Origin of the sequence: Micromonospora sp. WMMA1949, from assembly GCF_027460145.1 — a bacterium.
Lineage (GTDB): Bacteria > Actinomycetota > Actinomycetes > Mycobacteriales > Micromonosporaceae > Micromonospora.
Window position 1 is genome coordinate 2,052,282 of sequence record NZ_JAPZBG010000001.1, and the last position, 55,770, is coordinate 2,108,051.

General features: G+C 72.0%; 55 protein-coding genes, 1 tRNA gene and 1 pseudogene (2 of these 57 running past the window's edge). 27 read left to right on the top strand and 30 right to left on the bottom strand.

Annotated features, from left to right (window positions below):
- Positions 1–66: the beginning of an FMN-dependent NADH-azoreductase gene (locus O7607_RS09460; RefSeq protein ID WP_269702478.1), read on the bottom strand. Its footprint begins 582 nt before the window's first position; only the first 66 of its 648 coding nucleotides appear in the window; its start codon is at positions 64–66; its stop codon lies beyond the left edge, outside the window.
- A gap of 86 nt (positions 67–152) precedes the next feature.
- On the opposite strand from O7607_RS09460, the gene O7607_RS09465 reads away from it, so the two are divergent.
- A complete protein-coding gene (locus O7607_RS09465) occupies positions 153–635 on the top strand; it encodes a MarR family winged helix-turn-helix transcriptional regulator (protein ID WP_269702480.1) in 483 nt (160 codons plus the stop codon).
- Between the two features lie 24 nt (positions 636–659).
- On the opposite strand, the gene O7607_RS09470 is transcribed toward O7607_RS09465, so the two are convergent.
- Positions 660–1,673: a potassium channel family protein gene (locus tag O7607_RS09470; protein ID WP_269702482.1), complete on the bottom strand. Its 1,014-nt coding sequence runs from the start codon at positions 1,671–1,673 to the stop codon at positions 660–662.
- A gap of 154 nt (positions 1,674–1,827) precedes the next feature.
- Here O7607_RS09470 and O7607_RS09475 point away from each other — a divergent pair, with 154 nt between their 5' ends.
- Together O7607_RS09475 and O7607_RS09480 are read left to right on the top strand one after the other, a co-directional pair.
- On the top strand, positions 1,828–2,469 hold the full coding sequence (locus O7607_RS09475) for a helix-turn-helix domain-containing protein (RefSeq protein WP_269702484.1): 642 nt from the start codon (positions 1,828–1,830) through the stop codon (positions 2,467–2,469).
- Positions 2,470–2,595: 126 nt separating this feature from the next.
- On the top strand, positions 2,596–3,186 hold the full coding sequence (locus O7607_RS09480) for an ATP-dependent Clp protease proteolytic subunit (protein WP_269702486.1): 591 nt from the start codon (positions 2,596–2,598) through the stop codon (positions 3,184–3,186).
- A 47-nt stretch (positions 3,187–3,233) separates the two neighbouring features.
- On the opposite strand, the gene O7607_RS09485 is transcribed toward O7607_RS09480, so the two are convergent.
- Both O7607_RS09485 and O7607_RS09490 read right to left on the bottom strand, forming a co-directional pair.
- Positions 3,234–5,033 carry an adenylyl cyclase gene (locus O7607_RS09485; protein WP_269702488.1) on the bottom strand — a complete coding sequence of 600 codons (1,800 nt, stop codon included), beginning with the start codon at positions 5,031–5,033 and terminating at the stop codon, positions 3,234–3,236.
- A 120-nt stretch (positions 5,034–5,153) separates the two neighbouring features.
- Entirely contained in the window at positions 5,154–5,930 is a 777-nt protein-coding gene (locus tag O7607_RS09490; protein ID WP_145754543.1) for an HAD-IIB family hydrolase, read from the bottom strand.
- Positions 5,931–6,158: 228 nt separating this feature from the next.
- Here O7607_RS09490 and O7607_RS09495 point away from each other — a divergent pair, with 228 nt between their 5' ends.
- The 10 genes from O7607_RS09495 to O7607_RS09540 all read left to right on the top strand — a co-directional run bounded on the left by O7607_RS09495 (position 6,159) and on the right by O7607_RS09540 (position 13,533).
- The gene (locus tag O7607_RS09495; RefSeq protein WP_269702491.1) at positions 6,159–7,241 is read left to right on the top strand and encodes a family 43 glycosylhydrolase; all 1,083 of its coding nucleotides are present in this window, start codon (positions 6,159–6,161) and stop codon (positions 7,239–7,241) included.
- Positions 7,242–7,282: 41 nt separating this feature from the next.
- Positions 7,283–8,107: a hypothetical protein gene (locus tag O7607_RS09500; RefSeq protein ID WP_269702493.1), complete on the top strand. Its 825-nt coding sequence runs from the start codon at positions 7,283–7,285 to the stop codon at positions 8,105–8,107.
- Between the two features lie 275 nt (positions 8,108–8,382).
- A complete protein-coding gene (locus tag O7607_RS09505; protein ID WP_013283846.1) occupies positions 8,383–8,556 on the top strand; it encodes a hypothetical protein in 174 nt (57 codons plus the stop codon).
- A 74-nt stretch (positions 8,557–8,630) separates the two neighbouring features.
- Positions 8,631–9,293 carry a DUF6882 domain-containing protein gene (locus O7607_RS09510; protein ID WP_269702494.1) on the top strand — a complete coding sequence of 221 codons (663 nt, stop codon included), beginning with the start codon at positions 8,631–8,633 and terminating at the stop codon, positions 9,291–9,293.
- Positions 9,294–9,568: 275 nt separating this feature from the next.
- Complete coding sequence (locus tag O7607_RS09515; protein ID WP_269702497.1) at positions 9,569–10,123, top strand: alpha/beta hydrolase; 555 nt, start codon at positions 9,569–9,571, stop codon at positions 10,121–10,123.
- Positions 10,124–10,630: 507 nt separating this feature from the next.
- Positions 10,631–11,137 carry a hypothetical protein gene (locus tag O7607_RS09520; protein ID WP_269702498.1) on the top strand — a complete coding sequence of 169 codons (507 nt, stop codon included), beginning with the start codon at positions 10,631–10,633 and terminating at the stop codon, positions 11,135–11,137.
- 483 nt (positions 11,138–11,620) lie between these two features.
- The gene (locus tag O7607_RS09525; protein ID WP_269702500.1) at positions 11,621–12,061 is read left to right on the top strand and encodes a DUF4259 domain-containing protein; all 441 of its coding nucleotides are present in this window, start codon (positions 11,621–11,623) and stop codon (positions 12,059–12,061) included.
- A gap of 430 nt (positions 12,062–12,491) precedes the next feature.
- Positions 12,492–12,878: a hypothetical protein gene (locus tag O7607_RS09530; protein WP_269702501.1), complete on the top strand. Its 387-nt coding sequence runs from the start codon at positions 12,492–12,494 to the stop codon at positions 12,876–12,878.
- On the top strand, positions 12,875–13,045 hold the full coding sequence (locus tag O7607_RS09535) for a hypothetical protein (RefSeq protein WP_269702502.1): 171 nt from the start codon (positions 12,875–12,877) through the stop codon (positions 13,043–13,045). The genes O7607_RS09530 and O7607_RS09535 overlap by 4 nt, the downstream gene beginning before the upstream one ends.
- A complete protein-coding gene (locus O7607_RS09540; RefSeq protein ID WP_269702504.1) occupies positions 13,042–13,533 on the top strand; it encodes a tyrosine-type recombinase/integrase in 492 nt (163 codons plus the stop codon). The genes O7607_RS09535 and O7607_RS09540 overlap by 4 nt, the downstream gene beginning before the upstream one ends.
- 21 nt (positions 13,534–13,554) lie before the next feature.
- Here the strand turns inward: O7607_RS09540 and O7607_RS09545 are convergent.
- The 3 genes from O7607_RS09545 to O7607_RS09555 all read right to left on the bottom strand — a co-directional run bounded on the left by O7607_RS09545 (position 13,555) and on the right by O7607_RS09555 (position 17,048).
- Positions 13,555–13,630, bottom strand: a tRNA-Arg gene (locus O7607_RS09545).
- A 233-nt stretch (positions 13,631–13,863) separates the two neighbouring features.
- Positions 13,864–16,281, bottom strand: a complete 2,418-nt coding sequence (locus O7607_RS09550; protein WP_269702505.1) for an FtsX-like permease family protein — start codon at positions 16,279–16,281, stop codon at positions 13,864–13,866.
- The gene (locus O7607_RS09555; protein ID WP_269702506.1) at positions 16,275–17,048 is read right to left on the bottom strand and encodes an ABC transporter ATP-binding protein; all 774 of its coding nucleotides are present in this window, start codon (positions 17,046–17,048) and stop codon (positions 16,275–16,277) included. Before O7607_RS09555 ends, O7607_RS09550 begins: the two co-directional genes overlap by 7 nt.
- A 169-nt stretch (positions 17,049–17,217) precedes the next feature.
- Here O7607_RS09555 and O7607_RS09560 point away from each other — a divergent pair, with 169 nt between their 5' ends.
- The 3 genes from O7607_RS09560 to O7607_RS09570 all read left to right on the top strand — a co-directional run bounded on the left by O7607_RS09560 (position 17,218) and on the right by O7607_RS09570 (position 19,940).
- Positions 17,218–18,375, top strand: coding sequence for a sensor histidine kinase (locus O7607_RS09560; protein ID WP_269702507.1), 1,158 nt, complete (start codon positions 17,218–17,220; stop codon positions 18,373–18,375).
- Positions 18,372–19,040 (top strand): response regulator, encoded by a 669-nt coding sequence (locus O7607_RS09565; protein WP_269702509.1) that lies wholly within the window; start codon positions 18,372–18,374, stop codon positions 19,038–19,040. Before O7607_RS09560 ends, O7607_RS09565 begins: the two co-directional genes overlap by 4 nt.
- A 63-nt stretch (positions 19,041–19,103) precedes the next feature.
- Positions 19,104–19,940: an LLM class flavin-dependent oxidoreductase gene (locus tag O7607_RS09570; protein WP_269702511.1), complete on the top strand. Its 837-nt coding sequence runs from the start codon at positions 19,104–19,106 to the stop codon at positions 19,938–19,940.
- A 69-nt stretch (positions 19,941–20,009) separates the two neighbouring features.
- Here O7607_RS09570 and O7607_RS09575 read toward each other — a convergent pair whose 3' ends face one another.
- Both O7607_RS09575 and O7607_RS09580 read right to left on the bottom strand, forming a co-directional pair.
- Positions 20,010–21,098: an alkene reductase gene (locus tag O7607_RS09575; protein WP_269702513.1), complete on the bottom strand. Its 1,089-nt coding sequence runs from the start codon at positions 21,096–21,098 to the stop codon at positions 20,010–20,012.
- 61 nt (positions 21,099–21,159) lie between these two features.
- On the bottom strand, positions 21,160–21,963 hold the full coding sequence (locus O7607_RS09580) for an NADP-dependent oxidoreductase (RefSeq protein WP_269702514.1): 804 nt from the start codon (positions 21,961–21,963) through the stop codon (positions 21,160–21,162).
- Between the two features lie 263 nt (positions 21,964–22,226).
- Between O7607_RS09580 and O7607_RS09585 the strand changes: the two genes are divergently transcribed.
- A complete protein-coding gene (locus tag O7607_RS09585) occupies positions 22,227–22,784 on the top strand; it encodes a MarR family winged helix-turn-helix transcriptional regulator (RefSeq protein ID WP_269702515.1) in 558 nt (185 codons plus the stop codon).
- 251 nt (positions 22,785–23,035) lie between these two features.
- Here O7607_RS09585 and O7607_RS09590 read toward each other — a convergent pair whose 3' ends face one another.
- A complete protein-coding gene (locus O7607_RS09590; RefSeq protein WP_269702516.1) occupies positions 23,036–23,641 on the bottom strand; it encodes a TetR/AcrR family transcriptional regulator in 606 nt (201 codons plus the stop codon).
- Between the two features lie 116 nt (positions 23,642–23,757).
- Here O7607_RS09590 and O7607_RS09595 point away from each other — a divergent pair, with 116 nt between their 5' ends.
- From O7607_RS09595 to O7607_RS09605, 3 genes are read left to right on the top strand one after another with little or no spacing between them, the layout of a single operon-like run.
- Entirely contained in the window at positions 23,758–24,444 is a 687-nt protein-coding gene (locus O7607_RS09595) for an SDR family NAD(P)-dependent oxidoreductase (RefSeq protein WP_269702517.1), read from the top strand.
- A 43-nt stretch (positions 24,445–24,487) separates the two neighbouring features.
- Positions 24,488–24,901 (top strand): ester cyclase, encoded by a 414-nt coding sequence (locus O7607_RS09600; protein WP_269702518.1) that lies wholly within the window; start codon positions 24,488–24,490, stop codon positions 24,899–24,901.
- Complete coding sequence (locus tag O7607_RS09605) at positions 24,898–25,551, top strand: NADPH-dependent F420 reductase (protein ID WP_269702519.1); 654 nt, start codon at positions 24,898–24,900, stop codon at positions 25,549–25,551. Before O7607_RS09600 ends, O7607_RS09605 begins: the two co-directional genes overlap by 4 nt.
- Before the next feature lie 204 nt (positions 25,552–25,755).
- Here the strand turns inward: O7607_RS09605 and O7607_RS09610 are convergent, their stop codons facing one another.
- Positions 25,756–27,141, bottom strand: coding sequence for a glycoside hydrolase family 6 protein (locus O7607_RS09610; protein WP_269702520.1), 1,386 nt, complete (start codon positions 27,139–27,141; stop codon positions 25,756–25,758).
- A gap of 156 nt (positions 27,142–27,297) precedes the next feature.
- Here O7607_RS09610 and O7607_RS09615 point away from each other — a divergent pair, with 156 nt between their 5' ends.
- The gene (locus O7607_RS09615) at positions 27,298–28,581 is read left to right on the top strand and encodes a GAF domain-containing protein (RefSeq protein ID WP_269702522.1); all 1,284 of its coding nucleotides are present in this window, start codon (positions 27,298–27,300) and stop codon (positions 28,579–28,581) included.
- A gap of 68 nt (positions 28,582–28,649) precedes the next feature.
- Here the strand turns inward: O7607_RS09615 and O7607_RS09620 are convergent, their stop codons facing one another.
- From O7607_RS09620 to O7607_RS09630, 3 genes and pseudogenes are all read right to left on the bottom strand, one after another.
- Positions 28,650–28,868: a hypothetical protein gene (locus tag O7607_RS09620; protein WP_269702524.1), complete on the bottom strand. Its 219-nt coding sequence runs from the start codon at positions 28,866–28,868 to the stop codon at positions 28,650–28,652.
- Positions 28,869–28,982: 114 nt separating this feature from the next.
- The gene (locus tag O7607_RS09625; RefSeq protein WP_269702526.1) at positions 28,983–30,050 is read right to left on the bottom strand and encodes a DUF2855 family protein; all 1,068 of its coding nucleotides are present in this window, start codon (positions 30,048–30,050) and stop codon (positions 28,983–28,985) included.
- 87 nt (positions 30,051–30,137) lie between these two features.
- Positions 30,138–31,044: pseudogene (locus tag O7607_RS09630) on the bottom strand (oxidoreductase).
- Positions 31,045–31,177: 133 nt separating this feature from the next.
- Here O7607_RS09630 and O7607_RS09635 point away from each other — a divergent pair.
- Complete coding sequence (locus tag O7607_RS09635) at positions 31,178–32,059, top strand: helix-turn-helix transcriptional regulator (protein ID WP_269702530.1); 882 nt, start codon at positions 31,178–31,180, stop codon at positions 32,057–32,059.
- Between the two features lie 5 nt (positions 32,060–32,064).
- On the opposite strand, the gene O7607_RS09640 is transcribed toward O7607_RS09635, so the two are convergent.
- The gene (locus tag O7607_RS09640) at positions 32,065–32,541 is read right to left on the bottom strand and encodes a TspO/MBR family protein (RefSeq protein ID WP_269702531.1); all 477 of its coding nucleotides are present in this window, start codon (positions 32,539–32,541) and stop codon (positions 32,065–32,067) included.
- A 169-nt stretch (positions 32,542–32,710) separates the two neighbouring features.
- Between O7607_RS09640 and O7607_RS09645 the strand changes: the two genes are divergently transcribed.
- Together O7607_RS09645 and O7607_RS09650 are read left to right on the top strand one after the other, a co-directional pair.
- Positions 32,711–33,874, top strand: coding sequence for a peptidoglycan DD-metalloendopeptidase family protein (locus tag O7607_RS09645; protein ID WP_269702533.1), 1,164 nt, complete (start codon positions 32,711–32,713; stop codon positions 33,872–33,874).
- Positions 33,875–33,913: 39 nt separating this feature from the next.
- Entirely contained in the window at positions 33,914–34,354 is a 441-nt protein-coding gene (locus tag O7607_RS09650) for a hypothetical protein (RefSeq protein ID WP_269702534.1), read from the top strand.
- Positions 34,355–34,361: 7 nt separating this feature from the next.
- Here O7607_RS09650 and O7607_RS09655 read toward each other — a convergent pair whose 3' ends face one another.
- Genes O7607_RS09655 through O7607_RS09675 form a run of 5 tightly spaced genes read right to left on the bottom strand, consistent with a single transcriptional unit; the run spans position 34,362 to position 39,480 of the window.
- Entirely contained in the window at positions 34,362–35,072 is a 711-nt protein-coding gene (locus O7607_RS09655) for an ABC transporter ATP-binding protein (protein ID WP_269702535.1), read from the bottom strand.
- A complete protein-coding gene (locus O7607_RS09660) occupies positions 35,069–36,037 on the bottom strand; it encodes an ABC transporter ATP-binding protein (protein WP_269702536.1) in 969 nt (322 codons plus the stop codon). Before O7607_RS09660 ends, O7607_RS09655 begins: the two co-directional genes overlap by 4 nt.
- Entirely contained in the window at positions 36,034–36,900 is an 867-nt protein-coding gene (locus O7607_RS09665) for an ABC transporter permease (protein ID WP_269702537.1), read from the bottom strand. Before O7607_RS09665 ends, O7607_RS09660 begins: the two co-directional genes overlap by 4 nt.
- On the bottom strand, positions 36,893–37,915 hold the full coding sequence (locus O7607_RS09670) for an ABC transporter permease (RefSeq protein ID WP_269702539.1): 1,023 nt from the start codon (positions 37,913–37,915) through the stop codon (positions 36,893–36,895). The genes O7607_RS09665 and O7607_RS09670 overlap by 8 nt, the downstream gene beginning before the upstream one ends.
- Entirely contained in the window at positions 37,882–39,480 is a 1,599-nt protein-coding gene (locus O7607_RS09675) for an ABC transporter substrate-binding protein (RefSeq protein WP_269702541.1), read from the bottom strand. The genes O7607_RS09670 and O7607_RS09675 overlap by 34 nt, the downstream gene beginning before the upstream one ends.
- A 203-nt stretch (positions 39,481–39,683) precedes the next feature.
- On the opposite strand from O7607_RS09675, the gene O7607_RS09680 reads away from it, so the two are divergent.
- Positions 39,684–40,952: a PP2C family protein-serine/threonine phosphatase gene (locus O7607_RS09680; RefSeq protein ID WP_269702543.1), complete on the top strand. Its 1,269-nt coding sequence runs from the start codon at positions 39,684–39,686 to the stop codon at positions 40,950–40,952.
- On the opposite strand, the gene O7607_RS09685 is transcribed toward O7607_RS09680, so the two are convergent.
- Positions 40,932–41,273 (bottom strand): STAS domain-containing protein, encoded by a 342-nt coding sequence (locus O7607_RS09685; RefSeq protein WP_433494859.1) that lies wholly within the window; start codon positions 41,271–41,273, stop codon positions 40,932–40,934. The two genes, O7607_RS09680 and O7607_RS09685, sit on opposite strands and share 21 nt — an antisense overlap.
- A gap of 145 nt (positions 41,274–41,418) precedes the next feature.
- A complete protein-coding gene (locus O7607_RS09690; RefSeq protein ID WP_269702546.1) occupies positions 41,419–42,672 on the bottom strand; it encodes an MFS transporter in 1,254 nt (417 codons plus the stop codon).
- A 108-nt stretch (positions 42,673–42,780) separates the two neighbouring features.
- On the opposite strand from O7607_RS09690, the gene pdxR reads away from it, so the two are divergent.
- Together pdxR and O7607_RS09700 are read left to right on the top strand one after the other, a co-directional pair.
- On the top strand, positions 42,781–44,199 hold the full coding sequence (gene pdxR, locus O7607_RS09695) for a MocR-like pyridoxine biosynthesis transcription factor PdxR (protein ID WP_269702548.1): 1,419 nt from the start codon (positions 42,781–42,783) through the stop codon (positions 44,197–44,199).
- A gap of 134 nt (positions 44,200–44,333) precedes the next feature.
- Positions 44,334–45,917 (top strand): mucoidy inhibitor MuiA family protein, encoded by a 1,584-nt coding sequence (locus O7607_RS09700; RefSeq protein ID WP_269702549.1) that lies wholly within the window; start codon positions 44,334–44,336, stop codon positions 45,915–45,917.
- A gap of 69 nt (positions 45,918–45,986) precedes the next feature.
- On the opposite strand, the gene O7607_RS09705 is transcribed toward O7607_RS09700, so the two are convergent.
- The 8 genes from O7607_RS09705 to kdpA all read right to left on the bottom strand — a co-directional run.
- Entirely contained in the window at positions 45,987–46,256 is a 270-nt protein-coding gene (locus O7607_RS09705; RefSeq protein ID WP_269702551.1) for a GlsB/YeaQ/YmgE family stress response membrane protein, read from the bottom strand.
- A gap of 111 nt (positions 46,257–46,367) precedes the next feature.
- Positions 46,368–47,345: an ion transporter gene (locus O7607_RS09710; protein ID WP_332367306.1), complete on the bottom strand. Its 978-nt coding sequence runs from the start codon at positions 47,343–47,345 to the stop codon at positions 46,368–46,370.
- Positions 47,346–47,426: 81 nt separating this feature from the next.
- The gene (locus tag O7607_RS09715; RefSeq protein ID WP_269702553.1) at positions 47,427–48,533 is read right to left on the bottom strand and encodes a magnesium and cobalt transport protein CorA; all 1,107 of its coding nucleotides are present in this window, start codon (positions 48,531–48,533) and stop codon (positions 47,427–47,429) included.
- A 58-nt stretch (positions 48,534–48,591) separates the two neighbouring features.
- Entirely contained in the window at positions 48,592–49,272 is a 681-nt protein-coding gene (locus O7607_RS09720; RefSeq protein WP_269702555.1) for a response regulator, read from the bottom strand.
- On the bottom strand, positions 49,269–51,815 hold the full coding sequence (locus O7607_RS09725; protein ID WP_269702556.1) for a sensor histidine kinase: 2,547 nt from the start codon (positions 51,813–51,815) through the stop codon (positions 49,269–49,271). Before O7607_RS09725 ends, O7607_RS09720 begins: the two co-directional genes overlap by 4 nt.
- A gap of 80 nt (positions 51,816–51,895) precedes the next feature.
- On the bottom strand, positions 51,896–52,777 hold the full coding sequence (locus O7607_RS09730; protein ID WP_269702558.1) for a potassium-transporting ATPase subunit C: 882 nt from the start codon (positions 52,775–52,777) through the stop codon (positions 51,896–51,898).
- A complete protein-coding gene (gene kdpB, locus O7607_RS09735; protein ID WP_269702560.1) occupies positions 52,777–54,951 on the bottom strand; it encodes a potassium-transporting ATPase subunit KdpB in 2,175 nt (724 codons plus the stop codon). The genes O7607_RS09730 and kdpB overlap by 1 nt, the downstream gene beginning before the upstream one ends.
- A gap of 20 nt (positions 54,952–54,971) precedes the next feature.
- Positions 54,972–55,770 carry the final stretch of a potassium-transporting ATPase subunit KdpA gene (kdpA, locus tag O7607_RS09740; protein ID WP_269702562.1) on the bottom strand. 857 nt of this gene lie beyond the right edge of the window, so the window shows 799 of its 1,656 coding nt (coding positions 858–1,656); the start codon falls outside the window, past its right edge; it ends in the stop codon at positions 54,972–54,974.

Sequence of the window (55,770 nt, forward strand, 5' to 3'; positions counted from 1 at the left end):
GGTGAGCCGCCGGCTGATGGACCGCTCCCCGGTGATGCTGGAGTCGATGTGCAGTAGGTGTGCCATTGGTGGTTCCTCCTCCGACGATCGTTCGTGTAGGACCAACTATTTATAGCAGGTCGATGTTCCTCGGCCCGCGTAAACTGGGTCACATGTCCGCCGCACCGGTCGAGGAGTCCGAGCGCCGCTCCGGGCCCCTGCTCGATCACCTGGCCCGGCGGATGCGGCTGCGCTCGGAGTCGGTGCTGGCCCCGCTGGGTCTGCGCCCCCGCCACCTGGTGGCGCTCACCGTGCTGCGCGACTCCGGCGGCATCAGCCAGCAGGCGCTCGCCGGCACGCTCCAACTCGACAGCACGAACGTGGTCGGGCTGCTCAACGACCTGGAGGCGGACGGCCTGGCCGAGCGCCGCCGCTCCCCGGAGGACCGCCGCCGGCACGAGGTACGCCTCACCGAGGCGGGCACGAAGCGACTACGCGAGGCCGAGTGTGCGCTCGCCGGAGCCGAGGAGGAGGTTCTCGGCGCGCTCGCTCCCGGCGAGCGGGACCTGCTCTACGACCTGCTGCGACGGGCCACCCAGGGCCGGTCGTCGACCTGCGGTGAAGTGCTGGCCGAGGGCGGCCCGGGCGCCTGCTGACCGCAGGTGCTCAGCGGGCCCCGGTCAGATCGCGGTGGTGGCCTGCGGCCGGTCGTCCCGGACGTGAACGAGCATGTCGCCGGTCTCGATCACCGAGGCGGCCCGGTCGTTGAGCGTGACCACCTTGCCCCGGCGGACCAGCGCGATGACCAGCGCCTCCAGCTCGCGCGGCGAGCGGCCCACCTCGCTGCGCTCGGCCGAGCGCATGGCCAGCGCCATGCCCTGACCCGGGGTGAGCAGGTCCTCCACCACGTCGATCAGGGGCGGGGCCGAGGTCGACAGGCCGAGCAGCCGGCCGGCCGTGGCCGACGAGACGATCACGTGGTGCGCCCCGCTCTGCTTGAGCAGCGGCGCGTTCTCCGCCTCGCGTACCGCCGCGATGATCCGCACCTGGCCGGCGGTGAGCTGCCGGACCGTGAGCGCCACCAGCACCGAGGCGTCGTCGCTGTCGGTCGCGATGATGACCGACTTCGCGGTACGCACGTGCGCCTGCTCCAGCACTGACGAGCGGGTCGCCGAGCCCTCGATCGTCACCAGCCCGTTCGAGGTGGCCTGCCGCAGCGCCGGCCCGCTCCGCTCGACCACCACGATCTTGGACTTGTCCGTACCGTTCTCCAGCAGGGCGGAGACCGCGCTGCGGCCCTTGGTGCCGTAGCCGCAGATGATGACGTGGTCCTTCACGGTTCTCCTCCACCGCGACAGGCGACGGCCGGTGCGGTACTGCTCGGTCAGGACTTCCAGGGTGGTGCCGACCAGGATGATCAGGAACAGCACCCGGGCGGGAGTGATGAACAGGACGTTCGCCAGTCGCGCCGACGAACTGACCGGCGTGATGTCGCCGTATCCGGTGGTGGAGAGCGAGACCACCACGTAGTAGAAGCAGTCGAGCAGGGTCAGGCCGGTGTCGTCCACGTCGCGGTAGCCGTCGCGGTCGAGCCACACCACGAACACCGTGGCGAAGACCAGGCCCAGGGCGGCGAGCAGGCGCAGGCTCAGCGCGCTCAGCGGCCCCCGCCGTTGCGCGGGAAAATGGATCACCGTCGGTCCTGCTCCGCCACCTGCACGCCCACAAGATAACGGGTACGCCGGGATCCGGCCCGCCGGGTGACGATCGGTACCCGGCGGGGCCGCTGCCGGCGACGCGGACAGGGCATGATGGGGACGTCGGGACGGCGACCGCGAGGAGGCCGGCATGTCGTTGCTGCGACGCGTGATCGGCGGCGTGCTCCGGCGCATCCGCCTGCGCCAGGGCCGCACGCTGCGCGAGGTGGCCCAGGCCGCCGGCGTCTCCCTGCCCTATCTCTCCGAGGTCGAGCGCGGCCGCAAGGAGGCCTCCTCCGAGGTGCTCGCCGCGATCTGCCGCGCGCTCGGCATCCACCTCGCCGACCTGCTCGAAGAGGCCCGCGACGAGCTGCGCCGCGAGCGTCCGGCTCCGGTCGGCCCCGGGATCTCGGCGGCCCGCTTCGACCGGGTGCCGACCGCCCGCACCGGTCCGCAGCTGCGGGTCGGCGCGCCCCGGCTGTCCGTCACGCGCCGTCCGGCCGTGTCGTCCCGGCTGCCCGTGTCCCGCCGGCCTGCCGTCTCGCTCCGGCCGCACGTCGCCCGCCGGCCGGTCACCCCCACGCCGCTGCTGGGCGGCGGGCTGCGGCCCTTCGGCCTGGTGCCGACGCCGCTCGGCGCGCCCCTCGGCGCCGCCACGCCGATCGGGTTCGGTGGCGGCATCCGGATCTGGCCGGCTCCCTCCGCCCCGGCCGTCCGCCCCCGTCCGCGTACCTCCGTCACGCTGGCGCGGCGGCGAGCCCGCGCGGGCCGGCGGCGGCCGGTCGCCGCGTAGCTTCTGCCGAGGGCGAATCTGCCCGGGGCAGAAAGCCTGGGCCGCGTGGGTGCGCCCGGCGGACGCTGGAGACCGCCGGGTTCCCGGGCGGTCCCCCGCCCACCGGCGGCACGGAGGTGGGCGGCGATGAGTGGCATCTGGATGCTCGACGAGGGCCAGCCGGCGTTCGGCGACCGGGTCTTCGAGCGACTGCTGAGGGAGCGGATCATCTTCCTCGGCACCGAGGTCACCGACGCGTCGGCCAACCAGATCTGCGCGCAGATCCTGCTCCTCGCGGCCGAGGACGCGGAGCGCGACATCTTCCTCTACATCAACTCGCCCGGCGGCTCGGTCAGCGCCGGCATGGCCGTCTACGACACCATGCGGTACGTCAAGAACGACGTGGCGACGCTGGCGCTCGGGATGGCCGGGTCGATGGGGCAGTTCCTGCTCTGCGCCGGGGCGGCGGGCAAGCGGTTCGCGCTGCCGCACTCGCGGATCATGATGCACCAGCCCTCCGGCGGGATGGGCGGCACCGCGGCGGACATCACCATCCAGGCCGAGAACATGCTGCACGTGAAGCGCACCATGCAGGAGCTGATCGCGCAGCACAGCGGGCGGACGCTGGAGGAGATCCAGCGCGACTGGGACCGCGACCGCTGGTTCACCGCCGAGCAGGCCCGGGAGTACGGCCTCGTCGACCAGGTGCTCACCCGCGTCGACCAGCTCGCGGCGTGAGCGGGCGCGGCCCGGCCGGTCCCGCACCGGCCGGGCCGCCCTCGCGGTCAGGGGTAGCTGATCACCGTGCTGGTGCCGTACGAGCCGACGACCGGGGTGCCGATCTCGTTGATGGTGCGCTCGATGCCGCCGCTGCCGTCCAGGAACACGGTGATCGCGTCGTGGAACCGCACCCCGGCCCGGCGCGGCGCCTCGATCCCCCTGTCGCAGCGGATGTCCACGCCCTGGTTGAAGTACGAGTACACGCCCAGTCCCCACGCCTCGTGCGTGCGGACGTGGTCGGCCACCTTGTACGAGGCCCAGCCGTTGCCGGTCGGACTGCGCCAGGCCGCCTGGCTCGGCGGGTCGTAGGGCAGCTCGCTCTGGTAGAACACGGTCCGGCCACGCTCGCCGTTCCAGATCGTCTGCCAGCGCTGGTAGTGCTCGACGAACAGCCCGTACGCGGTCACATCGTCGCCGTTGACGATCACGCCGGTGGCAGCGGTGTTCACGGTCCAGCCGATGGTGCCGGCCCGGCCGTGGTCGCCACGCCAGGCCCAGATGTTGTCGATCAGCGTGTGCCGGCTGTGCACCACGAGGCTGGTCACCGCGCGTCCGGCGTACGGACCGCCGATGCGGAAGAAGACGTCCTGCAGCGAGATCGGGTTCGTGGCGTGCGACCGGTGGCAGTGCCGCGTGCCGACCTCGACCAGCACCGGCGACTCGACCGGCCCGGCGTCCACGAGCACCCCGGCGATGCGGACGCCGTCCACGTCCTCGATGCGCAGCGCCGCGTCCCCGCGGTCCGGCACCAGGCTCGGCATGCCGAGGCCGAGCACGACGGTGTCCGGGCGGCGTACCCGCAGGGCCCGGTCGAGGTGGTAGACGCCGGGGGTGAGCAGCAGGTGCCGGCCCCGGGCCAGCTCGGCGTTGATCCGCTTCGCCGAGTCGGTGGGACGGGCCAGGAAGAACGCGGACAGCGGCAGCGACGGCACCGGCGCGCCGCCGGTGGCCCAGGTGGTGCCGGCGGTGTTCCGGCGCAGGCGCGGTACGGCGACCCGCCAGGCACCCCGGGCGTCGACGAACAGGTACGGCTTCTCCCGGGTCACCGGGCTGGTCGGCAGCGTGGTGTAGGGCGGGTCGGGGAAGCCCTGCGCGGGCGCGCCGATCACGCCGGAGAAGACCTGGTTCCACACACCGTTGGTCCACTCGCCGCCGAGCTCGCTGTCGCGGGTGAGCCACTGCTGCTGGGAACCGTTGATGGTGATGCCGTCCACCTTGGAGTCCGCGATGTAGCCGCCGCTGGAGTAGCCGCCGTTGCCGGGTTCCAGCCACAGCACGCCCTTGACGTGCACCCGGCGCATCGGTGACGCCTGCGAGACGGCCCATTGGTTCGACCAGTCGGTCGGGGTGACAGCGAGGTTCTCCGCCGAACGCCAGAAGTTGGTGAGCGCGGAGATGCCGGCGGGCGAGTTCGGGTCGGGCTGCCCGATCACCCGGACCGCGCCGTGGATCTCCACGTCGTCCGGGTGCGCGCCGAGACCGGCGACAGTCGTGTAGTAGCCGAGCCGGGCGTCCACCTCGTAGCGGCCGGGCTTGAACAGCACGGCGTACCTGTCGAGGCCCATCTCGTTGCGTTCCTGGGCGGTGAACAGCCGGTCCAGCGTGGACTGGATCTCCTCGACCGGCGTGCTCGGGTCGTACACGAAGACGTTCGGGCCGAAGTCGGGCTCGCGGGCGGGTCGCGCGGCCGGCGATACGGCCGGGGACGCGGCGGCGGCGCCGGCCGGGAGGCCGAGGGCGGTGAGTGAGGCCGCGGAGGCGGTGAGCGTGAGGAAACGGCGGCGGGAGGGGTCGGATGATCGCATCTGCCTGCCTGTTCGGTGATGGGACGGGAGAGCGCTCTCTCGGCTGTTCCTACCGCATCACCGTCGATACCGCCAGAGCCCGCCGGTTCCGGAACCGGCGGGCTCTGCTGCGGGCTGTGCTCAGGCGCGCTCGGCGCGCTGCTTCACCAGGTCGTCGACGAGCTTCTCGACGTAGTCGGCGGTCTCCTCCCAACGGGTGACCGCGACGCAGCGGATGCCCATCGCCTTGACCGGGTAGTCGTTGCCACCGACGTCCAGCCGGTCACCCACGAAGAGCACGTTGTCGATCTTCAGATCCAGGTGTTCCAGCAGCTTCCGCATGCCGTACGCCTTGTCCACACCCTTGCGGGTGACGTCGATCGAGGTCGAACCACCACCACGGACCTCGAGGTCGGGCAGCTTCGCCGCGACCGCGTCCCGCAGCCGCCGCTTCTTGTCGCCGTCCGGGTCCCAGCCGTACTTCTCGGCCGGCGGGGCGGACTGCCCCAGCGCCGAGAAGGTGATCTGGCTGCCCCGGTCCTCGATGATGTCGCCCCAGGTCTTCGCCTCCCACAGGCCCAGCGCCTGCGCCGACTCGGTCAGCGCCGTGACGACGCGGGCCTTGTCGGCCTCGGTGAGATCCTCCGCGTAGACCTGCCGCCAGTCCCCGTCGGACCAGCGGTAGTAGCGGGTGCCGCAGGTCGGCATCAGGTGCAGCCGGTCGCGCTGCTCCTCGGTGAGGTCGAGGTGGGCGAGCACCTGCGACTGGAACTGCTCGAACCGGCCACCGGAGATGACCAGTACGTCCACCTCGGTGAGCAGGTGGCCGAGCAACTCCGCCATCCGACGATCGATCTGGGACTTGGAAATCGCCAGGGTGTCGTCGAGATCGAACGCCACCACTCGAAGATCGTTCACGAATACCTCATGTCGTCGCGGACAGGCCAGGACCTGCCAGGGTACCGACGGGTCCTGGCACCGGCCTGAGGGCCCGGCGGGTGACACGTCCCCTCGACGGAGCGTAACGCGGCAGGCCTCCGGGCGGCCCCGCTTCCCGCTCCCGGCTCCAGCACTCCGCCGTTGACGGCATCGCTGACCGTCGATACCGTTCCTCTGATAATTACCTTCATCAATCAAGGAGTGCCGGTGAAATTCTTTCGATCGCGCGGAGGGCTCGTCGCCCTCGCCGCGGCCGCCCTGGTAGTCACCCCGGCGGCGGTTGCGCCCGCCGCCGCATCCGCCGACGACCTGTCCACGCTGGCGAGCTCGTCCACCTTCCCGCTGGCCGACCCGGACACCCTGCTGGCGAAGGACGGCTCGTACGTCACCTACGGCACCACAGTCGGCGCCGGGACCGGCGCGCGCTGCGGCGCGACCGGCAGGTTGTACGTACCGGTCCTCGTCCACGGCTCCGGCAACAGCGTCGGCATGGCCGACTGCGCCTCGCACGACGCGCTGCCGTCCGGCCCCGGCGCCTGGGCGGAGCCCGGCGGCGCGATCTGGGCACCGGGCGTCGCCCGCTTCGACGGCCGGTTCTTCATGTTCTACACCGCCTCCCGCAAGGGCTCCGGGCAGAAGTGCATCGGCCGGGCCGTCTCCGACAGCGCCCGCGGCCCGTTCCAGAACCAGGGCGAGTGGGCCTGCCCGGACGCCGGCCGCTGGGCACTCGACGCCAACCCCTTCGTGGCCGGCGGGAACCTGTACGTCACCTACCGGGACGACGCCATCGCCTCCGGCGCCGAGACCGGCATCTCCACCGTCCGCACCGACGGCGAGGGCCGCGCGATCTGGGACACCCGCCGGGACATGCTCAAGAGCACCGACATCACCTGGGACACCGCCAAGACCAGCGGCGGTACGCACGTGGTCGAGAACCCGTCGATGTGGAAGGCCGCCGACGGCGACTGGTACCTCATGTACTCCGGCAACAACTGGGACAGCGCGCGTTACTCCACCGGCATCGCCCGCTGCGGGGCCAGTCCCCTGCCCGGCTCCCGCTGCACCCCCATCCGCGAGGGCGTGTCCCGGCCCTTCTTCGGCTTCACCGGAAGCGCCGGCCTCAACCCGATCCGCGACCTGCCCGGCAACCACCAGGGCCCCGGCGGGATGGACGTCTTCGCCGCCGCCGACGGCAGCGAGCGCGTGGTGTGGCACTGGTGGAACGGCTCCACCCGCTTCCCGATGACCGGCGTCCTGACCCGCCCCTCCACCGGCTTCCTCGTCTCGTAGCCGTGCCCCTCCACCTCGTAGCCGAACCAGTAAGGAGTCGCATGGAACGCGTCAGCAGACGACAGGCACTCGGCCTCGCGGGCGGCGTCGCGCTCGCCGGCACGCTCGGCCTCCCCGCACCCGCCGGTGCGGCGACCGCCTGGCGGAACCTCGGCGTCGTCACCGCCAACATCGGACGCGCGAACCTCGAAAAGCGCAAGGCCGCGATCACCGCGGTCCGCAACGCCCTCGGCATGACCGGCCCCGAGGACCGTCCGCTCGTCGGCTGGCAGGAGATCGGCGGGGGTGACGGCGACACGAAGGAGAAGGGCTGGATCAACGATCTGTTCGGCGAGCACTACCGCAATGTGCACCTCAACGACGGCGGGCACTACGTTCCGATCTCCGCGCCCAGGGTGTACGACGTGCTCGACAAGCGCGTCACACCCGTACACGACGGTCTGGCGGGTGTCTCGGTGAACCGCGTCATCTCCGAGGTCCTGCTGGCCGCGAACGACGATGCGGCGCTTCAGTTCGCGTTCCTCAACACGCACTTCGTGGCCGGCGCGTTCAACGGCCAGGAAGATCCGCACGAGGCGTGGCGCCGGAGCAAGTGGGCGCTCCACTTCGATGTCCTCCGGGAGCGGATCTCCAGTTGGCAGGACCGTGGCTACCCGGTGATCTGGACCGGCGACACCAACCGCAACCCGATGCCGAAGCTGTTCCCCGCGAAGGAGACGCGCGCCTTCGACGCCGGCATCGACCAGATCGGCTGGCTCCAGGGGTCGAACGGGGTCCAGATCCAGCTGCGCAACCGCAAGACGGTGCCCATGCACGTGGACGGCCACGACGCCCGCGTGGCGGTGCTCCAACTCCGCCGCGCCTGACCACACGCCTGCTCACCGTAAGCTTCGAGCTGGTCACTTTCGGTAGAACTCGTTCACGGAAAATTGCATTTGGCAAGAGATGGCACCGAAATTTTCTCGATGCGATGCATCTGCTTGTCAGGTACCCGACAGTGAATTACGCACTCTTGTGCTAGCTGTCCGTCGGGAGGATGCTCGAACCGTCGAACGGCACTGCGTCGCCTCGCACAGAGGGCGGCGCCCGGCTGCCACCGGACGCCGCATTCGACTCCACCGCTGCAACGGAAGGAGTCACGTTGACTGTAATCCCTCACGGGTCAGACTTCGAGACACCAGAGGACGAGGACGAAACCGTTGCCGAGCCGACCGACCGGCACCGGCTCATCCTGGCGTACATCAAGACGCTCAGTCCGATCATCGCCGCCGTCGTCGCCTGTATCGGGACGCTGGTGGCGGCGCTGGTCCGCTGACCCGCCGGCCCCGCGCTCCGGCTCCGGCCGGACGCGGGGCCGTCCCGTACCCGAAGGTCTGGCACACTGCGGCGATGCCGACGTTTGATCGACTCTTCGCCGAACATGTCGGCACCGGTCTGGCCCGCCAGATGGCGCTGGCCGACCTGCTCGGCGAGCGAGACTGGCAACTCGACGTGCCCGACGGCACCGTGACGTTCGGGACCGACCTGCGGTACCGCGTCCAACTCCTCGGCACCGAGAGCCACGACGACGGCACCTGGCTGTGGGCCTGGGCCAACGAGGCCAGCAACCTCCCCCCGTCGCTGCTCCATCTCGCCGGTTGGGTCCGCGAGTACGGGCACCGCCAAGGGGTCGCCGAACTCACCGAGCCCACGTTCCCGCTCCAGCGCGCCGACGGTCACCGTCTCGCCCTGCTGGCGTCCGGCCTGACCGGCCGCTGCTACTACCGCGGGCCGTACGACGGCGGCGCCGTCTTCTTCCACCTCGACGACGCCCCGCCACAGATCACCGCGCCGGTCCGGCCGGAACGGGTGCTGACCGTCCTGACGCAGGTCCTGCAGTCCTTCCCGGTGGAGCACCGCGTCGCCGTCGAGTCGTTCCTGCACCAGCAGGGATGGCGGTTGGATCGGGCGCCGATGTCGGTGACGGCGCAGGATCGTGGCGGCTCGGTCCTGCGTGTCGACTTCGACGCGATGGGCCGGGTCAGCAACCTGTCGGGAACGGTCAGCCCGTAGGCGGAATGTGGTGCCCCCGGCAGGATTCGAACCTGCGACACACGGTTTAAGAAGTGTGGACACGAGCGGAAATCGCTGGGCAATGACCTGGCTTGACCTACGCCGCCATGCTGGCAGCCACCTCCAGGACCTGCCCGCCGTTGACCTTCGACGCCCGTGTGATCGGGCACGCGAGGGGCACGGGCCAGTTGGGGCGCCGGGTAGGTTGCCGTTGCGAAGATCCCACGAAGCCCGCCGAGGCTTGTTGGCAGGGTTCTAGCCGCGGGGAGGATGGCATGACGACGCAGCGCACGGTGTTGGTGATTCCGGGCAGCAGTGGCTGCTGGCACGTTCCCCACCAGTTGTTCGCTGCCGATGCGGCGCAGATGCGCGGCGCGCAGATGCACTACGTGTCCTGGAGCGGCGAGGTGCCACCCGAGCCGAAGGCGCGGGGACCGTGGGCAGTGGAGCAGATCACGGCGGCGCTTCGTGGATTGCCCAAGCCGTTGATCATCACCTACTCCCTCGGCACCCTCGCCGCAAATCTTGCTGCCGACTATGAACTGCCGGCGATCTGGATCACCCCGTTGCTGCACCGTTCAGAGGTGGTTGAGGGCCTTCGCCGGGCCAGCGCGCCCTGCCTTCTCATCGGCGGCACGGCGGACAGCAGCTGGCGTCCGAAGCTCGCTCGCGAGCTGTCACGGCATGTGTTCGAAGTAGAGGATGCCGATCACGGGCTCCGCGTCCCTGGGCCAATTGCAAGGTCTGCGGCGGTGCTCGGTGAGATGGCTACGGCGATAGAGGAGTTCCTTGATCGGGTTCTCTGGCCGGCACCATCCCACGTCCGTTGACCGACAAATTATGAGATCAAGTTGCTCACCTTGGTCTACCTGCCATAGCTCCGCCTGGTCTGCGGAAATCCCTCTCGACATCTCTCAGTGCCGGTGGTCGCGGTCCGGCATCTTGAGGACTAAATGAGGACTGATGCAGTGCGGTGCCGCCATCTGATCCGTAGATCCCCAAGGAGCATGCCCAGACCGTCCAATGCCGTCCGCCTGGTCCTGGTCCTCAAGCGGCTCGGCAACTCGATCGGTCCCGTCCCGTCCGGTCCAGTCCGCCCCGGTGGCTCCCACGCGTCGCTCCCAGACTGTCAGCTCCGGAACCGTACAAAATCAGCAGTGTGGTGCCTCTGGCAACGCGCCATCGCGGCACTGAGCGGCCTGGAATACCATGCCGTGACCTCAGCCAATGGCCCGCACTGACGGCTGGAACACACCTGCTCAGCTCGGTGTCCGGTCCCGCCTCAAGACCATAAACCTTGAGCCACCGAACTTGGCAGCGGTCTGCATCATAGGCGTATGAGCTTGGACTGGGCGCCTCCCGCAGCGACGCTGCTAGTTGGCATCCTCGGCGTCGGCGGCACGTTCCTTGCTGGCGAGCGGCTGCGGCGGCATGGCCAGCTGATGGCACGTGAGCAGCGCGAGCAGGAACGCCGCGCTACCGCGTACGTTGACGCACTTGTGTGCGCAGAGAGGATGAAGGGCTATTTCGAGAACGTTGAGCCGCCCGTCGATGTCGGTTTTCCTGTTCCGGATGGTCCGAGCGCTGAGGAACAGGCAAGGACTAAGGCCCTCATCACCGCATACGGTAGCCATGAAGTTCGCGAGCTGTTTGAGTGCTGGTACAACATCGTCGTGATGGCCGGCAGAACTTCTTTTGAGATCAAGCGTCGCGCGTCTGACGACGATGGTTCCCACGAGGTTGAAGAGCTTAGAAGTCGTTTCCACCACGAGATCAAGCCAGAGAACAGCGCGAGGATTGCGCTTGCCCAGAGAATCAACTTGGAGCTCTGTGGCGAAATTTAGCGGAGGTAAGCCGCCGGCGAGCGATGCGTGAGATGCCCTCCGAGCGAGCTGAGCCACGCACACGCTGACACGCAGAGACCTTGGCGGAACCATCGGACCTGCCCCACGGTCTCTGTGTTTGGAGCGGGTGACGGAAATCGAACCCGCATTTTTCAGCTTGGGAACCGGACCGGATCGAACCCTGGCACGGCATGCCGCCCGGTCGGTACGGCCGTCAGGGGCCTGGTTAGCCCTCGGGTGACACCGCCTTGTGGCCCACGGGTGGTCCGACCAACCCTCTGTCTTGCAAAGCTCAAGAATCCTGTCGGCCAGCGTCGGTGACCGTAGCTGACCTGCTCGGCTTGTCGGCTGCCGCCGCTCGTGACCCACGTCTGTCGGCCAGCTTGACTGTACCGATGGCTGTACAGCCAAGCGCTCCCGCCCCTTGTGTCTACGCTCGCCTGGCTTCATGATCCGCTCACCGGAAACGCGGAGGAGGAGCATATGGGCACCTGGGATGACGGTCCGTTTGACAACGACAGCGCCGCCGACTGGTGCGGTGAGCTCCACGATGCCGATCCGTCTGTGCGATCGGCAATGGTTCGTTCTGCCCTGACAGCGGCAGTGCTCAACACCGAATACCTCGACTATGACGATGCTGCCTCGGCTATCGCTGCGGCAGCGATCGTGGCGTCTCAGGTGCCCGGCGGGGAACCGATAACCTCGCCGTACGCGCCGGATTTCCTGCTTGCCGGTGAACCCCTTGACCTAGACGACGATCTGCAACCGCTGGCGGTCGAGGCCCTTGACCGGGTCCTCGGCGACGACTCAGAGTGGCGAAGCCTATGGGGCGAGGGAGGAGCGAGTGAATTTCCGCAGATCAATAAGCTCCGCGCAGTGCTGCTCGGGCCGCCCGAACTGCCCGGACAGATCGCGCTGCTTTGAACTGGCCGGAAGATCGCTGAGGACCCTACCTCTGCGCGTACCGCTCCTCTGTCTCAAGCCCATCTCCGCCGTCTGTTCGGCTTCGCCCGGACTCACGGTGGCGATGGGCGGCCCCCATCTCTGTCGAAGATCCCCGCCGGAGGCATCGGTTCCGGGTTCTTGCGGCAGTCTGCAATCGGCCGGCGCGCCGGCCGATGCCGGCGCTTGCGCCGCCAGCAGGACGAGCGCGGCCGGCGCGGCCCGCTTGCGGGCCGCCTTGATTCTTACAGCTCAATTCGGCAGTGCCGTTGGTAGGCCCTGTGTCCTGCGTCGGCTGATGCGCGACAGTCGTCCGCCAAGTGATCCGCGACGTCCGCACGGATCGCGGCATGAGCGGACGTCCAGGGGGCGGCGATAGACACGTCCTGCCCATTCACCGATCATGGACCTCATGGAGGACCAGCAGGCGCCGCAGTCGGCCGAGAGTGAGGCGAAGGTCATCACGCTCTGCGGCTCAACCAAGTTTGAGGCTGAGTTCGCGGAGGTCAACCAGCAGCTCACTATGGAAGGTTCCGTCGTGATCAGCCTCGGAATGTTCAGCCTCCCCGATCTGCCGAACTACGACTGGACAGTCGACAGCTCGGACCTGAAGGGGCGGCTTGGCGGCGTGCACTTTCAAAAAATTCGAATGGCCAACGAGGTATACATCGTGGATCCGGGCGGCTACGTAGGTGAGTCAACCCGACGGGAGATTGCCTACGCGGAGTCGCTCGGCAAGCCGGTTCGGTATCTGAGTCGCGAGCGCGTGGCGCGAACGGGAGACGGCCCCCAAGAGTGAGTCCGACCGGGCCGACGATCCTCACCGTTGCCCAGGTCGACAAGCTCGCCGCCGCCTGCGACCTTCCGGACCGCGTCCTGGTCCTGCTGCTGGCCTACGGTGGCCTGCGGATCGGGAAGCCCTGGCGCTGCGTCGGCGCCATGTCGACGTTCGGGCGGGCCGGGTGACCGTCGCGCAAGCGGTCGCGCAGCTGCCCGGCGGGCCGGTCATCGATACGCCGAAGAATCACCAGCGGCGGGAACTGGCGGTGCCCGCGTTCGTGGTGGAATCGCTTCGGCAACACCTGGCGACGCTGCCGGATGGACCGGACGTGTTCGTCTTCCCCGGCCGGCAGTCGCACACCAGTCAGCGGCAGCAGAGCTATCACGGGTTCCGCCGTCGCTTCAACATGGCCCTACGGTTGGCCGGGCTGGGCGACGTGACGCCCCATGATCTGCGGGCCACTCACGCGAGCTGGGTCGCGGACTCCCATGGCGTCCTGGTCGGGGCTCGTCGGCTCGGGCACGCCAACGCCAGTGTCAGGACTCGCCACTACGCCCGTGCCGTCGATGGCCGAGACGCTGAGGTCGCTGAGCACCTGGACGTGAGCCGGTCGAAGGTCGCAGGGCGATCGGGCACGCAGCGGGCACGCAAGCCACGGAAGGCGGATCAGTGATCGGTGATCAAGGCTGCGATCTGGTGCCCCCGGCAGGATTCGAACCTGCGACACACGGTTTAGGAAACCGATGCTCTATCCCCTGAGCTACGAGGGCGCGAGGGCCCAGTCTAGCGACCTTGGGGTTCACCTGGGGTGGCAGGGAGTGGCACATGATTCACCCACCTTCCCCAGAGCGCCGTTGTCCCAGCACAGAACCACAGCTTGAGTGTCATGCACCTTCGGTTGATCTTAACGGCGGTGCGGTACGGCCGACGGGACCGAGATCGCGTCGATGCGACGAGAGCGGATGGCACGCGAGGAGAGCGAGATTCCGGCGTGCGGTTCATCTCAAGCCGACGACCGGGCGGCACGGTCACCCAGTGACTGCCAGGTCGGCAGCGCGCTTGCCAGCACCGCCAAGAGCAGGCAGAGCCCCACCACCCCGCCGACCACGGACCACGGCACCACCAGATCGACCGGTACGCCGGCCTGCTCGGCGAGGCCGGCACGGATGCTCAGCAGACCGACGAACGCGACAGCCCCTCCGAGTAGTGCGCCGATCAACACCACCAAGGCGGACTCGGCCGTGACCAGCCAGATGACCTGCCTTCGGGTCGCACCGGCCATCCGGATCAGCCGCAGGTCGGCCACCCGGCCGGCGGCGGCCATCAGCAACGTGTTCGCCACCGCGACAGCCCCGTAGCCGGCCGAGACACCGATCAGTAGCAGCGCGAAGAGCCAGACGAGGCGGTCCTCGGCGCGATCCGCCTCGGCCGCCCACTCGGGCACGTCGACGATCCGTGCTCCGGTCGGAGGATCGATCCGGTCCTGGACGTACACCGTGGAGGTGAGCGCCGAGGGGTCGTGTGCCCGCACCACGGATCGGGGCATTAGCAGGTCGCCGGGGATCGAATCGTCGGTGACGACGGCGACCACTCGTAGCAACACCGACTCCCCATCGGCGAAGACCAGCGCGTACGGCTCGGTCGGCCGCCGGTTCGCCGAGGCGGGGAGGACCACCGTGTCGTCGCCGCTCAGGTCGTCCAGTGAGCCGGCGACGACGGTGAGCGCACGGTTCGCGGCGGCGAAGCCCGCCGGGTCCACGCCGAGCGCGGTCAGTGGCCGGTTCGCCGGCGACGAGTTCGGGGCGCTCTCGTAGACCGTCGTCGGGAGGAGGGCGGTGCCCCCGGTCGCCGCTACGGCCTCGTCCGACAGGCCTGGTGCGCGGTCGGGCACGACGATCCAGCCGGCGTTGACGTTGTCGGCCCGGCCCGCCGCGTAGGCAGCCGTGGTGGTCCGCACCATTCCGGCGACAAGCACCGCGAACGCGACAGTGAGCAGCACCGGGGCGGCGATCGAAGCGGTCCGCCGGGTCGCGGTCGACGCCCCGGCCCGAACCAGCATCCCGATCGCGCCACCCGGTCGGCGCATTGGCCACCGCAACATCCGCACCAGCGGGCCGACAACCGCCGGAGCAAGCACTGTGGCACCGGCCACCAGCGCCATCACCGCGTACAGGGCGTACTGCGCCGCGACGCGGGCCTCGCCGGCGGTCGCCGTCCCGATGCTGAGCGCTACCCCCACCGCGACGAGCAGCGCGCCGGTGGCGATGCGCAGCCGCCCGATCGGCCCCTGCTCCACCGCCGCTTCGCGCAACGCCTCAAGCGGTCGAACGCGGGCCGCCCGGCGCGAGGCCGACCAGACGGCCAGCAGCGAGATCACCGGGCCGGCGATGAGCGAGAGCGCGAGCGGCCAGTGCTCGTACCCGACCCGGAAGGTCGACGGTTCGAATCCGGCGTCGACGAGCAGCCGGCCCAGCAGCGGTGCGAGCCCGCCGCCCACCAGCAGCCCGGCGATCCCGCCCGCGGCACCGACGACGAGCGCCTCGCCGTACACCATGCGGCGGACCTGACGCCCGGTGGCGCCGACGGCGCGCAGCAGGCCCAGCTCACGGTGGCGCTGCGCGACGGTGAACGCGAAGGTGGAGGCGACCACGAACACCGTGACGAAGCCGGCGAGGGCTGCCGTGGCGGTGAGCACCTGCGTGCCGATCCAGCGGGTGCGGGCGTCGTTGCGGGGCTCCAGCGCGCCACGCGCGTCGCCGGTGAGAACCGAGCCGTACGCGCCGACGATTCCGCGAGCCGCCGTGGCGACCCGCTCAAGGTCCGCGCCCGCCACGAGCACCAGCCCGATGGCCCGGACGCCGGGCGCGAGCGTGGCAGCCACCTCGTCGGCGACATGGACGCCGGGCCCGTCGACCAGGCCGGTGACGGTGTACGGCTGCGGGCCTACCGCCGTCAGCAGGGTCACCGGCACGCCGGGGCGCAGCCCGAGTGCACGGTCCACCACCACCTCGCCGGGCCTGCCGGGCGGGTCGCCGGCGGTGAGGCGCAGTCCACCGAGTCGGGCGCTGGACCAGCCGTGCCCCTGGTGGGCGTCCTCCCGCCGTCCATCGGTGCCCGCGGGGCGGCCGTCGACGAGCGGCTGCGCGTAGAAGGTCCGGTCCGGCACGGCCGCCGCGACACCGGGCAGGGCGGCCAGCCGGCCGACGAGCCCCGCCGTCGTGGTGGCGGACCAGGGCCGCGTCGGCACGAACGAGTCGGGCGATGCGCCCGCTTCGGGGCTCTGCACCACGACCGCCGCCCGCGCGAACCGATCCGGCACCTGCGGGCGCCCGGAGGCGAGGAGCAGGGTGGCCGCCGCGACCAGCGTGACCCCGATGGACACGGCCACGAACGCACTGACCGACCGCCGGATGCTCAGCACGCCGGCCCCGTCGGCGTCGCCTCGTGCTCGGACGGGCGGTCCGCACGCTCGGCGATCCGCGCGGCGACAACCGCCGCATTGATCTCGCCGTCCAGCTCGTCGACGACGCGGCCGTCTGCGAGCAGCAGGACCCGATCGGCGTACGCGGCGGCGGCGGGATCGTGGGTCACCATCACGACGGTCTGCCCGTGGTCGTCGACGAGTGCGCGCAGCAGTCGGAGCACCTGCCGGGAGGCCGCGCTGTCCAGCGCCCCGGTCGGTTCGTCGGCGAAGACCACCGCCGGGCGGGTGATCAACGCCCGGGCCACGGCGACGCGCTGCTGCTCGCCGCCGGACAGCTCACTCGGCCGGTGCCCGGCCCGGCCGGCCAGACCCACGGCGTCGAGCGCGGCGGCGACGTCCCGAGCCGGCGGGCGGCGGCCGGCCAGGCGCAGCGGCAACTCGACGTTCTGCGCCGCGGTCAGCGTGGACACCAGGTTGAACGCCTGGAACACGAATCCGATCCGATCGCGGCGCAGCCGGGTCAGCTTGTCCTCAGCCAGGTCGTCGAGGCGGGTGCCGTCGATGGTGACGGTCCCTTCGGTCGGGCGGTCCAGCCCCGCCGCGCAGTGCAGCAGGGTGGACTTGCCCGAGCCTGAGGGGCCCATCACCGCCGTGAACGTGCCGCTCGCGAAGCCGGTCGTCACGCCGTCGAGCGCCGTCACCCGCCGGGTCCCGGTGCCGTACACCGCGCGTAGCCCCGTCAGGGTCACCGTGTGTGTGGTCATGGCCGTCACCGTGCCCGATGTACGGACTGCCGCGCGTCGTGCCGACGTGGACACTTTCCGGCCCTCCGCCGGGTGGAGACCAAGGGCCGGAACCGCCGGTACGTCGTCCTCCGGGATGACCGCCCGCGGGTGGACGCGTCGGACCCGGCCGGCCGATACCGTCGTGCGGGTGACCGCTCCCCTGCTGACCCGGCGGCTGCGGCCGGTGGACCTGTACATCGTGGACGCCGTGCTCGCCGTGGCGGTCGGCGGGCTGCTCTGCCCGTATGCGGCCCTGGAATCACCGCTGCACGGTGGCGTACGCGAGCCGCTCTGGTTGTCGGTGCTCGTCGGGATGTCTCTCGGGCTGCCGTTGGCCGTCCGGCGACGGTGGCCGGTCCCCGTCGCCGTCGTGATCAGCGGCAGCACCGCGGCCGCCCTGATCACCGGCGTGATCCCCAACTTCGCCGCTGCCGCTCCGGCGGTCGCCGTCGGTCTGTCCTTCTACACGGTGGCCGCGTCGACGGCCACCCGCCGTTCGCTGCTCAGTGCCACCGGTTGTCTCGCTCTGGTGAGCGTCGCGCTGGCGCTGACCGCTGGTGATCTCTGGTCGCGGACCGGTGCCGTTGTCTACGCCGCCGTCATGATCGCGCCTGCCTGGGTGATCGGCTGGCTTGTCCGCGAGCGACGCGCCCTCGCCGCCCGGCAGGGCGAGCATGTGGTCCGGCAGGCCGTCGCCGAGGAGCGGTTGCGGGTGGCGAGGGAACTGCACGACGTGGTCGCCCACACCTTGAGCCTCATCGTGGTGAAGGCGGCAGTCGCCAACCACGTCGCCGAGACCGACCCCCGCGAGGCGGGGGCCGCACTGCGGGTGATCGAGGAGACCGGCCGCAACGCGCTCACCGATGTACGCCGGGTGCTCGGCGTACTGCGGGAGGACACCCCGTACGCCCCGGCGCCCGGGCTGGACGAGCTGCCCGTGCTCGCCCGGCAGGCGGCGATCGGTGGGGTGGACGTTCGGCTCGACGTACGGCGGGAGGAACCGGCCGGCGCGGTGCCGGAGTCGGTGGGACTGACGGTGTACCGGATCGTGCAGGAGGCGGTGACCAACGTGGTGAAACACGCGGCGCCGGCGGCCTGCCGGGCGACGGTGACCGTCACGCCTCGCGAGGTCCGGGTCGAGGTGACCGACGACGGCCGCCGGCCTGTGCTGCCCTGCGGGGAGGGGCACGGGCTGATCGGCATGCGGGGACGGGTGACGTCGCACGGAGGTGAGTTCCACGCCGGGCCATGCTCCGGCGGCGGCTACGCGGTGACGGCGCGCGTGCCCTACCGGGTGGCCGCGTGATCCGGGTGCTGATCGCCGACGACCAGGCGCTGCTGCGCGGCAGTTTCCGGCTGTTGGTCGATTCGACGCCGGGCCTCACCACTGTCGGCGAGGCGGGCACCGGCGTGGAGGCTGTGGCGCTGGCCGCCGAGCACCGGCCGGACGTGGTGCTTATGGACGTGCGGATGCCGGAGATGGACGGCATCGAGGCGACCCGGCGGATCTGCGGCGACCCCGCCACCGCCGGCACCCGGGTCGTCATCCTGACCACGTTCGACCTGGACGAGTACGTCTACGGGGCACTGCGCGCCGGAGCCAGCGGATTCCTGCTCAAGGACACCCCGCCGGCGGAACTACTGGCCGGCATCCGGGTGGTGGCCGCGGGCGAAGGACTGCTCGCGCCGACGGTGACCCGCCGGCTCATCGACGAGTTCGCCCGTCGACCTGAGCCGACCCGGCCACTCCCGCGACGGCTGGACGGGGTGACCGAGCGGGAACGGGAAGTGCTCACGCTGATCGGCCGAGGCCTGTCCAACGCGGAGTTGGCCGCGCACCTCGGTCTCAGCCTGGCCACTGTGAAGACGCACGTCGGGCGGCTGCTGACCAAGCTGGCGGTACGTGATCGGGCGCAACTGGTCATCGTCGCCTACGAAACGGGCTTGGTCGGACCGGGCGGCCTGCGCTGAGCGGGTCGTCCTCCCGGAAAGTGCATGGATGGCGGGGCCCCTCCGCGGCTAGGCTCGGCCGTCATGACGACCCTCGGCGTGGTGTTCCGGCCCCAGAATCCACCCGAACGCCTCCGCTCCGTCGCACGCGCCGCTGACGAAGCCGGCCTCGACCAGTTGTGGCTCTGGGAGGACTGCTTCCTCGAAAGCGGCATCGCCACCGCCGCCGCGGCCCTGGCCTGGACCGACCGGCTGGCGGTGGGCATCGGGCTGCTGCCGGTGCCGTTCCGCAACGTCGCGGCACTCGCCATGGAGGCCGCCACGCTGCACCGGCTCTTCCCCGACCGGGTGCTGCTCACCGTGGGCCACGGCGTCCAGGGCTGGATGGAGCAGGTCGGAGCGCGGGTGGGCTCGCCGCTGACGCTGCTGCGTGAGCACGTCGAGGCGTTGAAGGCGCTGCTGGCCGGCGAGACGGTCACGACGTCGGGTCGGTACGTCCAGCTCGACAAGGTCAAGCTGGACTACCCACCGGTGGGCACGGCCCGGATCTACGCCGGCGCGACCGGGCCGAAGACGCGTGCTCTCGCCTGCGAGGTCGCCGACGGGATCCTGCTGACCGCCGGCACGCCTCCGCAGGAGGTGGCCGCCGTCAGGTCGACGGCCAAGGCCGTCACCGTGTACGTCCATGCCGCGACCGGCCCCGACGCCGAGGCACGCATGGAACGCGAGCTGGAGTCCTGGAACGAGTCGGACAGCTGGGACGCCACAGCGGCCGGCGACGCAGCCGACATTGCCGCTGTCGTGAACCGCTACCGGGACGCCGGAGCCAACGCCGTGATCCTGCAGCCCACCGCTGACGAACCCGACCTCGAGGGCTTCATTCGATTCACCGCACAGCAGGTCGGTCCATTGGTGCGGTAGCCGGCCGATGTCGCCCCGCGCAAGGCCTGCCCGCAGCGTCAGACGGGCAGGCCTCGCGCGCGGCGGTGGTCAGCTCACCGCGCTCGGGCTGCCGTCGAGCGTGGGGTAGTCGATGTAGCCGCGGGCGTCGCCGCCGTAGAAGGTGGCCGGATCGGGTGTGTTGTAGGGCCCGCCGGCGGCGAGCCGGGCAGGCAGGTCGGGGTTGGCGAGGAACAGGCCGCCGAAGCTGATCAGGTCGGCGGTGCCGTCCTCGATCAGCGCGAGCTGCTCGGGGCCGGTGACCGTTCCGGGCGTGAACGGGTTGAGGATCAGCGGGCCGTCCCACCGGCGGCGCAGCTGACGGGTGAGGTCGCGGTCGTCGGCCTCGGCGATGTGCAGGTAGGCCAGGCCGAGCGGGTTGAGAGTGTCGGCCAGCGCGGTGTAGGTGTGCTGGTGTGCGTCCTCGGTGATGTCGTTGAACGGGTTGGCGGGAGAGATCCTCAGTCCGGTCCGGTGGGCGCCGATCGCGTCGGCGACCGCGCGGACGACTTCGACGGTCAGCCGCATTCGGCCGGTGACCGTACCGCCCCAGCTGTCGTTGCGCCGGTTGGCATTGGTGGAGAGGAACTGGTGCAGCAGGTAACCGTTGGCGCCGTGCACCTCCACACCGTCGAACCCGGCGGCAACGGCGTTGCGGGCAGCGGCGGCGAAATCGCCGATGGTCGTGAGGATCTCCGCGTCGGTCAGCTCGCGGGGGGTGACGAAGTCCTGTGGGCCCTGCGCGGTGAACACCTTTCCGGCGGCGGCAACCGGTGACGCACCGACCGGGACGAGGCCCTCGGGCAGCAGGCTGGGGTGACCGATCCGGCCGGTGTGCATGAGCTGGGCGAAGATGACCCCGCCCTGGGCGTGGACGGCGTCGGTGACCTGACGCCACGCCGCGACCTGTTCGGCACTGTGCAGGCCCGGCGTACTGGGGTAGCCCTGGCCGATCACCGAGGGCTGGATGCCCTCGGTGATGATCAGAGCGGCGGAGGCGCGCTGGGCGTAGTAGGTGGCGGTGTCGGCGGTCGGCGCGGCACCCGGGCCGTAGGCGCGGCTGCGGGTCATCGGCGCCATCGCGATCCGGTTGCTCAGCTTGGTGCCGGCAAGGCTGAAAGGTTCGAATGCGGTCGTCATCGTGATCTGTCCTCCGTGCAGGGGGTGGGTTGTGGCAGATGTCCCGCGAAGGGCGGGTGGCTCAGGGAATGAGGACGGTCTTGCCTGCCAGCCGACCGGCCTCGGACTCGTCGTGCACGGCGGCCAACTCGCGCAGGGCCCTCCGCTGGCCGACGTCGATGCGCAGGTCACCGGCGTCGACGCGGGCCACCAGCAGCGCGAGCTGGGCGGCGTCGCTGCGAACGAACACCCGTACCGCGCGGATGCCGCGTCCGGGCTGCTCCGGGCCCGGAGCGGTGGTGCTCACGAAGGCGCCGCCGTCGGCGACCAGATCCACGAGCTCGACGCCCTGTTCGGGAGTGATGGGCGCCAGGTTCAGCACCACGTCGAACCGTTCGCCCGCCACGACGTCGTTGAGCGCGGTGGCGGTGTGGTCGACGATCCGGTCGGCACCGTAGGAGAGCAGCCGGTCGCGACTGCGCGCACTGGCGGTTGCGGTCACCTCGGCACCCGCCTGCTTGGCCAACTGGACGGCGTATCCACCGACCGCGCCACCCGCACCGTTGACGACGATGCGCTGCCCGCTGGTCAGGCCGGCGTGCTCGAACAGCGACTGCCACGCCGTCAGGCCGGCGGAGGGCAGGGCCGCGGCGTCGGCGAGTTCGCCGGTACGCGGCGCGGCGGCAAGGGCATCGGCGGGGACGACCGCGTACTCGGCGGCCGCCCCCGGCGCGGCCATCGGCAGAAACGCCAGGACCGCGTCACCGACGTTCCAGTTGCCGACGCCCTCGCCTACCTCGGTGATTGTTCCGGCGATGTCGAAGTTCGGCGTGTGGGGGAAGGTCAGCGGGAAGACGTCCCGCAGGTAGCCGGCGCGGATCGCCACGTCCACCGGGGTTGAACGAGGTGCCGGCCACCTGGACGACCACCTCCCCGGCTCCCGCCACCGGCCGTTCGGTGTCCTCATAGGTGAGCACGTCGCTGCCGCCGTGGGAGTGGTAGCGCACTGACTTCATGGTGTCCTCCTCGAATAACCGCTTCGAAGTCGAAGCATGTCTCGACCCTAGGTCGCTTCGAGTTCGAAGCAAAGACGCGCGAGGCGTGACACCACTCACAATGCTGCGAGTTCGAAGCAGGTAGGGTGCGCACATGACATCCACCCGCCCCGCGGGGGACGGCAGCGACGACGGGGTGCCGCCGCTGCACCCCGAACAGCTGCAGACCTACTTCGCGCTCCTGGAGGCCGTCAGCCTGCTGCAACACCACGTCGAGCAGCAGCTACGCACCGAAGGCGGCATCAGCTACGTACAGTTCCAACTGCTGGCCAACCTCGCGCGGTCCGAGACGCCGCTGACCATGACCCAGCTCGCCGACGGCGTCGTCTACAGCCGCAGTGGGCTGACCTATCAGGCCGGACTGCTGGAGAAGGCCGGCCTGATCACGCGCAGCAGCTTTCCCGGCGACGAACGAGCCACCCTCGTCGCCCTGACCGACGCGGGTACCGCCCTGTTCCGCCGGATCCTGCCCGGCCACATCGAGGTGTCGCGGCTGCTGCTGTTCAACCCGCTCTCCGACAACGACGTGCGTCACCTCGGCGACATCATGACCCGGGTACGCGACCACATGCGCGCGCTGCCACCCCGCTCGGCCGCACCACGCAAGCGCCGCCCCAGGTCCACGTCGGATGCCCCAGCCCAGGCCGACTGACCCGCTCCGCCGTCAGCCCGGCCGCTCGGGCCGCCCACCCCGAACGCACCAAGCATCTTCTTGAACACCACGAACCTCTCCCTCGACGACCGCCGTACGCGCGGCACGAGGACCGTGAGATTTTCACCGTGAAACCCTTGTGTCACAACGAGGTCAACGGCGTCCATAACGGACGCCGCCGAGCGGGGAAGCTACCAATGCCGCCCGAGAAGTAGCTGAGTGAATCCGAGCGACTACTCTCCGACACCCGGTTAGAGTGCCGCGACGGCCCGCATGGCGACGTCGACGGAGGCCTGAAGGTCCTCGCGGCTCGCCCCGGCCGCGGCGTGGACGGCATGCCCCTCGCTGAGCGCCATCACGAAACGGGCGAGCGCCCGGCTGTCCAGGCCGTCCGGGAGATCGCCCTCCTTCGCCGCACGGGACAGCCGTTCTTCGAGCGCGGCCTCGGTGGCCGCACGGCCAGCGGCGAGGATCTCGGAGATGCGGGCGTTCTCCGGGGAACAGGCCAGGCCGCCCTGGATGGAGAGGCAGCCGGCGGGGTGGCCGCCCGCGGTCAGGTTGTCGGCACTGGCGCGCAGGAAGGCTTCGATCGCGGCGTACGCGGTCGGCTGTTCGAGGGCGGCGCGCGCGTTCGCGAGGTTGGTCTCGTGGTAGCGGTCGAAGGCCCGCCTGAACAGTTCCTCCTTGCTGCCGAACGCCGCGTAGAGACTGGGCCGGTTGATGCCCATCGCCCTGGTGAGTGAGCTCAGCGACGCGCCCTCGTAGCCCTGCTGCCAGAAGACCTCGGCGGCCCGGTCGAGGACCGTCTGCTCGTCGAAGGCCCGCGGCCGCCCCGGGGTCGGAGTCTCAGCGCTCATGGCTCGACTATACCGCTCGGTACAGAAGTGACCCAACCCACCAACCGATCGGTACAGAAAGCTGTTACGGTGATCCACGAACCGATCAGTACAAAACTTCGCCACGAGGGAAGAGCATGACCATCACGTTGATCACCGGCGCGAACAAGGGCATCGGTTTCGCGACCGCCAGACAGCTTCTCGACCTGGGACACGTCGTCTACGTCGGAGCGCGCGACACCAGGCGAGGCGAGGAGGCCGCTTCGGTCCTCGGAGCGCGGTTCGTGCCCCTCGACGTCACCGACGACGACTCGGTGACCAAGGCGCTGGCGACCATTGACGCCGACGAGGGGCGGCTGGACGTCCTCGTCAACAACGCGGGCATCGCCGAGCACGGCGTCGTCGACGGGCCGAGCGCCCTGCGCGTCTTCGACACCAACGTGGTCGGGATCGTCCGCGTCACCGAGGCGGCGCTGCCCCTGCTGCGCCGGTCGTCGAATCCGACTGTGGTCACGGTGTCGAGCAGCGCCGGCTCCTTCTGGGCGGTCACCAACCCCGACCGGCCGGAGTACGACCTGACGTCGCCGCTCTACTCGGCGTCGAAGTCCGCCGCCACGATGATCACCCTCCAGTACGCCAAGTCCCAGCCGGGCATCAGGTTCAACGCGGTCGAGCCGGGCTACACCGCGACCGACCTGACCGCCGCGATCGGCGGCGGCAGGGCTCCGGCGCAGAGCGCCCGGACCGTCGTACGCCTGGCGACGCTTCCCCCCGACGGCCCGACCGGAACCCTCCAGGACGACTCCGGGCTCCTGAGCTGGTAGCCGTCCACCCCGACCGCGCTCCGCACATCGAAGGAAGAGTGACATGACTCAGCACGATCTCCGCGACTGGTACCTGCGCTACGTCGCCGCGCTCAACGCCCACGAGTTCGACGGCATGGACGAGTTCATCAACGACACGGTGATGCTGAACGGCGAGCCGGGCACCCGGGACGACGTCATCGCGGTGCAGAAGCATGACGTGGACGCCGTTCCGGACCTCCGCTGGGAGGTCAAGGAACTGCTGTTCGACCGCGACCGGATCGCCGTCCGCGCGATCAACTACGGCACCCCGGTGAAGGAGTGGCTGGGCGTACCGCCCTCCGGCGCCTCGTTCGAGATCGTCGAGTACGCCATCTACAAGGTCAGCGACGGGCGGTTCGTGCAGATGACCGCCCTGCACGACTCGGCCGAGATGCTCCGGCAGCTCACCGCCGCCGCTGACGGCGACCGACGATGACAACCATCGGCATCATCGGCGCCGGTGAGGTCGGCAGCCAGCTCGCCCGCGCGGCGGTAGCGACCGGATACACGGTCGTGATCGCCAACTCGCGAGGGCCGCACACGCTGACGGACCTGGTCGCCGAACTCGGTCCGTCGGCGCGGGCGGCGTACGCGCCGGAGGCGGCGGCAGCGGGCGACTTCGCGATCGTCGCCGTGCCGCTGAAGGTCGTGAACGACATGCCGGTCGAGGAGCTGGCCGGCAAGGTCGTGCTGGACACGAACAACTACATGGTCTGGCGGGACGGGAACATCCCGGTCCTCGACTCGGGCGAGAAGACGGTCCACGAGCTGCGCCAGGAGCAGCTCCCCACGTCGAAGGTCGCCAAGGCGTTCACCCACATCCAGGCGCCACGCCTGCTCACCTCGGCCCGGCCCGCCGGCGCGCCGGACCGGCTGGCGCTCTCCGTCTCCAGCGACCACCCGGAGGCGGTCGAGCTGGTGACGCGGCTCTACGACCGGTTCGGCTTCGACACTGTGGACAACAGTCCGCTGAGCGAGTCCTGGCGTACCGGCCCGGGCCAGCCGGCGTGGATCCGCCACGCACACCAGAACCGCGAGGAGTTGGCGCTCAACCTGAGGAGGGCGCGGCGGTTCGCCGCCGCCTGACTCCGCTCGGAGGCTGATGCTAGTCGGGATCGGACTGTCGGGGTCCTGGACGGTGGACGGGTTGCAGGCGGTTGTGGAATCGGCGCTGACGTCCGCAGACCGTGTGTAGCGGGCGGCTCCGGCGTGGTGCGTACCGATGGACGAGGGCGGCCCGGCGTGGAGGAGTTCCTCCACGCCGGGCCGCGACATGAGGGTCGGGTCCGGTCAGGCTGCGCAGGTGGCGGTAGCGCCCTGGCCGGTGCCGGTGCCCTGGAAACCGAAGTTGGTCGTCTGGCCGGCGCCGACCTGCCCGTTGTAGCCCACGTTCGTGAACCGGACGGTGCCGCTGGTGCCGCTGGCCTGGGCGTTCCAGGTGCCGGTGATCGCGGCGCCGCCAGGCAGCGCGACGGTCACGGTCCAGCCGTTGATGCCCGCCGAGCCGGCGGTGACGTTCACGCTGGCGGTGAAGCCGCCGTTCCACTGGTTGATCGCGACCGCTGCGGAGCAGCCGTTACCGCCGGGCGGCGGCGTGGTCGGCGGCGCGGTGGTGGGCGGTGCGGTCGTCGGCGGCGCCGTGGTGGGCGGTGCGGTGGTCGGCGGGTTGGTCGTCGGCGGCGCCGTGGTGGGCGGGTTGGGCGCGCCGTTCGCGAGGCTGAAGGCCAGGTCCGGCTGGAACGAACCGGCCGTGTAGCGGCAGCCGTCCGCCTCACCCGGCGGCTTCACCCAGAGGTACGCGTCGATGTTGGCGTCGCCGGTGTTCGTCGTCGGGTACTGCCCGATGCGCCGGTCGGTGTTGTCGTCTGCGCACCAGTCCCCGGCGGCTCCGCCGTTGCGGCTGGTGTCGATGACCTGGCGCTTGCCGGAGATGCCCATACCGTTGAGCGCGGAGATGACCGCCCGGCCGAAGTTCGCCTCGCTGGAGGTCGGGTTGAAGTTCGACACGTTGGTGAAGAACCCGTCGGCGTACTGCACGCCGGCCGCGCGCAGCCGGTTGGCCGTGTCACTGGCGCTGTTCCAGGTCGAGTGACCGCCGTCGAGGTAGACCTTGGCGTTCGGGTTGCCCGACTTGATGGTCTGGGTCGCCGTGGTGAGCGCCTGGTTGCGCGCGCTGAGTTCGCTGGGGCTCAGGCAGGTCTGGAGCGCGAGCGAGTCGGTCTCCAGGATGATCAGGACCGTCTGGTTGCCGAGCCCTCTGGCGAAGTTGGACACCCAGGTCTGGTACTGGTTGAGGTCCGGCGCGCCACCGGCGCTGGCCCCACCGCAGTCCCGGTTGGGGATCTCGTAGACCGACAGCACCGGGATCTGCTGTGCCGCGTTGGCGGCGCCGATGAACGAGGAGACCTCGGACTGGATGGTCGACGGGTTGAAGTTGGCGTACCAGCGCGCCTGCGGCTGGCTGGCGATCTTGTCGCGGATGACGGCGGCGCGGGAGTCGCCCGGGTTTGCGGCGACCCAGCGAACCACCGCCGAACTCGGGTCGCGGTAGAGCGATCCGGACACGGTGCCGGCGGACGCGCCGCCGACGGCGAGACCGACGCCGGCCGCGGCGAGCCCCGCGACCGCGGCCACGCTGATGGCCGCTGAACTGCGGCGGGACGAGAGGATAGCCACGTCGTGTTTCCTCCTGATCACATAGACGTATCTAAGTTCATGGGAGCGTTCCCACGACGGTAACGGAGGCGGGCGTCGATGCCAAGATGTGAACGCCTGCCACTGCCCCGTAATGTGGCAGCGATCGACGAGGCAGGCGTGGGAGGAAGACCAGGCATGACGGCGCTACCGGGCCAGCAGGCGAGCTCGTCGGTCGCCGGGCAGCCCGCCGACGAGGATCTACGGGCGCTGTTCGGGCAGTCCATCGCCGTGTTCGCGGCGCTTGCCGGGCCGACGCACGTGGTGGAGGCGGCGAACCCGGCGTTCTTCGCCGCCATCGGCGAGGAACGCGCCCGTACCGGGGTCGCCCTCGCCGAGTTGATGCCGGAACTGGACGGCCAGGGCTTCATCGCCCTGCTGGACGAGGTCTACCGCACGGGCGACGCCTACACCGGCCACGACGCCCGGATCATGCTCGGCACCGGGTCGCAGGCGCGGGAGGCGTTCTTCGACTTCACCTACGAGGCACGCCGCGACGCCACCGGCACGGTGACCGGGATCCGCGTGATCGGGGTGGAGACCACACAGGTCAAGCACGCGCAACGGCTGATGGCCGAACACCGCGCCATGCTGGAGCAGATCGCCCGGCAGGCACCCCTGACCGAGGTGCTCGACGGGATGGCCCGCTGCATCGAGAACCTCGCGCCGCAGGAGGTGCTCGTCTCCGTCCTGCTCGCCGACGCGGACGGCCGGCACCTGCGCCACGGCGCCGCGCCGAGCCTGCCCGACTTCTACAACGAGGCCATCGACGGGATCGCCACCGGTGAGGGTGTCGGCTCGTGCGGCACCGCCGCGCACCGGCGGGAACCGGTCGTCGTCACCGACATCGCCACCGACCCCTTCTGGGCCGACTTCCGCGACCTGGCCGAGCGGGCCGGGCTCGCCGCCTGCTGGTCCACGCCGATCCTGGCGCGTGACGGCAGCCTGCTCGGCACGTTCGCCATGTACCACCGCACCCCGCGTGTCCCGCGCGACGCCGACCTGGCCCTCGCCCGGGTCTTCACCGGCACCGCCGCCCTGGCCATCGAACGTCACCACATCGAACAGGCGAAGGCCGAAGCGGACGCCCGGGCCCGGGCCGCCCACGACGAGCTGGCCCGGGTGGTGCGGGCGGAGCGGGAGCTACGGGCCGAGGCGGAACAGCGCGCCGCCGCGGCGGCGGAACTCACCGCCCGGCTGCGCGCCGCCGCAGCCGCGCAGGCCGCCACTCCCCGCCCCGAGCAGTGTCAGCTCGGCGGTGGCGACGGCTGCACGGCACCCGCCGAAATCAAGATCGCCGATTCGTGGGGCGACTCGGCGTGGGGCTGCCCGCCGCACGTCGAGGAGGCGATCATCAACGTCCGTTCGGTCTTCATCGCCAACGAGGAACTGGGCGGCCTGTCCGCCTACCTCAACCGCTGACGTGACCGCGCCCGGCGGTCACGTCGGGCACCGGTGCGCACGGCCGGGGCCGCCGCCCGGGTGAAGGTTCAGCGTCGGGCGGGCTCGCCGGCCGGCTCGCGAGCGGGACGCGCGGCGTCGAACGGGCTGCGCAGGCGGGTCATGGATTCGGCGCTGACGTCCGCGACCGGACTGGGCGCGTCGTCGGTGGCCCCGAGCCCTTCCACACGGAAGGGGTTCAGGGCGAACGTGTCGTCGGGCACGAGGTGCTCCAAGGGAATCTGCACGGCAGCGCTCGACTCAGTCATCGCGGCTGGGAAACCGTGGGAGAAGCAAAGGGGTGGCGATCATCGGTACCCCGCGTCGTCAGCCTAGCGCGCATCGGCCGAGCGGGCGCGTCACGGTCGAAATCGGCGACGTCCTCAGAGCTGGACGACGTGGCCCACCCGGGGCGGCGTACGGCCCGCGAGCACGTCGAGCCATGCGTCCCGCAGCGCCTCCGGGCCGGTGCCGACCCGCACGTCGAGCCATCCGCTCACCACCTGGGAGAACCGCTGCCAGGCGTCGGCGAACCGCTCGTCGAGGCCGGTCCGGCCCCAGTCCTGGCTCCGCTTGCGGATGCGCACCGGCGCGAAGAAGACCTCCCCGGCGGCACCCGCGTTGGGCATCTGCTGGGTGAGGCCGACGGCGATGTCCCGGACGAGCAGGTCACCGAGGTGCGCGCGAAGGGCGGCGCGGGTCGTGGGTGAGCCGGACAGGTCGAGGTAGACGGTCGGAACCGCGTCGAGCGTGCCGATGTCGTCGTAGGAGAGGACCTCGTCGTAGCAGCCGAGCGACCGGGTGAAGGCGAGGTTGCCCCGCGAGGTGAGCCCGATCAGGCGCGGGCCGCGGCCGTGCAGTTCGAACGCGGTGGCGTACGCCGTCTTGCTCGACGCCGACGACAGCACCAGCGACCGCGCCCCGTAGCCGTCCTCGTCGATCACCTGGTCGGCGAGCATGAACGAGGTGAAGAACAACGGCCGGAACAGGATGAGCAGGTCCTCCTGCTCCGCCCGGTACGCGGGATCGCCGTCGGTGGACCGGTAGGCGTTGTACGGGGAGGGCAGGCCGGCCCGGTGCGTGCTGGCGTCGCGGAATCCGGACTCGTCCACCCGGTCCGGGCGTACCACCAGGTGATCGGCGGGCGGCAGGTAGCCGTAGACCCGCCGGCCCGGCTCGACTCCCGACACTGCGGATGCAACGACCTCGGCGAAGCCCCACAGCGGCGGAAGACCCCACCCGCCGTCGAGCCCTCGGGGCTCCGGCGGGAAGAACTCCCAGTAGCGCATCGCCTCGCCGAGCACCGCGTACGTGACGTTGTTGGCGGTCAGGCCGACGCGGTCCACGCGTAGCAGCGCCTCCCCGTCGGCGAGGTCGGGCACCGCGCCGTCGACGAGTGTGGTGCGAGCGAGGTCGTCACGGGCCACAGCGAACGTCCACGAGTCAGCCATGGCCTGACGCTAGGCAGACGCGGAACTCCAGACAAGTGCACTGGGAGTGCAAAATCCCACTCGGCCGCGTCGTTGCGCGCCACCGGTTCAGAGGTAACGAACACCGGTCAGCTCCGCCGCCCGCAGCCCAGAGGCGTTTTCCGACGGCCGGGTCGGCGGCCTGCCGGCTGAGCCGCGCCTCGGTGACCGGACCCCAGGTCTCGAAGAACCGGGACGGACCGAAGAACTGGCCGCCGCGTACCTCCGGGTCGGTCGCGGCCCGCAACTGCGGCAACACGCCCCGCTCGACCGGCTGGGTGGCGAGCGATCCGAGCCGCCCGATCATCCGGCCGAGCCGGCCGCGGTGTTCCCAGGCGCGCGGCGTGAGGTTGCTGCGGGTGAGGCCGGGATGCGCCAGCGCACTGACGACCGGCGACCCGGCCGCGCGCAGGCGGCGGTCCAGTTCGACGCCGAAGACCGTGGTGGCGAGCTTCGACCGGCCGTACGCGGCAGAGGCCCGGTAGTCGCGCTCGGACATCAGGTCGTCGAAGTCGAGCCGCGCGTTGCGGTGGGTGAGGGAGCTGAGGCTCACCACCCGCGGCGCCCGCGCCCCGGCGAGCGCGTCCAGCAGCAGGCCGGTCAGCGCATACGGACCCAGCATGTTGGTGGCGAACTGCAGCTCGAAGCCGTCGGCGGAGGTACGGCGCGGTCCGAGCAGCACCACACCGGCGTTGTTGACCAGCAGGTCGATCGTCGGGTGGTCGGCGGTCAGCTTCGCGGCGAACGCGCGTACCGATTCGAGCTGGGCCAGGTCCAGCTCGCGTACCTCGGTGTCGCCGCCGATGCGGCGGGCGGCCTCCCGGCCGGCGACGGTGTTCCGCACGGCCAGTACGACGTGGGCGCCGCGGCGGGCCAGTTCGGTGGCGGTGACCAGGCCGAGGCCCGAGTTCGCGCCGGTCACGACGGCGACCCGGCCGCGCTGGTCGGGGATGCGATCGGTGGTCCATCCGGTCATCTGCTGCTCCTCGGGTACGGCGGTTCGCGATCAGCGATGACGCTAGGAGCGATCCGGGCGGTCTCGGTCGTTCGCGTTTGCCTAGGTCCGCGGGACCTACCCTGGGCGTGCGGCGTCGCGGCAGACTGGCGGCATGAGCAGCCCACATCCGTACGCACGCGAACTGGGCGCCTTCCTGCGCGCCCGACGTGGCCGGCTGCGCCCGCGCGACGTCGGCCTGGAGCCGGGCGGGCGGCGCAAGGTGACCGGCCTGCGGCGGGAGGAACTGGCCCTGCTGGCCGGGCTGAGCACCGACTACTACCAGCGGATGGAGCAGGGCCGGGAGGTACGCCCCTCCGACGACGTCCTGGACGCGCTCGCCGGCGCCCTCGGGCTGGACGACACCGAACGTCGGCACCTGTTCACGCTGGCCCGGGCCGCCCGGCGGCCGATGCCCGCCCGTGTCGACCACGGTCCGGAGCGGGTGCCGGACGGCACCCGACGGCTGCTGCGGGTGATGGACACCCCGGCGGTCGTCCTCGGCCGGCATCTGGACCTGCTCGACTGGAACCCGATGGCGCAGGCGCTGCTCGGTGACCCGGCGGACCTCCCGCCCGGCCGGCTCAACATGCTCCTGCTGCTGTTCGACGACGTGCTGACCGGGGGACGGAGCTGCCCGGACTGGGAGCGGCAGGCGCTGGACTACATCGGGATGATGCGCGCCGCCGTCGCCGACGACCCGACCCATCCCCGCGCCACCGCGATCGTCGGCGAGCTGAGCATCCGCAGCGCGGAGTTCCGGCGGCTGTGGGCACGGCACGACGTCCGCGCCTCGGTCAGCGGCACCAAGACGTTCCGGGTGCCCGGGCTGGGCGACATCGTCCTGGACTGGGACACCTATCCGCTGCCGGGCAACCCCGGCCCGGTCGTGCTGGTCTTCACCGCCGAGCCGGGCAGCCCGGACGCTGACCGGCTACGGCTCCTGGCGTCGTGGCGCGCGACCCGCCCGGCGTCCACCGGCGTCGACCCGGCCTGATCCGGTCACCGTCCCCGGTTGAGGCCGACGATCGCGCCGTTGAGGGCGGTGGCGAAGAGGGTCCACGCGACGTACGGGGCGAGCGCTGCCCCGGCGGGGCGGTCGGTGCGCGCCGCGCGGCGCAGCAGCACCAGATTGGACGCGTTGAGCGCGGCGATCCCGGCCAGCGCGGCGCCGGGCTTGCGGGCGCCGAAGAACAGGGCGCTCCAGCCGGCGTTGAGCGCCAGGTTGAGCGCGTAGTCGCGGGCGAAGGCGGCGCGCTCGGGCCCTTCGGAGCGGTCGAGCGCCCGGGCGCCGGCCACCGCGATCAGCCCGTACAGCGGGGTCCAGACCAGGGGGAACGCGGCCGACGGCGGCTGCCAGGCGGGCTTGCGCAGGCGGCGGTACCAGCGCGACGAGGTGCCGGTGGAGGTGGCGGCGGCGCCCGCGGCGGCGGTCGCGGTGACTGCCGCAGCGGTCTTGACCAGGGTCGGTACTCGCATCCCGCTCAGCTACCCGGCCAGCGGCGACTCAACCCACCACCGCCGGAAGATCCACTTCCGGATACGCCCCGATGCACAGATCCTTCACCGTCGCGCCGAGAGTCGTAGACAACTTTCACCACCGTCGATAGCCTCTCCATTCAGTGACAGATGTCGATAAGGAGGCTCCATGCGACGGCTCATGCTCTCCTGCGCCCTAACGGCCATCGGTGCCTGGGCGGTGGCGCCGGCACCCGCCACTGCGGCACCTCGCGCGACACCCGGACCCGTCGCCGACGCCGTGACCGCGAAACTTCTCGGCTCGGCCGACACGGCCACCGCCCGCACGGCGGACGCGCAGCAGGCCCGGATCACCGTCACCCGCGCGAACGGCCGGTGGGCCTTCGGCACCGCCGTGCTGCCGGCGGACCGGGCCGCGGACGCGCACCCCACCGGTTCGGTGTTCCTCGCCCGGGCCGACGCCAAGGGCTGGACCGTCGCGTTCGACGGGGAGGCCGCGTTCGGCGACCTGGCCGCCACGTCGCCGCTGGTGAGCGCGACCGAGAAGGCCGTCTTCACCACGCCCGTCACACCGATGTACGCGGGCGGAGACTTCCGCACCGGCATGGCGCTGCCGTTCGCGGTCGGGCAGACGTGGACGCTGACCTCCGGGCCGCACGGCTGGGGCGGCGCCGCCGCGCCGTGGAGTTCGGTGGACCTCGCCGGTGGCGACCAGGTGGTCCGGGCCGCGCGGGCCGGAACCGCGTACACGATGTGCACCGGCTGGATCCGGGTCATCCACGACCGCGGCTACTCGACCGACTACTACCACCTGTGGAGCAGCATCTCCGTGAACGGCGCCGCCGTCGCGCAGGGCGCGTACCTGGGCTACACCGGCACCGACGTCACCTGCGGCGGTTCCGCCACCGGCCGGCACGTGCACTTCGGGCTGCGGCAGAACTCGGCGTACGTCCCGATCGCCGGGCACGGCATCGGCAAGTGGGACTTCGTCAGCGGCGCGGCGGCGTACCAGGGCGGCGCCCGGCACGGGTCCGCCTACGTCGGCGGCGGTGGCGGCGTCTACAACTACGGCGCGCTCGGCTTCAACCAGGGAGTCGTCGACGCCAACGGCGGCGGCACGCTGACCCGGCGCTCCGGCCCCGGAACGGGGTACGGCGCCCTCGGGTCGGTCGCCGACGGCGCCACCGTCACCGTCTCCTGCTCCGCCAACGGCACCTCGCACACCGGCCGCTACGGCACCACCGCCCTGTGGGACCGGCTCAGCGACGGCAGCTGGGTGTCCGACGCCTACCTCTCCACCGGCGTGAACGGGCCGATAAACGGCTGGTGCTGACCGTGCGCGTGGATCATGGCACTGCTACCTTCCGGACGCATGGACGACTCCCCTCGCTGGTACCGCCCGGCCCCCGACGTGCTGCTCACTGTCGGCAGCGCCACCGCGCTGCTCGGCTACCTGATCCCGTGGTTCCGCGCCAGCCGCCGCCACCAGTGGTCGTACTCGGGCTGGGCCTACCTGGAGACCGAGGGCGGCTGGACCTGGCTGGTCGTGGTGTCCCTGGTGATCGCCGTCCTGGCCGGCCTCTGGGCCGGGCGGAGCGTGGCGTGCGCCAAGCTCGCGATCGGCGCGGCGGTGGCCGGGATGTTCCTCGCCAGTGCGGTGGTCGCGGTGAGCCTGGGCGCGCTGCCGGAACGCGACAGCATCAACTGGGTCGGTGAGCTGCCGTTCGAGATGGGGATGCCGCTCATGGCGGTCGGATTCGGGGCCGTCGTCGCCGGGGCGCGGGGCACCGTACGCCGCCCCGCCGAGGAGTGACGCGACGTCACGCCGCCGGCAGGTCCACCACCCGGGTGGCCCAGCGGGCCATCAGCGCCGGGTCGTGGGTGATGACCAGGACCCCGGCGCCCTGCCGGCGCTGGTAGTCGGTGACGACGGCGGCGACGTGCGCCTGGGTGGAGGCGTCGAGCATCGCTGTCGCCTCGTCGCAGAGCAGGTAGTCCGGCCGGTGCACCAGGGCGCGGGCCAGGCAGGCGCGTTGCAGTTGCCCGTCGCTCACCGCGTGCGGGCGGCGGGTCAGCAGGTCGGGCGTCAGTCCGACCAGGTCGGCCAGCTCCGCCGCGCGGGCCGCCGCCTGCTCGCGCGGTGTGCCGGTGGCACGTAGCGGCTCGGCGACGATGTCGGCGAGGCTGAGCCGCGGGTCGGTGGCGGCACGCGGGCTCTGGAACAGGACCGCCACGCGGGTGCGCAGTTCCGCCGGCAGGCGGTGGCGGACGCCGCCGAGCGGTCGCCCGTCGATCGCCACGTGACCGCTGTCCGGGGCGTGCAGCAGGGCGAGGACGCGGGCGAGCGTGGACTTGCCGCTGCCCGACGGGCCGCGCAGCCCGACCGTCTCACCGGGGGCGATGTGCAGGTCGACCCGGTCGAGGACGCGCTGCCCGCCGTACGCGACGGAGACCTGGTGCGCGGCGAGCCCGGCGGCCGGCGCGTCGCCCGGGGCGGCGGCGCCGGTGGTGCCGGGAACCGTGACCGTCATGCCGGTACCTCCTCGCGCAGCGGGTGGTGGCAGGCGACCCGGCCCGCGCCCTCGGCGTCGAGACGGGGCACTGTCGCGCAGGTGTCGGTGGCGCGGGCGCAACGCGGGGCGAAGGCGCAGCCGCCGGGCAGGTCGGTGAGCGCCGGCGGGTGGCCCGGCACCGGCACGAACGCGCGGTCGGGCAGCGCGTCGAGCAGCCCGGCGGTGTACGGGTGGGCCGGGTCGTCGAACAGCGCCTCGGCCGGGCGATGCTCGACGATGCGGCTGGCGTACATCACCGCGACCGTGTCCGCGACGCGGCGCGCGGCGGCCAGGTCGTGCGTGATGAGCAGGACGGCCGCGCCGGTGTCGCAGCGGCGGCGCAGCAGGTCCAGCGTGTGATCGACGAGCGGCCGGTCCAGGCCGGTGGTGGGTTCGTCGGCGAGCAGCACCGGCGGGTCCGGTGCGAGAGCCAGCGCGGTGGCGAGCCGCTGGGCCATGCCGCCGGAAAGCTCGTGCGGGAACCGGTCCAGGTCGGCCGGGTCGAGACCGACGTCGGCGGCGATCCGGTCGGCGGCGGCCTGCGCGTCGCGGCGGGCGTGCCCGTGCGCGCGCAGCGTCTCCTCCAGCAGCTTCCGCCCGGTACGCACCGGGGTGAGCGCGGTGGCGGGACTCTGCGGGACCAGGCCGACGCCCCGGCCGCGTACGTGCCGGGCGAGGTGCCGCTCCCCCGCGCCGATCAGGTCGACCTCGGCGCGGCCCGGCGCGTGCAGGCGGGCATGCCCGGTGACCGTGGCGTTGCGGGGCAGCAGGCCGAGCAGGGCGTGCGCGAGGACGGACTTGCCGCACCCGGACTCGCCGACCACCGCCAGCAGCTCGCCGGGCCGCAGCGTGAGGCTCAGGTCGGTGACGGCGTGCACGAGCGCGTCGCGCAGCCGGAAGCGGACGGTCAGCCCGTCGACTGTCAGCAGCGCCGGGGCGGTCACAGGTGCAGCTCCGCCCGTACGCGCGGGTCGAGGCGGTCACGCCACCGGCCGGTGAGCACGGCGAGCGCCAGCGTGGCCGCCACGAGCAGGAGGCCGGGGACGATGCTGGCCCACCAGGCGCCGGTGAGCAGCGACCGCTGCCCGTCGTTGATCATGTTGCCGATCGAGGCGAGGTGCGGCGGCAGGCCCAGGCCGAGGAACGACAGCGCGGTCTCGTGCCAGACGGCGTGCGGCACCATCAGCGTGGTCGCCAGCGCCAGGCGCGGCAGCACGTGCGGCAGCAGGTGCCGGGTCAGCACCCGGACCCGCCCGGCACCGCCGGAGATCGCGGCGTCGACGAACGGCCGGTTGCGCAGGCTGAGCAGCTCGGAGCGGACGATCCGGGCGGTGGACAGCCAGTGCGTCAGCGCGATGGATGCGATCACCGCGCCGAGGCTGGGCCGCAGCATCGCCACGATGAAGATGCCCAGCAGCAGGTGCGGCAGCGCGGCGACGGTGTCCACGACGCGCATGAGCGCCCGGTCGACCCAGCCACCGACGCTGCCGGCGACGGCGCCGACCAGGCCGCCGATGACCGCCGCGACGAGCGCGGCGACCGCGCCGACGAGCAGCGAGACGCGCAGGCCGTAGAGGCTGCGCAGAGCCACGTCGCGGCCGAGGTCGTCGGTGCCGGCCAGGTGCTCCGGCGAGGGCGCGAGGCGGGTACGGGAGAGGTCGACGGCGCTCTGGTCAAGTGGCCACAGGAGCGGGGCGAGCAGCGCGGCGGCGACGACACCGGCGAGCACGACGACGGCGACGGTCGTGCCCACACTGCCGGGGCGGCGCAGGCGCCGGACGCGCGCGGGGAGGGCGAGGTCAGTCATCGAGGCGTACCCGGGGGTCGGCGGCGGCGTAGGCGAGGTCGGTGAGCAGGTTCGCGGTCAGCACCACGACGGTGGTGGCCAGGGTCGTGGCCGCGAGCAGCGGGAAGTCGGCGCCCAGCGCGGCCTCGACGGTGACCGCGCCGAGCCCGGGCAGGGAGAACACGGTCTCCACCAGGACCGCGCCGCCGACGAGTTCGGGCAGGTGCGTGCCGACCAGGGTGAGGAACGGCAACAGCGCGGTACGCAGCGCGTGTCCGAACAGGACGACCCGGCCGGGAAGTCCTCGGGCGCGGGCGGCCAGCACATGGTCGTCGCGCAGGCTCTCGGCGACCGCGTCACGGACGAACAGGACGAACCACGGCGCCTGGGAGATCGCCAGCACTGTCACCGGGAGCACCAGGTGCCGCGCCACGTCCGCCGGGTCGGTGCCGGTGGCGGTGATGTCGGTGAGCCCGCCCGCGGGCAGCCAGCCGAGGCTGAGGGCGAACACGGCGATCGCCGCGAGGCCGATCCAGAACACCGGCATGGACTGCACGGCGTACGCGACGGCGCGCAGCGCCCTGTCGAACCAGCCACCACGGCGGTACGCGGCGAGCGTGCCCAGCAGGACGCTCGCCACCAGCACCAGGGCGAGCGCGGTGCCGACGAGCAGCAGCGTCCACCCGGCCCGGGCGGCGAGCACCGAGGTGACCGGCTCGTGCCGGCTCGTCGACCAGCCCAGGTCGCCGCGCAGCAGGTTGCCGATCCAGCGGGCGTACTGCACCGGCAGCGGGTCGTCGACGCCCCAGTTGGCGCGGATCTGCGCGAGGTTCTCCTCGCTCGTGGTGAACGCCGCCGCGCCCGCGTACTGCTGGGCCGGGTCGATCGGGGAGGCGGCACCGAGGGCGAACATGCCCATGCTGGTGGCCGCCAGCACCGGTACGGCGACCAGCAGCCGCCGCCGGATCACGACGCCCGCCCCGGCCAGTCGCCGCCGGCCGGTCACGATTCTTTCGTCCAGGTGTGCACGTTCCACCAGATGCTGTTGGCGACGTCGTGCTCGTGCGGCTCGACCCGCGGCGTCACCCCGGTCACGGCGTCCTTCAGCACGTAGGTGTGCTGGAGGTAGGTGAGGAACACCCACGGCACGTCGGTGGCGAGCTGCTTCTGGAACGTGGCGTACGCGGCCTTGCGGGCGGCCGGGTCGGCGCTGTCCCGGCCGGCCTGCAACGCGGCGTCGGTGACAGTGGACCGGTACGAGCCGGGGTTGAAGAAGCCCTGCCCGGCGAAGGCCGAGCTGAACAGCTTGTAGGAGACGAAGTCCGGGTCGTACGGGGTGCCGTAGCCCATGATCAGAGCGTCGTTCTTCATCCGCGGGGTGATCGCGTCCCAGGTCAGCCCCTCCGGCGTGACCTTGATGCCGACCTTCTTCGCGTCGGCGGTGACGGCCAGTGCGAGTTCCTTGCGCAGGCTGTCGGTGGCCGGGTACATGAGCGCGAACGCGGCCTGCCGCCCGTCCTTGACGCGGATGCCGTCCGGGCCGGGCTTCCACCCGGCGGCGTCCAGCGCGGCGGTGGCCGCGGCCACGTCGGCGGCGGGCCTGCCGGCGATCGACGGCTCCGCGTATTCCGACGTGGGCGGCACCGGCCCGAACGCGGGCTCGCCCGCACCGCCGAGCACCCCCGTCACCATGGCCTGCCGGTCCACGGCGACGTTCAGCGCCCGCCGGATCGCGAGGTCGCCGGTGACCGGGTTGCCCATCGGCAGCATGACGCCCCGGTAGTCGGCGGTCGGCACCTTGTGCACCCGGTAGCCGCCCCGGCCGTCGAACCCGGAGGCGAGCTTCGGCGCCAGCTCCGCCGCGTCGAACTCGCCGGCCCGCATCCGCTGGGCCCGCACGTTGTCGTCGGCGACGAACGCCACCACCACGCCGGAGTTCGCCGGTTTGCCGTCCCAGTACGTCTCGTTCGCCGCGAGCACGAGCCGGTCACCCGGGGTCCAGGAGGTGAACCGGTACGGGCCGGTGCCGACCGGCTCGCGGTTGAACGCGGCCTTGTTGACGTCCTGCCCGGCGAACGCCTTCGCCGGGACGATCCCCAGCGCCAGCCGTTGCAGGAACGGCGCGTACGCGTACTTCAGGGTGAACACGACTGTCGCCGGGTCGGGCGCGGCGACAGAGGCGAGCATGTCCAGATCGGAGCGCAGCGTCGAGTCGACGCCCGGATCGAGCACCGCCTGGTAGGTGAACACCACGTCCTGGGCGGTCAGTGGGCTGCCGTCGTGGAACAGCACGCCCTCGCGCAGCTTCGCGGTGACCGTCTTCCCGTCCGCCGAGACGGTGGGAAGCTCGCGGGCCAGGGCGGGCACCAGTTCGTTGCGGGCGTCCCGGGCGACCAGCCCGTCGAAGATCAGCGACGCGCCGTCGACGCCGTAGTTGAGCACCGGGTTGAGCGTGTCCGGCTCGCCCGCCGTGGCGACCACCAGCGTCCCGGCGTTGTTCGTTCCGCCGGTCGACGCCGTGGGCGACGAGCAGCCCGCGACGGCGAGCAGGGCGGCGGCGAGCATCGCGGCCACGCGTACGGGCTTGGGCTTGATCGCCACCGGCAACCCCTCGAACTCGTCCTGCGGCAGGGCGGGCGCTCCGGCGAAGAACAGATCATCGCGTGCCCGAGCGCCCGCCCGCTTCTGCCACTATTCGGTAGTTGCCAAGCATATGCAATAGAGGGCCATTGACGGTGTGCGGCCCTCCGAGCGCGACGTCCGCTCGTAAGGCGGCCGCGCGGCGCGCTGAATATGCTCAGAGCATGGAGGACAGCGAGCAGGCGGTGCTGGCCGGGATGTTGCAGGCGGCCGAGGACGCCGCCCCCGTGCAGGCGGTCGAGGCCGTCACCGGCGCCATCGCCACGGCGTTGGACGCGCGCGGCGTCTCGCTGCTGATCGCCGACCTCAGCGGCCGTGCGCTGGTCCGGCTGACCCACCAGCCGGCCGCCGGTGGCCCCGGCCGCCGCCAGGGCGAGGAGTCCGCCGAGATTCTCCCGTTCGACGGCGGGCCCTACGAACAGGCGCTCCGTCAGCAGACTCCCCGGGTCGTCCCCGGCGACGGCACCTGGACCGTCGTGGCACCGGTCACCGACCGCGGAGAGGCCATCGGCCTGCTGGAGATCGACCTGCCCGACGAGCCGGACGAGGACGCGGTGGCCCGGATCGCCCGCGCGGCGCACGCGCTGGCGTTCGTCGTCATCGCCAACCGCCGCCACACCGACCTGTTCGAGTGGGGGCAGCGGACCACCCCGTTCAGCCTCTCCGCCGAGATCCAGCGCCGTCTGCTGCCCGCCTCGTTCACCTGCGAGGGCGGCGCCTTCACCCTCTCCGGCTGGCTGGAGCCCGCCGCCAGCGTCGGCGGGGACACCTTCGACTACAGCCTCGCGCGGAACCTGCTGCACCTCAGCGTCACCGACGCGATGGGCCACGGCGTGGCGAGCGCACTCACCGCCACCCTCGGCGTGGGCAGCCTGCGCAACACCCGCCGGCGCGGCGGCAGCCTGATCGCCCAGGCCGAGGAGGCGAACCGGGCCGTCGCGGAGCACGCGAACGTACGCGGCGCGTACGTCACCGCCGTGCTGGGCCGCATCGACCTCACCACCGGCCGCTGTGAGCTGCTGAACGCGGGACACGTCCCACCGCTGCTGGTCCGGGACGGCCGGGTCCTGCCCGTGGAACTGCCCGGCAACTTCCCGCTCGGCATGTTCCCCGGCGAGAGCTACCGCAGCGGAGAGCTGGCTCTGCTGCCCGGCGACCGGCTGGTGGTGGTCACCGACGGCATGCGCGAACGCAACGCCGCCGACCTGGACCTGCCCGGGGAACTGCTGCGCCTCGCCCACCTGCATCCCCGCGAGGCGGTGCGGGCGCTGTCCGACGCGGTGCTGGCAGCCGCCGGGCCGGTCCTGGACGACGACGCGACGCTGCTCGTCGTCGACTGGTACGACGGCCACGGGCCACGCCGCAGCACCGCCGGCGCCGACACCGCCCGCGTCAGCCCGGACGAGGAACGCTCAGCGCACCGCCGTGGGTGAGCCGTCCTCGGCCTCCCGTACCGTGCCGAACAGCGGGATGACGCGGTCCACCGAGGTGATCGAGAAGACGTTGCGGATCGACTGGCGCACGACGGCCAGACCGAGCCACCCGTCGCGCTCCCGCAGGTTCTTGTAGACGAGCACCAGTGCGCCCAGGCCGCTGGAATCCACGAAGCCGACCCGGGTCAGGTCGACGATCACCGTCCGCGCACCGCCCTCCACCACCTCGAGCAGCCGGTCACGCAACTGCGGTGCGGTGGCCATGTCCAGGTCGCCGTCGACCTCGACCACCGGGCCGACACGCCCCTGCCGGGTCGTCACCGAGAACTCCACCACTCCCCCTCAACCGCGTACCCGTCGCTACCCGACACCGTGCCAGAAAGCGGCCCTGATCGCCTCCCGTGGGTGCGTGGCGGCTCAGCGGCCTTCCCGTGAAGTGGTGGACGACACCTCAGTGCCGATCCGGTCACGCCGCCGTCTCGGTGCCGGTCCGCCGCACCGGCGCGGGGATCCGCAGCTCGGCGGCGGCCCGGCGCTCGGCGAGGCGTACCGCCGGCCGCATGGCCAGGCCGGCGACCACGAACAGCCCGCCGAGCACCAGCCAGCCCGGGGTGCCCCAGCCGAGCAGCAGCGAGGTCAGCAGCGCCGGGCCGAGCATCCGGGCCAACTGCGGCGCCATGGCGAAGAAGCCCTGGTACTGCCCCTGCCGGTCGGGGCGGGCCAGGGTGAAGCCGACCTCCCAGCCGCTGGCCGCCTGCATCATCTCGCCGAACACCTGCACCAGGGCCGCGCCGAGCAGCACCGCCGAGGCTACCCACGCGCCGCCGACCATCCCGGACACCGCGTACGCGCCGCAGGCGACCAGCAGCACCCAGCCGGCGTGCCCGCTGGCCCGGGCCGCCGTGCCCGGATCGGTCACCCGGCGGGCCACCCGGACCTGCCACAGGACCACGCACAGCATGTTGACGGTGAGCACGATCGCGCCCATCGGCGCCGGGGCGTCGGTCCGCTCCGCGATCCACAGTGGCAGCGCCAGGCTGAGCAGCGGCATGTTCAGGCACATCACCGCGTTGAGCAGCGTGATCAGCGCGTACGGGCGATCGCGCAGCACGGCCAGCCGGCCCGGCTCGGGTCCGGCCGGGACCGGCGCCGCCGCCTCGGGCAGCCGACGCACCAGCAGGGCGGCGGCCAGGAAGCTCGCCGCGTCGAGCGCGAAGGCGGACAGGTACGCGGGGCGGGTGTCCGCCCAGAGCACGAGCGCGCCCAGTCCGGCCCCGGCGGCCAGGCCGGCGTTCGAGACCGACTGCAACCGCGCGCGTACCGCCGTGCGCCGCGCGGGCTCGATCAGCCCGACCAGCAGCGCCTGCCGGCTGGCGGTGAGCCCGGCCTGGCAGGCGGCGTAGCCGCAGGCGAGCAGCACGAACAGCGGGAAGGAACGGATCACGAGGAAGCCGCCGAGCGCGGCGGCGGTCGCGACCGCGAAGACGCCCGTCATCCGCCGTGCGCCGTAGCGGTCGGCCAACTGGCCGGCGGGCACCCCGGCGAGGATGCCCGTCGACCAGCCCACGGTGAGGGCGATCCCGACCTGTGTCGGGGACAGCCCGACCACCCGGATGAAGAACAGCGCCGAGCAGGCGTAGAACGCGCCGTCACCCACCGAGTTGGCGAGCTGCGCCAGGCTCAGCACTCGGACCCGTCGGCCGGTGTCGACATCGGTCATTGCCCGTCCCCCGTTCGCCGTTCTCCTTCCTCCATCCAAGACCTGCGAATTGGCTCACAGAAGCGCCGATTCCGGGCTATTTGATTGGGCCAATGTAGTGTCGTCGCGGTGGACGTACACGTCAGCCTGGCCGGTCCCGGCGACCGCGCCACCCGGATCCACAGGCAGTTGCTGGAGGCGGTCCTGGACGGCCGCCTGCGGCCCGGCGACCGACTGCCACCGACCCGCGAGCTGGCCCGGCGGCTCGACGTCTCCCGCAACACGGTCGCCGTCGCCTACGAGCGGCTGGCCGCCGAGGGCCTGCTCACCGCCCGGGTCGGCGCGGGCACGTTCGTCGCCGACGAGCCGGTCGCCCGCGCCCGGCCGCGTCCGGCACCGGCCGGTGGGGTACGCCCCCGCGCGTTCTGGGCGTCCGCCGAGCCGGCCCCCACCGCCGCGCCCCGCCCGGGTCACGACTTCCGGGCCGGCGCCCCGGACACCGGGCTGTTCCCGCTGGCCACCTGGCGGCGGCTGGTCGCCGGGGAACTGCGTGGCGCGACGATCCGGGGCGGTTACGCCGACCCGGCCGGGCACGAGGGCCTGCGTACCGCCGTCGCCCGGTACGTGGGGCTCGCCCGCGCGGTACGGGCCGCGCCGGAGGACGTCGTCGTCACCCAGGGCGCGCAGCAGGCGCTGGACCTGATCGCCCGGGTCGTGCTCGAACCGGGCGACCGGGTGGCGGTGGAGGATCCCGGCTATCCCCCTGCTCGGCGGCTGTTCGCCGGCCACGGCGCGCGGGTCGTGCCGGTGCCCGTCGACGACGAGGGGATCGACGTACGTGCGCTGCCCGGGGACGCGCGGCTGGTCTACGTCACCCCGTCCCACCAGTTCCCGCTGGGCGTCTGGATGTCGCCTGCCCGGCGGGCGGCGCTGCTGGACTGGGCGGCGACCCGGGACGCGGTGGTCGTCGAGGACGACTACGACACCGAGTTCCGCTTCTCGGCGCGCCCGCTGGACCCTTTGCAGACGCTGGACCGGGCCGGGAAGGTGGTGTACGTCGGCACGTTCTCCAAGACCCTGCTGCCCATGCTGCGCCTCGGTTTCCTGGTCGCCCCGGCGTCGCTGCGCCCCGCGCTGCTGGCCGCCCGGCAGCTCACCGACTGGCACGGCGACCACACCACGCAGGCCGCGCTGGCCCGGTTCATCGACTCCGGCGAGCTGCCCCGGCACATCCGCAAGGCGACCCGGGTCTACGCCGAGCGGCGCGAGCTGATCGACGCCGCGCTGCGCTCCGACCTCGCCGACTGGCTCGATCCGGTGCCGTCCACAGCCGGGCTGCACCTGTGCGCGCGGCTGCGCCCGGAGACCGGCGTCGACCTGCCGACTGTCGTCGCCCGGGCGGCCGAGGTCGGCGTCACGGTACGCGAGATCGCCGGCTACCACGCGGGCCCGCCCGGCCCGGCCGGTCTGGTGCTCGGCTACGGCGCCGTCGCCACCGCCGACGTACCCGAAGGGCTCCGGTTGCTCGCGCGCAGCTTCCGCGGCTGACCGGCGGCGACGCAAATTTCTCCGGACGTCGAGCAACCCCGGGAGCCACACCTGGCGTGACTGTCCCGAACCTGATCGGAGGCTTCACCTTCGGTAACCCCGGGGGTGGGCGCGCCTGAACTACCCTCGCGCCCGTGGACACTGTGGAGATCGATGCACCTGTCGTCGGCGTGACCGTCTACCCGGACCGCGCCCGGGTCACCCGCCGCGGCCGCGTCCGGCTGACCGCCGGCGACCACAGGGTACGCGTCGCCCCGCTCCCGCTGGGCCTGCGCCGGGACTCGATCCGGGTGGGCGGCCGGGGCGCGGTGACGGTGCTCGGGGTCGACGTGACCGCGTGGCGGCAGGCCCGCAGCACCGACGCCCAGGTCGTCGAGCTGGAACGGCGGCGGCGCGAACTGGCCGACGAGCTGGCCGAGGTCGCTGACACCGACGCGATCGAGGACCAGCGCGGCGAGTTCCTCACCCGGCTGGCCGAACGCGCGGGTGGCACGTACGCCCGGGCGCTGGCCGCCGGCGACGCGGCCCCGGCCGACGTCGCGGCCTTCACCGACTCGGTGTCCGGTCAGCTCGCCGAGTCCCGGGCCCGGCGGCGCGGGCTGGCCCGGCGGCGCACCGAGCTGGCGGAGGAGCTGGCCGCTGTGGACCGGGAGCTGGACGCGGCGCGCGGCAAGCGGGAACCGGACCGGCTGGCCGCCGAGGTGTCCGTCTCGGTGGACGCCGACGACACCGAGGTGGAGCTGGAGCTGACGTACCTGGTGGACGGCGCCCGCTGGACGCCCTCCTACGACCTGCGGCTGGTCGAGGACACCATGACTGTCACCTGGTTCGGACTGGTCAGCCAGGGCACCGGGGAGGACTGGCCGGAGTGCGAACTCCAGCTGTTTACCGCGCGGCCGGCGGCGGCGAGCGGCGTACCGGAATTGTCGCCCTGGTATCTCGACCGGCTCCGCCCGGCGCCGCCGATGGGTGTCTCGGCCGCGTCGTTCGACGGCATGGTGCCGCCCCCGGCGCCCGGCGCGGCACCGGCGGGCCGTCCCCGCGCGGCGCGGTCCGCGGCGCCGGCGGTGCGGGAGAGCGTCGCCGAGGTGGAGCAGGGCGTGACCGCGGCGACCTACCGGCCCGCGCGGCCGGTGGCGGTGCCCGCCGACGGCAGCGCGCACCGGGTCACCATCGCGGTGCTGGAGCTGCCGGCCCGGCTGGATCACGTGAGCGCGCCGGTGCGCGCGGCCGAGGCGCACCTGCGGGCCACCGTCCGCAACACGTCGGACCACACGCTGCTGCCCGGCCCGGCGTCGGTCTTCCACGGCGCCGACTTCGTGGCGGCGACGCGGCTGACGACGTGGGCGCCGGGCGAGGAGACGGAGCTGGCGCTCGGGGTGGACGACCGGCTGCGGGTCGAGCGGAAGCTGTCCCGGCGCACCGAGAGCAAGGCCACGCTCGGGTCGACGCGGCGGCGGGAGGTGGAGTACCGGATCACGGTGGCGAACCACACGCCCCGGCCGGCCACCGTCGAGGTGCGGGACCAGCTACCGGTGTCCCGGGACGAGGCGGTGGTGGTACGTGAGACCGCGCTGACGCCGCCGCCCGCCGAGCGTACGGAGCTGGGCGAGCTGACCTGGCGGCTGTCGCTGGCGCCGGGTGAGAGCGGCGAGATCGCGCTGGGCTTCCGGGTGGAGCTGGCGAAGGGCGTCGAGCTGACCGGCTGGCGGGAGTAGCCGCCGGCGCGCGTTAGGAAGGGCCCCTTCTTATGCAGAATGCGTTAAGAAGGGGCCCTTCCTTCGGTCTCAGATGCGGCGACGTCCGTACAGGCCGGCGAAGACGGCGACGCCGATGGCGGCGAAGCCGACCTGGAGCGCCAGCTCGATCCAGTCGATGCCGGGGGTGTCGTCGACGCCGAACGCGCCGGCCACCAGCGTGCCGACGAGCGCGGCGACCACACCGATGAGCAGGGTCAGCCAGATCGGGATGTTCTGCTTGCCCGGCACCACCAGGCGCCCGAGCGCACCGATGACGAGGCCGATGATGAGCGCGGTGAAGAAGCCCGTGATCTCCACGAGAGGCGTCCCTTCCCTCAGATGTGTTGACGCCTCGCTGGTTGCCCCGATCAACGACTTACCCAAACCTGGGAGCCGCTTTCGTCACGGAACTGTCATGACCGTCAGTGATCAGTGGTCCGAGGGCTGGCGGCGGCGCGGCGCGCCGGGCGGCTCGTCCCGCTCGATGCGCAGTTCCCGCTCCAGCTCGGCGATGACCATGCGCAGGTCGTCCAGGCGCTGGCTGATCGCGATCCGGTCCACCTCGTCCGGTATCCCGTCGCCGTCTTCGTCGTAGTCCGGCGCCAACCCTTCGGTCATCTCCAGCCGGCGAGCCTCCTCCATCGAGTTGACGATGACGGCGATGAGGATGTTCAGCAGCAGATTGACCGCGATCATCACGAAGCTGACGTAGTAGAGAAGCGTCCACGGCGACACCTCAAGGCCCTGTTCCAGCAGGTCCGGAAGCGTCTCCAGGGACAGCAGCACGAACAGCGTCACAAGCGATTGCCCGATGTCGCCGTACTGCTCGGGGTACCGGTCTCCGAAGATCAGCCAGCCGGCCATGCCGTACACGTAGAGCGTGACGGCGGCGAGCGCGAGGAACCCGGCCACGCCGGGCAGGCTGCGCCACAGCGCCGTGACGATGGTCCGCAGGCCGGGCGAGAAGCGGACCAGCCGCAGCACCCGGGCCACCCGGATGAACCGCAGCACCGCCGAGTCGCCGTGCAGGCCCGGGATGAAGATGGCGGCGGTGACCAGCAGGTCGAAGACGTTCCAGCCGTGCCGGAAGAAGTCCTGCGGTCGGCGGCCGTACGCGAGCACCCGGATGGTGATCTCCACGACGAAGATCGCCCGGAACGTCCACTCCGTCCACCGCAGCACCGGCCCGGCGGCGCCCAGGTTCGGGTACGTCTCGATGCCCAGCACCACGCCGTTGGCCATGATGAGCACCACGATGGCCACCTCGAACGGCCGGGACGCGACGATCCGGGCACAGTGGCCGGCCAGCCCGCGCTTTCCGTTGCTGGTCCGGCGCCCGCCACGCGGGGCCGGAACCGTGTCCCCGATCAGCGTTCCCCTCCGGCACACGAGAGCCGGACGACGCACGGACGACAGGGGGTAGCCACCCGGACACTTTAGTGGATCACCGACGGCGAACCGCTCCGGCCGGGGCGCGCCCGGCCCGGCTCAGAGCCAGCCGCGCCGCTTGAACAGCAGGTAGAGCGCGCCGCAGACGGCGAGCATCAGGGCCACCGCGAACAGGTAACCGAACCGCCACTCCAGCTCCGGCATGTGGGTGAAGTTCATCCCGTAGACGGTGCCGATCAGGGTGGGCGCGAACAGGATCGCCGCCCACGCGGAGACCCGTTTGATCTCCTCGTTCTGCTCGAAGCTGGCGGCGGTCAGGCTGCGCATCTCCTCGTTCTGCGCCTGCGACACCAGTGTGGCGTTGACGGTGAGGATGTTCTGGAGCAGGTGCCGGAACCCGTCCACCCGCTCCACCACCTGGGTGAGGTGGTCGGCCACGTCGCGCAGCCGGCGGCGCAGCTCCTCGTCCGTGCCGTACCTGTCGAAGCCGTGTGTGAGCGCGTCGACCACCTTCAGCAGCGGCCGGGCGGCCCGCTGGAACTGGATCACCTCGCGGCTCAGCTCGTAGATGCGGCGGCTGGCGTTCGGGTCGCCGCCGAACACCTCGGTCTCGATCTCGTCGATGTCGTTCTCCAGCCCGGCCACCACCGGCGCGTAGCCGTCCACCACCCGGTCCAGCACGGCGTAGAGCACGGCTTCCGGCCCGAGCGCGAGCACCTCGGGTTCGGCCTCCAGCCGCCGCCGTACGCCGGCCAGGTCGGGTGTGCCGCCGTGCCGCACGGTGATCACGAAACCGGGCCCGAGGAACAGGTGCAGCTCGGCGAACTCGACCGCGTCCCGCTCGTCCAGGTAGCGGGCGGCGCGCAGCACCACGAACAGGGTGTCGCCGTAGCGTTCCAGCTTGGGGCGCTGGTGGGCGTTGATCGCGTCCTCGACGGCCAGGTCGGGGAGCTGGAACTCGGCCGCGAGCGTGGCGACCTCCTCCCGGCCCGGCCGGCGCAGCCCGATCCAGGCCATCGCGTCGTCGAGCTGTTGCAGGCAGCGGAACGTGTCGGCGAGGCTCACCGGCGACGCTCGGCGTACGCCGCCGACGTAGACGCCGCTGTCGACCAGTCCGTCGGTTCGCTCCGGCTCGGCCGCGCCCGCGTCGATGGCGTGCTCGTCCAGGCGCCGGCCGAACCCCTCCGAGGACCGGTTGTCCGCCATGCCCCTCCCCCGCTGCTCGGCCGGGTCGCCGAGTCCCCCGCCCGCGCTCGCGCAAACGTCAGGGGCGGTAGCGGTAGCCCATGCCCGGCTCGGTGATCAGATGCCGGGGCCGGGCCGGGTCGTCCTCCAGCTTGCGCCGCAGCTGGGCCATGTACTGCCGCAGGTAGTTCGTCTCGTGGTGGTACTCCGGCCCCCACACGTCGTGCAGCAGCTGGCGCTGGCTGACCAGCTTGCCGGGGTTGCGCAGCAGCTTCTCCAGCATGGCCCACTGGGTGGGGGTGAGCTTGACCTCGACGCCGTCGTCCCGGGTGACGGTCCGGTCGGCCAGGTCGACGGTGTTGCGGCCGATCCGCAGCGCGGGCACGGCGGGCGTGGCCGGGGCGAGCCGCCGGGTCACCGCGCGGATCCGGGCGAGCAGCTCGTCCACCCCGAACGGCTTGGTCACGTAGTCGTCGGCGCCCGCGTCGAGCGCGGACACCTTGTCCTCGCTGCCGGCCCGCCCGGAGAGCACGATGATCGGCACGGCGGTCCAGCCGCGCAGGCCCCGGATGACCTCGGTGCCGTCCAGGTCGGGCAGGCCGAGGTCGAGCACCACCAGATCCGGCGGGTGCGCGGCGGCGGCCTTGAGCGCGGCGGCGCCGCTGTCTGCGACCTCGACGTCGTAGCCCCGGGCGCGCAGGTTGATCCGCAGCGCGCGCAGGATCTGCGGCTCGTCGTCGACGACCAGGATCCGGGTCATTCCCGCTGCCCCTCCGGCTGGCTGGCGGCCGGCAGCCGCAGCACCATGGTGAGACCACCACCGGGGGTGGTCTCCGGGGTGATGCTGCCACCCATCGCCTCGGCGAGCCCACGGGACAGCGCGAGCCCCAGCCCCACCCCGGTCTGGTTGTCCCGGTCGCCGAGGCGCTGGAACGGCAGGAAGACGTGCTCCCACTGGTCCTCCGGGATGCCCGGCCCGGTGTCGATCACCCGCAGCTCGACCTGCCCGGCGTGGGCGCTGGCGGTGATCGTCGGCGGCCTACCGGGCGGGCTGTGCCGCAGCGCGTTCGCCACGATGTTGACCAGCACCCGCTCCAGCAGGCCCGGGTCGGCCAGCGCCGCCGGCAGGTCGGCCGGGATGTCGGTGGTCACCTCGGCCGCCGCCGGGCCCAGTTCGTCGAGCGCCAGGGGTACGGCGTCCTCCAGCCCGATCGCGGTGGCGCTCACGCCCAGCGCGCCGGCCTGCAACCGGCTCATGTCGAGCAGGTTCGCCACCAGCCGGCCCAGCCGGTCCAGCGATTCGTCGGCGGTGGCGAGCAGTTCCTCCCGGTCGTCCGCGTCGAACTCGACGTCGTGGCTGCGCAGGCTGCTCACCGCTGCCTTGGCCGACGCCAGCGGCGTACGCAGGTCGTGGCTGACCGCCGCGAGCAGCGCGGTCCGCATCCGGTCGGCGGCGGCGAGCGGACGGGCGGTGGCGGCCTCCTCGGCCAGCCGCTCCTGGCGCAGCGCGACGGCCGCCTGCGCGGCGAACGCCTCGACCACCCGCCGGTCGGCCGCCTCCAGCCGACGGCCGGCGAGCACCACGCTGAGCCGGTCGTCGACCGGCACCACAGTTTCGCCCGCGCTCGGGCTGCCGGGCGGCCGTTCACCGACGCTCGCCACCACCCGCCAGGCGTCCGCCTCCCGGGCCCGGGCCGGGCGTCCCCCGGCGTCGTCGGTCAGCTCCAGCACGCTCACCGCGCGCAGCCCGAACGTCTCCCGCAGCCGGTCCAGCAGCGCGGGCAACGGCCGCTCGCCGCGCAGTACGCTGCCCGCGACGGTGGCCAGGGTCTGCGCGTCGGCGGAGGCCCGGGCCGCCTCCCGGGTACGCCGGGCCGCCACGTCGACCACCCAGCTCACCGCGATGGCGACGCCGACGAACACGCCCAGGGCGAGCAGGTTGTCCGCCTCGGCGATGGTGAGCGTCCGGTACGGCGGCGTGAAGAACCAGTTGAGCAGCAGGGAGCCGCCGAGCGCGGCGACCAGCGCGGGCCACAGCCCGCCGACCAGGGCCACGCCCACCACACCGGCGAGGAACAGCAGGATGTCGTTGGTCAGGGTGAGGTCGGGCAGCGTCCGCAGCAGGAGCGTGAGCGCCGGCATGCCGAGCACCGCGAGCGCGTACCCGATCAGCCGACGCCGCCGGGACAGCGCGGCGGGCACCGCCGTGCCCCGGCGCCCGCGCCCCGCCTGCGGGTGGGTGACCAGGTGCACGTCGATCGGGCCGGACAGCGCGGTGGTGGTCACCCCGACGCCCCGGGCGAACACCTGCGCGAACCGGCCCCGGCGGCTCGCGCCGAGCACGAGCTGGGTGGCGTTGACGCCCCGGGCGAAGTCCAGCAGCGCCGCCGGGATGTCGGTGCCGAGCACCTGGTGGTACGTGCCGCCGAGGCTCTCCACCAGCACCCGCTGCCGGGCCAGCTGGGCCGGGTCGGCGCCGGCCAACCCGTCGCTGCGTGCGACGTGCACGGCGAGCAGGTCGGCGCCCTTGCTGCGGGCGGCGATCCGGGCGGCCCGCCGGATCAGCGTCTCGCCCTCCGGGCCGCCGGTCAGCGCGACCACCACTCGTTCCCGCGCCTCCCAGGTGTCGGAGATGCCCTGCTGGGCCCGGTACGCGTCGAGCTGCTCGTCGACCTTGTCGGCCAGCCAGAGCAGCGCCAGCTCGCGCAGCGCGGTGAGGTTGCCGACCCGGAAGTAGTTGCCGAGCGCGGCGTCGATCTTGTCGGGCCGGTAGATGTTGCCGTGCGCCATCCGGCGGCGCAGCGCCTCCGGCGTCATGTCCACCAGCTCGACCTGCTCGGCGGCCCGGACCACCTGGTCCGGCACGGTTTCCCGCTGGGTGGTGCCGGTGATCTGCGCGACCACGTCGTTCAGCGACTCCAGGTGCTGCACGTTGACGGTGGAGAGCACGCTGATCCCGGCGTCGAGCAGTTCCCGCACGTCCTGCCAGCGCTTGTCGTGGCGGGACCCGGGCACGTTCGTGTGGGCCAGCTCGTCCACCACGACGACCTCGGGCCGCCGGGCCAGCACCGCGTCCAGGTCCATCTCGGTGAACTCGACGCCCCGGTACGTCATCGACCGGCGCGGCACCACCTCCAGGTCGCCGATCATCTCGGCGGTGTGCCGGCGGCCGTGCGTCTCGACCAGGCCGATCACCACGTCGGTGCCGCGCTCGGCCCGGCGCTGGGCCTCCTCGAGCATGGCGTACGTCTTCCCGACGCCCGGAGCGGCACCGAGATAGATCCGCAGTTCACCCCTGCCCACGCACCCATCCTCCCCGAGTGGAAGGAAGGGCCCCCTGTTAACGCCTCGCGAGGTGGAGGGGGCCCCTCTTAACGCTTCCGTCAGCGCGCCGGGAACGCCTCGTCCAGCGCGAGGTTGAGTTCCAGCACGTTCACCGCGGGCTCACCCATGAAGCCCAGCGCCCGGCCGGTGGTGTGCTCGGCGACCAGCCGCCGTACCGCCGCCGGATCCGCGCCGCGCTCCCGCGCCACCCGGGCCACCTGGATCTGGGCGTACGCCGGGGAGATGTGCGGGTCGAGGCCGCTGCCACTGGCGGTGACCGCGTCGGCCGGCACGGCGGGGCGGGCCGGGGCGTCCCCGCGTACCGGGGTGACGATGCCGCCCTCGGCCACGTAGTCGTGGCCGGGCTGTGCCGCCTCCACCGGTACGCCCTGCCAGGTGGCGACGAACGGTGTCGCGGGCGCGGCCTGGTTGACGCTGACCACGCGGGTGATCGGGCCGGTGAGGCCGTCGGCGCGGAACACGGCGAGCACCGCGCCCACCCCGTCCGGCGTGCAGTACGGGCGCCGCCCGTCGACGCCGTCGAGTTCCCCGACCGCCCTGCTGCGGGCGCAGACCTGGGTGAGCAGGCTCTGCGCCGAGGTCTCCTCGTCGCCGGTGAGCGTGTCCACCACGCTCTCCGGGCCGAGGTTGCCGGCCGCGGTGGCGGTCGGGTCGTAGCCGTCCCCGGCGGCCGACGGGCGGGACTGGAAGTAGCGCGGGACGGGATTGCCGTCCGCGTCGGTGAACGACTGGCCGATCAGCGAGCTGCCGACGGTCCGGTCGCCGACGGTGAGCAGTGAGCCGTCCGCCCTGCCGTCGAGGCCGGGCAGCCGGCCCACGGCGACCAGGGCGAGCGGGTAGACCAGGCCGAGCAGCACGGTGAAGACGAGCACCGCGCGCAGGGCGGCCAGGTGCTGGGAGAGCCAACTGGGAAGGCGCATCACGAGATCCCCGGGACGAACTGGACGAGCAGGTCGATGAGCTTGATGCCGACGAACGGCACCACGATGCCGCCGAGGCCGTAGAGCCACAGGTTGCGGCGCAGCAGCGTCGAGGCGCCGGCCGGGCGGTAGCGCACGCCGCGCAGGGCCAGCGGGATCAACGCCACGATGACTATCGCGTTGAAGACGACGGCGGAGAGGATCGCCGACTCGGGACTGGCCAGGCGCATGATGTTGAGCCGGTCCAGCGACGGGTAGATGCCGGCGAACATGGCCGGGATGATCGCGAAGTACTTCGCGATGTCGTTGGCGATGCTGAACGTCGTCAGCGCACCCCGGGTGATCAGCAACTGCTTGCCGATCTCCACGATCTCGATCAGCTTGGTCGGGTCGGAGTCGAGGTCGACCATGTTGCCGGCCTCCTTCGCGGCCGACGTGCCGGTGTTCATGGCGACGCCGACGTCCGCCTGGGCCAGCGCGGGCGCGTCGTTGGTGCCGTCGCCGGTCATGGCGACGAGCCGGCCGCCCTCCTGCTCCTTCTTGATCAGCGCGAGCTTGTCCTCCGGCGTGGCCTCGGCGAGGAAGTCGTCCACGCCGGCCTCGTCGGCGATCGCCTTCGCGGTACGCGGGTTGTCACCGGTGATCATCACGGTCCGGATGCCCATCCGGCGCATCTCGTCGAAGCGCTCCCGCATCCCGGCCTTCACCACGTCCTTGAGGTGGATGACGCCGAGCGCCCGGGCCGGTTCCCCGGCCACGTGCTCGGCCACCACGAGCGGCGTGCCGCCGGTGCCGCTGATCGTGTCGACCAGTTCACCGACCTGCTCGGTCGGGTGGCCGCCGTTGTCGCGTACCCACTTCATCACCGCGGCGGCGGCGCCCTTGCGGACGTGCCGGACGCCGCCGTCGGCGTCGAGGTCGACGCCGCTCATCCGGGTCTGGGCGGTGAACGGTACGAACGTGGCGTGCGGGATCAGGCCGGGCTCGCGCTCGCGCAGCCCGAACTCGTTCTTCGCGAGCACCACCACCGAGCGGCCCTCGGGCGTCTCGTCGGCCAGGCTGGACAGTTGCGCCGCGTCGGCGAGCGTGGCCGCGTCCACGCCGGTCACCGGCAGGAACTCGGCGGCCTGCCGGTTGCCGAGCGTGATCGTGCCGGTCTTGTCCAGCAGCAGCGTGTTCACGTCGCCGGCCGCCTCGACCGCCCGGCCGCTCATCGCCAGCACGTTGCGCTGCACGAGCCGGTCCATGCCGGCGATGCCGATCGCGGACAGCAGCGCGCCGATGGTGGTCGGGATGAGACAGACCAGAAGCGACACGAGTACGACGCCGGTGACGCCGGAGTCGGTGATCGCCGCGGTGTCCGGCGCGGCGGCCTGGTAACCCTTGGCGAAGATCGCCATGGGCTGGAGCGTGACGACGGCGAGCAGGAAGATGATCGTCAGCGCGGCCAGCAGGATGTTCAGTGCGATCTCGTTCGGCGTCTTCTGCCGGTTGGCGCCCTCGACCAGCGCGATCATCCGGTCGATGAAGCTCTCGCCCGGCTTCTGGGTGATCCGCACGACGATCCGGTCGGAGAGGACCCGGGTGCCGCCGGTGACCGCGCTGCGGTCGCCGCCGGACTCCCGGATCACCGGGGCGGACTCGCCGGTGATCGCCGACTCGTCGACGCTGGCGATGCCCTCGACCACGTCGCCGTCACCCGGGATGACCTGCCCGGCCTCGACCAGGACGACGTCGCCCTGCCGCAGCTGCGGCGCGGGCACCGCCTCGTCCCGGTACGCGTTCGCGGCGGCGCCGGGCGTCCAGCCGACCAGGCGGGTGGCGACGGTGTCCTGCTTGGCCCGGCGCAGCGTGTCGGCCTGCGCCTTGCCGCGCCCCTCGGCGACCGCCTCGGCCAGGTTCGCGAAGATCACGGTGAGCCAGAGCCAGACGGTGATCGCGATCGCGAAGACCGACGGGTCGGCCACCGCGAGCACTGTGGTGAACAGCGCGCCGATCTCCACGATCAGCATCACCGGGTTGCGCCACAGCGTGCGCGGGTCGAGCTTGCGCAGCGCGTCCGGCAGCGACGCGATCAGCTGGCGCGGGTCGAGCAGTCCGCCGCCGACCCGGTCGTCGCGGCGCCCCGGCGTGCCGGCCACCGGTGTGTCGGCGGTCTGAACAGGTGCGGTCATGTCCTTGTCTCTCATGGTGGTCACAGCCCTTCGGCCAGCGGGCCGAGTGCGAGTGCGGGAAGGAAGGTGAGGGCGACGAGGACCACCGTGACGCCGACGACCATGCCGACGAACAGCGGCCGGTGGGTCGGCAGAGTGCCCTCGGCGGCGGGTGTGGGTTGCTGCCGGGCCAGTGAGCCGGCCAGGGCGAGTACGAAGATGATCGGCAGAAACCGGCCGAGCAGCATGCAGAGCCCGAGTGCGGTGTTCCACCACGGCGTGTTCACGGTGATGCCGGCGAACGCGGAGCCGTTGTTGTTGCTCGCCGAGGTGAACGCGTAGAGCACCTCGGACAACCCGTGCGGCCCGACGTTGAGGCGTGTCGAGTCGTTGCCGGTGGCGAACGCGGCGGCGGTGCCGGCGAGCACCAGCGCCGGGGTGATCAGGAAGTACATCGACGCGAACTTGATCTCGCGCGAGCCGATCTTCTTGCCCAGGTACTCGGGGGTGCGCCCGACCATCAGCCCGGCCACGAACACCGTGATCACCGCGAGGATCAGCAGCCCGTACAGGCCGGCGCCGACACCGCCGGGGGCAACCTCGCCGAGCATCATGTTGCCCAGCGTCATCATGCCGCCCGGCGCGGTGTACGAGTCGTGGAACGAGTTGACGGCTCCGGTCGAGGTGAGCGTGGTGGCCGCCGCGAACGTGGCCGAGTTCGACACGTCGAACCGCACCTCCTTGCCCTCCAGCGCCGCGCCGACCGCCTGCGGCACCGTGCCGTCGCCGGCCAGCTCGAAGACGTTGGTGAGGGCGACACTGGCGAACGCCAGGATCGCC

Excerpts from the sequence above, each read along its gene's own strand:
- O7607_RS09555 (WP_269702506.1), bottom strand. The coding sequence starts at position 17,048 with ATGACCACACACACGGTGACCCTGACGGGGCTACGCGCGGTGTACGGC.
- O7607_RS09530 (WP_269702501.1), top strand. The coding sequence starts at position 12,492 with ATGGAGGACCAGCAGGCGCCGCAGTCGGCCGAGAGTGAGGCGAAGGTC.
- O7607_RS09510 (WP_269702494.1), top strand. The coding sequence starts at position 8,631 with ATGCCGACGTTTGATCGACTCTTCGCCGAACATGTCGGCACCGGTCTG.
- O7607_RS09520 (WP_269702498.1), top strand. The coding sequence starts at position 10,631 with ATGAGCTTGGACTGGGCGCCTCCCGCAGCGACGCTGCTAGTTGGCATC.
- O7607_RS09730 (WP_269702558.1), bottom strand. The coding sequence starts at position 52,777 with ATGCGCCTTCCCAGTTGGCTCTCCCAGCACCTGGCCGCCCTGCGCGCG.
- kdpB (WP_269702560.1), bottom strand. The coding sequence starts at position 54,951 with ATGACCGCACCTGTTCAGACCGCCGACACACCGGTGGCCGGCACGCCG.
- O7607_RS09655 (WP_269702535.1), bottom strand. The coding sequence starts at position 35,072 with ATGACGGTCACGGTTCCCGGCACCACCGGCGCCGCCGCCCCGGGCGAC.
- O7607_RS09585 (WP_269702515.1), top strand. The coding sequence starts at position 22,227 with ATGACATCCACCCGCCCCGCGGGGGACGGCAGCGACGACGGGGTGCCG.
- O7607_RS09590 (WP_269702516.1), bottom strand. The coding sequence starts at position 23,641 with ATGAGCGCTGAGACTCCGACCCCGGGGCGGCCGCGGGCCTTCGACGAG.
- O7607_RS09575 (WP_269702513.1), bottom strand. The coding sequence starts at position 21,098 with ATGACGACCGCATTCGAACCTTTCAGCCTTGCCGGCACCAAGCTGAGC.
- O7607_RS09570 (WP_269702511.1), top strand. The coding sequence starts at position 19,104 with ATGACGACCCTCGGCGTGGTGTTCCGGCCCCAGAATCCACCCGAACGC.
- O7607_RS09595 (WP_269702517.1), top strand. The coding sequence starts at position 23,758 with ATGACCATCACGTTGATCACCGGCGCGAACAAGGGCATCGGTTTCGCG.
- O7607_RS09480 (WP_269702486.1), top strand. The coding sequence starts at position 2,596 with ATGAGTGGCATCTGGATGCTCGACGAGGGCCAGCCGGCGTTCGGCGAC.
- O7607_RS09465 (WP_269702480.1), top strand. The coding sequence starts at position 153 with ATGTCCGCCGCACCGGTCGAGGAGTCCGAGCGCCGCTCCGGGCCCCTG.
- O7607_RS09625 (WP_269702526.1), bottom strand. The coding sequence starts at position 30,050 with ATGGCTGACTCGTGGACGTTCGCTGTGGCCCGTGACGACCTCGCTCGC.
- O7607_RS09690 (WP_269702546.1), bottom strand. The coding sequence starts at position 42,672 with ATGACCGATGTCGACACCGGCCGACGGGTCCGAGTGCTGAGCCTGGCG.
- O7607_RS09515 (WP_269702497.1), top strand. The coding sequence starts at position 9,569 with ATGACGACGCAGCGCACGGTGTTGGTGATTCCGGGCAGCAGTGGCTGC.
- O7607_RS09640 (WP_269702531.1), bottom strand. The coding sequence starts at position 32,541 with ATGCGAGTACCGACCCTGGTCAAGACCGCTGCGGCAGTCACCGCGACC.
- O7607_RS09485 (WP_269702488.1), bottom strand. The coding sequence starts at position 5,033 with ATGCGATCATCCGACCCCTCCCGCCGCCGTTTCCTCACGCTCACCGCC.
- O7607_RS09665 (WP_269702537.1), bottom strand. The coding sequence starts at position 36,900 with ATGACTGACCTCGCCCTCCCCGCGCGCGTCCGGCGCCTGCGCCGCCCC.
- O7607_RS09500 (WP_269702493.1), top strand. The coding sequence starts at position 7,283 with ATGGAACGCGTCAGCAGACGACAGGCACTCGGCCTCGCGGGCGGCGTC.
- O7607_RS09635 (WP_269702530.1), top strand. The coding sequence starts at position 31,178 with ATGAGCAGCCCACATCCGTACGCACGCGAACTGGGCGCCTTCCTGCGC.
- O7607_RS09715 (WP_269702553.1), bottom strand. The coding sequence starts at position 48,533 with ATGGCGGACAACCGGTCCTCGGAGGGGTTCGGCCGGCGCCTGGACGAG.
- O7607_RS09680 (WP_269702543.1), top strand. The coding sequence starts at position 39,684 with ATGGAGGACAGCGAGCAGGCGGTGCTGGCCGGGATGTTGCAGGCGGCC.
- O7607_RS09720 (WP_269702555.1), bottom strand. The coding sequence starts at position 49,272 with ATGACCCGGATCCTGGTCGTCGACGACGAGCCGCAGATCCTGCGCGCG.
- O7607_RS09600 (WP_269702518.1), top strand. The coding sequence starts at position 24,488 with ATGACTCAGCACGATCTCCGCGACTGGTACCTGCGCTACGTCGCCGCG.
- O7607_RS09645 (WP_269702533.1), top strand. The coding sequence starts at position 32,711 with ATGCGACGGCTCATGCTCTCCTGCGCCCTAACGGCCATCGGTGCCTGG.
- O7607_RS09620 (WP_269702524.1), bottom strand. The coding sequence starts at position 28,868 with ATGACTGAGTCGAGCGCTGCCGTGCAGATTCCCTTGGAGCACCTCGTG.
- O7607_RS09605 (WP_269702519.1), top strand. The coding sequence starts at position 24,898 with ATGACAACCATCGGCATCATCGGCGCCGGTGAGGTCGGCAGCCAGCTC.
- O7607_RS09615 (WP_269702522.1), top strand. The coding sequence starts at position 27,298 with ATGACGGCGCTACCGGGCCAGCAGGCGAGCTCGTCGGTCGCCGGGCAG.
- O7607_RS09475 (WP_269702484.1), top strand. The coding sequence starts at position 1,828 with ATGTCGTTGCTGCGACGCGTGATCGGCGGCGTGCTCCGGCGCATCCGC.
- O7607_RS09525 (WP_269702500.1), top strand. The coding sequence starts at position 11,621 with ATGGGCACCTGGGATGACGGTCCGTTTGACAACGACAGCGCCGCCGAC.
- O7607_RS09650 (WP_269702534.1), top strand. The coding sequence starts at position 33,914 with ATGGACGACTCCCCTCGCTGGTACCGCCCGGCCCCCGACGTGCTGCTC.